This window comes from Agromyces aerolatus (genome assembly GCF_031432255.1).
Lineage (GTDB): Bacteria > Actinomycetota > Actinomycetes > Actinomycetales > Microbacteriaceae > Agromyces.
In genome coordinates this window covers 128,969-181,483 of the sequence record NZ_JAVKGQ010000008.1, presented here as the reverse complement: position 1 = coordinate 181,483, position 52,515 = coordinate 128,969, and the positions used below count along the sequence as shown (strand labels likewise).

Here is a 52,515-nt window from a genome sequence, read left to right as displayed (position 1 = left end):
ATCCGCACCACGACCGTCGTGGCTGGCACCGAACCCGGCGCTGCCTGACATCCCAAGGCGTGCCTCGCGAGTTCGGCAAGCGCGTCGGCCCGGATCTGCGGAATCGACCGCCGATCCTCGACCACCGGCCCCGCACTCTCGGTCCCGGTCTCTCCACCCGCTCCCGCTCCAGCCCCAGCCCCAGCCCCAGCTCTAGCCCGAGCACCAGTGACGGCAGCGGAGCTGGCAGCGGCGGTGCCGTACGCGGGCGCACTCGCCTGCGTGACTGAAGCCGCCGCACCACCCGCACCGGCCGGGCCACTACCCGGAGCAACGGTGGTGGCGTGGCCGGAGCCGTGTTGGCGGAGGGCGTCGCTGACCATCGCGTCGAGTGCGGCCTTGATCGGTGCTGCGGTGATCGGGTCGAGCCGGCCGCGCAGGTGGAACACCCCGTCCGGGTCTTCACGGAACGTCAGCGACCGCTCAGCATGCAACCGTTCATCGGCGGGGCCGAGGCTGTCGGTGTCGAGTTGGGCGTGCGCGGTGGTGACCGCGCGTCGCACGAGCGACAATGGCTGCCCGGCCGCGATCTCGACCAGTCGCTGCTCGTACGACCCCACCCGGTCGGGGTCGGCGCGGAGTTCGACCCTGCGGAGCATCCCGGTGATCAGGTTCGCCGCCTCCATACTCAGCCGCCCGGTGTCGAGCGCGGCGCGTACGTGCGGGAACTTCGCCGGCACCGTCCCGGTGAACGACTGGCGTTCCTGGATCGCTTCACCGACCGCGACCAGCCGGGCCGCTTCACCAGCCGCGCCGCCGGTCGCGGCCTCGATCAACCGGACCGGGCTGGCATGCCCGTGCTGTTTCGCCAACCCGTTCGCACCGAACTCCGGCACCGACCGCCGAGCGACCTCGGCGCTGGCATGGGCGAGGAATGCGTCCACCATCCGTTTGACCTGCGCCGCCCGCTCGATCACCCGCACCAACCCCGGCCCGCTCAGCGCCTCGAACCCTCGGCCGTCAGTACTCGCACCCGCCTGGGCCGCGTCACTGGCGTCAACGCCGCCCGTCCCACCAGCCGCCCCACCACCGTCCGCCGCGCCGAACACCGGCAGCGCCCCCGCCCACTCGGCGGCGAGCTCAGCCACCTCGGCGTGCAGCCGGTCGAGCGGTGAGTTCGTCATGCGCACCAGTATCCAACCACCCACCGACATTCACTCCGCCGGGTCTTCCAGCGCGGAGCAGCATCCAACGATCCGACCGCGGCACGAACCGGTCGAGCACCCACGCGCCCACGCACACATGCGGCTACGCGCCCAAGCGCCCACGTGGCGAATCGCCCACGCGGCCTCGCGCCCCCGCGCCACCGCGGCCCAGGCTCTCCCCAGTGCGCACGTATAGCGTGGTCGGATGCGATTCGAGATCGACGCGGTGCTCTTCGACATCGACGGAACGCTGGTCGACTCGACCCCCGCGGTGGAACGGACCTGGCAGGTCTGGGCGTCGCGTCGCGGGTTGGACGTCGCCGAGATCCTCCGGGTGTGCCATGGTCGACGGTCTGAGGACACGATCGCGATGTTCGTCGCCGCCGACGAGCAGGACGCGGCCGTCGCCGAGCTGGAGCAGCTGGAGCTCGCGGACCTGGACGACGTGATCGCCCTGCACGGCACGCGATCGCTGTTGCCCCGCCTTCCCGCCGACCGCTGGGCGGCCGTGACGTCCGGCTCGCAGCGGCTCATGCGGGCGCGCCTCGCGGCGGCCGGTCTTCCGGTTCCGGAGGTGTTGGTCGCTGCCGAGGATGTCGGCGCGGGCAAGCCCGACCCCGAGGGGTACCTGAACGCCGCCGCCGCACTGGGCGTCTCGCCGCAACGTTGCCTGGTCGTCGAGGATGCGCCGGCAGGAGTCGATGCCGGGATCGCCGCGGGCGCGTGGACCCTCGCCGTCGCCACCTCGCACGACCCCACCGACCTCCGAGCGGCCCATGCGGTGGTCACGGACCTTCGCGCACTGAGCATCGAGCTCGTCGGCGACGAGCTGGTCGTGACGATCACGTGACCCGTGACCCGTGACCGGTCGCCTGATCGCGCAGAGACCGGTCGCCGCTCAGCCGGTGCCGATCCGCAGCGCGGCCTCGACCGCGGCGAGCGCCTCGTCGGCGGGCCGGCCCAGGCGGCGCGCGAGCGCCGCGTACTCCGCGGCGGCCGTCTGCAGGCTCTGCTGCGTGGTGTCGCCCTGCGGCGCGACGAATGTGCCCGATCGGCCTCGGGTCTCGATGATGGCGTCGTGTTCGAGTGCGCGGTACGCCTTGGCGACGGTGTTCACGGCGAGCCCGAGATCGCCGGCGAGGGCGCGCACGGTCGGGAGCTTCTCGCCGGGCGTGAGCGCGCCGTCGCGGACGGCCGCGACGACCTGCGCGCGCACCTGTTCGAAGGGCGGTTCGGATGCTCCGGGGTCGATGTCGAAACGCATGCCGGCCCTCAGTCGCGCTGGCGGTTGACGAGCCGCGAGAGCACGATCGCGCTGCGGGTGTGGTCGACGTTCGGGGCGATCCGCACGCGTTCGAGCGCGTCCTCGAGGCTCGTGATGTCGCGCGCGCGGATCTGCACGATCGCGTCGGCGCTGCCCGTGACGGTGCCCGCGTAGACGACCTCGGGCACGTCTTGCAGGATGCGCCGCAGCTCGTCGGGCGCCACGGTGCCGCGGCAGAACAGCTCGACGTACGCCTCGGTGCTCATGCCGTCGACCGTGGGGTCGACCTGGATCGTGAAGCTGCGGATCACGCCGTCGGCGACGAGCCGGTCGACGCGACGCTTGACCGCCGAGGCTGAGAGCCCGACCGATGATCCGATGTCCCCGTACCCGGCGCGTGCGTTCTGTCGCAGCAGGTCGAGGATCGCCCGATCGAGGTTGTCCATGGTGCGAGCGTACGGCCGATCGTTGCGCGGTCCCACCCCATTGCGCCGGTTTCGTGCGTCTGAAGGGGGCATCGATGGTGCACCGCGCGAAGGTCGGCGGCGTGGTGGGCGTTATCGGGATTCGCTCGGTGGGGCGTAGCCCTCTGCGGGGTCTTTGGTGCAGAGCACGTAGATCCGGCCGCCCGTCACCGCACTGAACCGTGCGGTCTCCCAGCCGGACGCGAGGCCGTTCACGGTGGTGAGCTTCGTGGCTTTGGGCAGGAATTTCCCGAGCGAGTTCGGTGTGCCCCACCGGGTGCCGTTGAGCTGGAGGCCGAAGTCGCGGTTCCAGAGATAGGGCAGCCCGGCCGGGCACGTGAACTCGGTCTCCCAGACCTGGGTGTCGATGGTGCCGAGCTCGAACGGGAAGACCGAGTCGGGCAGGTCGTCGAACGGATTCGACTGCGCGATGACCCGCTCGGCGGGCTCGCGAGGCGGGTCCGCCGGGGCCGCCAGGCCGGGCAGCGCGGTGCCGAGGGTCGCGGCGAGCGAGAGCACGCCGACGGTGGCGAGTGTGGTCGTGGTGCGGAGTGCCATCTGATGCGTCTCTGACGAGGGCGGACCGTGACTCAGCCGACGTAGGCCAGGGCGCGGTCGTTCGTGCAGTGGGCGACGACGGTGAAGTCGTCGTCGTGCGGCTGGGTGATCTTGACCGCGGTCTCGGTGCCCTCCCAGCCGATGGCGAGTTTGTTCACGTCGCGCATGGGGCGCACGTCGACCGTCACATCGCCCGTGGTGTACCCGTCGCCGTCGATCTCGATTCCGCGGAGGCCCCAGCCGGAGGTCGAGGTGGCGAGCCAGGGATGGCTGGGCGGGCACGCGTACGAGTGGATGGGCTGGGTCGCGCCGGCGTCGGGATCGAATCGCTTCACTTCGACCGGCCACACCGCGTCGGCCGCCGACGCCGTGGCGTCCGCCGGCGCCGCGGCGCCGGGCAGCGCGGCACCGAGCACCGCGGCGAGTGAGAGCGCGCCGGCCGCCGCGAGCGTGGTCGAGGTCGAGAGCTTCATGGTGAGACCTTTCGTCGGCATCGACTCGTCGGATCGTCCGGCGAGTGCTATTCGGTGGGAGCGGGGGCGTACGCCTCGGCAGGATCCTTGGTGCAGAGGCCGTACAGGTAGGCGTCGTCCTTGCCGAAGTCATAGACGGTGATGCCGCCGGCCTTCTCGTGCCAGCCGGAGACGAGCCCGTCGACCGTCGTCGGCAGCGGCGCGTGCATCGTGCCGCCCAGCCGGTAGCTGCGGAAGCGGGCACCGTTCAGCCCGACACCGAAGTCCGCGTTCCAGAGGTACGGGTGGTGTGCCGCGGGACAGGTGAAGGCCTTGAGGGTTCGCGTGCCGCCGCCGAGGCGGTCGGCGCGCACCGCGATCACGGAGTCGGGCAGGTCGGGGAACTCGTAGCTGCTGACCCGGCCGGTCCGCGCGTCGATGAGGATGTGGTCGAAGACGTCGGTGAAGAACTCGTACTCGGGCGCGCCGGTACCCGCCTGCGCCGGCGCGAGCCAGAGCCGTCCGAACGGCTGGTCGTAGCCGTGCGCGCGCATGGCGTCGATGGCCTGTTGCGGGGTCATGTCGCTCTTCGGCAGTGGGGACCCCGCCTTGATCACGGCGGTCTTCGAGACGGCCGTCTTGAGGTCGAGCGAGATCGAGATGCCCGTGGCGCTGGAATCCGTGGGGTGGTGGTACGTGAACTCCCAGCTGGTCACGCAGCGGAGGTCCATCGTGGCGGCGGCGAAAGTCAAGAGGTGACGACGTGACACGGGGCTCCGATCGGGGTGATGCGCAAGCGAGTGGGCAAGCGAGCGAGGTCGATAACAATATATCAGCATGACGACTTCGGCGTCAAGATCCCGACCACCCAGCCCGCCCTCGGCCCCGGCCGCGCCGAGCGGACGTACGCTAGATGAATGCGTCTCGATATTCCTGTGTGGCTGGGAGTGCAGGTGCAGCCGCAGCACGCGTTCTACCCGGCCATCCGCGACACCGTGCTGCGGCTCGAAGAGCTCGGCGTCGACGTCGTCTTCAACTGGGACCACTTCTTCCCGCTGACCGGCGACCCCGACGGGCTGCACTTCGAGGCCTGGACCATGCTCGGCGCCTGGGCCGAGCAGACCGAGCGCATCGAGTTCGGCACGCTCGTGAACTGCAACTCCTATCGCAACGCCGACCTGCAGGCCGACATGGCCCGCACGCTCGACCACATCTCGGCGAAGGACGGCGCAGCGGGGCGGTTCGTCTTCGGCACGGGTTCCGGCTGGTTCGAGCGCGACTACGACGAGTACGGCTACGAGTTCGGCACCGCCGGCTCGCGTCTCAACGCGCTCTCCGACGCGCTGCCCCGGGTGCGCGCCCGCTGGGCCGAGCTGAACCCGGCGCCGACGCGGGACATCCCGATCCTGATCGGCGGGAAGGGCGAGCAGAAGACGCTCCGCATCGTCGCCGAGCACGCCGACATCTGGCACTCCTTCGTGCAGCCCGACGAGATCGCGCACAAGCTCGAGGTGCTCGCCCGCTGGGGCGATCGGGTCGGGCGGGATGTCTCGGGCATCGTCGTCTCGAACGAGCTGAACCGTGGTGACGAGGAGCGCGCCGAGGCGCTCTTCGACGCGGGGGTCCGTCTGTTCACGCTCGGCATCTCCGGCCCGGACTACGACCTCGACGGGGTGCGTCGCTGGCTCGCCTGGCGCGACGCGAAGAATGCGGGAGCGGCTCCGCTCAGCCGGTCGGCTTGACCGAGATCGAACCGTTCGAGGTGCGGAGGTCGATGAGGTAGCGGCCGTCGTCCGTGTTCGGCACCTGCACCTCCTCGCGGCCGTTCGACGTCTGCGTCTCGACGCGGTACGAGCCGCCGGGCACGCGCACGTCGATCGACCCGTTCGAGCTCTCGGCCGAGACATCCTGCGCGCTCGCGATCTCGAGGTCGATCGACCCGTTCGAGGTGCGCACCTCGACGCCCGTGCCGACCAGCCCCTCGCCTTCGATGCGACCGTTGGTCGATGAGGCCCGCACGCGGCCGTCGACGCCGTCGAGCGTGATCCGGCCGTTCGTGGTCTGCAGGTCGACCTCGCCGACGTCCGAGAGGTCGATCGAGCCGTTCGACGTCCGGCCCGTCACGTCGACGCCCTCGGGCACGCGCACCCGGTAGTCGACCGAGCACCACTGACCGCACCCGCTCAGGACGAGGGTGCCGCCGTCGATCGAGTACGTCGGCCCGATCGTGCGATTCGCGCGCGTCATGACCGTCCACTCGAGCGAGGCGTCGTCATCGTCGCCCGACACCGTCACCGACCCCGAGCCCGAGTCCAGCCGCACCTCGGTGATGGTCGCGTCGAGCTGTGCGGAACCCTCGGTCCGCATGGTCGGCCCGATGATGCCGCAGCCGGCGGTGAGCACGACCGCCCCGACGATGCCGGCCGCAGCGATCGGCCGCGCCCACGTCGCTCGCATGATGCACCTCCCGCGCTCTGCGCGCACAGGGTACCGCGAACCCGCCGAGGCCGCCGCTCGTCGATCGCCGAGAGCGTCACGCGGACCCGCCGAACCGGGATACTATTCGAAGGATGCCCGGACCCCTCGTGGTGATTCCCACGTACAACGAGCGCGAGAACCTCGCCACGATCGTCGATCGTGTGCGTCGCGCTGCGCCCGAGGCATCCGTGCTGGTCGTCGACGACGCGTCGCCCGATGGCACCGGCCGACTGGCCGACGAACTGACGGCCGCCGACGCGGCCGTCCACGTGCTGCACCGGCCCGGGAAGATGGGCCTCGGCGCCGCCTACCTCGACGCGTTCGGGTGGGCGATGGAGCGCGGGTACGACCCGATCGTGCAACTCGACGCCGACGGGTCGCACCGCCCCGAGGAACTCCCCGCGTTGCTCGCGGCCTTCGAGGGCACGGATGCCTCGGGGCGGCCGGTCGGCCTCGTGATCGGATCGCGATGGGTGTCCGGCGGCCGCATCGAGAACTGGCCGAAACATCGGGAGTGGCTGTCGCGCGGCGGGAGCGTGTACGTCCGGCGCATGCTGCGGCTGCCCACCCACGACACGACGGCCGGCTATCGCGCGTTCCGGGCCGACGCGCTGCGCCGCATGGAGCTCACCGATGTGCACACGCGAGGGTACGGCTTCCAGGTCGACATGCTGTGGCACGCGCGTGAGGCGGGCCTCGGCATCGTCGAGGTGCCCGTGACGTTCGTGGAGCGCGAGCGCGGTCGCTCGAAGATGAGCCTCGGCATCGTGTTCGAGGCCATGGCCAAGGTCACCGTGTGGGGCCTGCGCCTGCGCTTCGGCCGCGCGAGGAGCGCGCGGCCCCAGCGGTCGCTCTGACCGCGCCCGTCACGCGAGTCGCAACCCCTTGCCGGGGCCGAGCGCGTCGCGTAGACCGGAGGAGACGCTGGAGGAGGTTCAGGATGGCGATCAGGCTGAACGAGACGGCCCTGCGGCACGCGAGGTCGCTCGTGCGCGACGGCAAGGTGGTCCGCGACGAGCGTGACGCATGGAGCGAGGACGCGCCGAGCGCGTCCGACGAGAACGCGTTCATCGAGCGCGAGGGGTGGACCGAGTTCCGGCACTGGCACCTCGGGATCGACGACGACGAGAACGACGAGACCAAGGGTGCGTACTCGTTTCCGTACGGGGACTTCACGAAGGTGCATCGCTGCGCCGTGATCTCGCTCGAGAGCCGGGCCGGCCAGTACGACCATGACGAGATCCGCGACGCGGCGCGCAAGCTGCTCGAGCTCATCGACTCGGAGGGATGACGATGGCGACCACCCGCGAAGACCGCAAGCGCGCGAAGGCCGCGATCGCACACGCCAAGGCGGCCGAGAAGGAGGCGAAGCAGCTCGCGAAGGAGCTGCCCAAGGGGAGGGCGCGGAAACGCGTCGAGCTGCTCGTCGCCGAGACGAGCGCGCTCCGCCGGGCCGCGAAGCACGACCGTCGGCGCGCGCCGGTCCGCGCCGCGAGATCGGCCGAGCGGGTCACGATCGTGCTCGATCGGATGGCCGGGCGACTGGTTCCCGGCGCCGAGACGGTCAGCGCGCGCACGGGGCGGAAGGCGGATGCGGCCGCGAACGCGAAGCGCCGCTCGAAGCTGCTGAAGAAGCGCCGCAAGCAGGCGAAGAAGATCCAGGGCTGGGCGAAGTCGATCGCCGCCCGCACGACGGTGCAGTCCATCACGACGCCGACCGAGGCCGAGGCCGCCAAGGCCGACCGCGCGCGCGTGCGCCGCGCCCGCCGCGAAGACGCTCGCGCCACCACGCGGTAGCCGCCGTCGCCGTTGGTCGAGTAGCGAGCGAGGAACGAGCACGCGTATCGAGACCCCGTGAGCCGATCTCGAGGGCGGGTCGCCGGGTCTCGATACGCTCGCTGGCGCTCGCTACTCGACCAGCGGGGCAGGTCAGGCGTCGACCGGCTTCGCCGGAGGGATGGTCTGCGCCGGCTTCGCCGCGCCCGCCTTCCCCGCCGCGCGCGGAGCGCGCACGGGCTTCGGCTTCGCGTCGACCGTCCGCTCCGCGACCTCCTGCACGCCACGGGCGACGGGCTGCAGCCGCGCGAGCTGCGTGACGTGCTGCGGCCCGAGCTCGTCGAGCGTCGGCACCTCGAGCAGCTTCATGGTGCGCTCGATCTCGCCGCGCAGGATCTGGATGGTCTTGTCGACGCCGCGGCGGCCGCCGGCCATCAGCCCGTACAGGTAGGCGCGCCCGATGAGCGTGAACTTCGCGCCGAGGGCGACGGATGCCACGATGTCGGCGCCGTTCATGATGCCCGTGTCGACGTGCACCTCCAGGTCCTGGCCGACCTCGCGCACGACGTCCGGCAGCAGGTGGAAGGGGATGGGCGCGCGGTCGAGCTGGCGGCCGCCGTGGTTCGACAGCACGACGCCGTCGACGCCGCGCTCGGCGAGCAGCTTCGCGTCCTCGACGGTCTGGACGCCCTTGACGACGATCTTGCCCGGCCACATGCCGCGGATGAGGTCGAGGTCCTCGAACGAGATCGTCGGGTCCATCGCGGAGTCGAGCAGCTCGCCGACCGTGCCGCCGGTCGACGTGAGCGACGCGAACTCGAGCTTCGGCGTCGTGAGGAAGTTGATCCACCACGCGGGCCGCGGCAGCGCGTTCAGCACTGTGCCGGGCGTGAGCTGCGGCGGGATCGAGAAGCCGTTGCGCTTGTCGCGCAGACGCGCACCCGCGACGGGCGTGTCGACGGTGAAGAACAGCGTGTCGAAGCCGGCGGCCGCGGCGCGGCGCACGAGCCCGTACGACACCTCGCGGTCGCGCATGACGTACAGCTGGAACCAGTTGCGGCCGTGCGGGTTCGCGGCCTTCACGTCCTCGATCGAGGTCGTGCCGAGCGTGGACAGCGTGAATGGGATGCCAGCGGCCGCCGCGGCGCCGGCCCCCGCGGTCTCACCCTCGGTCTGCATCATGCGGGTGAACCCGGTCGGCGCGATGCCGAACGGCAGCGAGCTCGGGCCGCCGAGCACCTCGCAGCTCGGGTCGACGACGGGCACGTTGCGCAGGATCGACGGGTGGAACTCGACGTCCTGGAACGCCTGCCGCGCGCGAACGAGGGACAGCTCGCCCTCGGCGGCGCCCTCGGTGTAGTCGAACGGCGCCTTCGGCGTGCGCCGCTGCGCGATCTTCCGCAGGTCCCAGATGGTGAGTGCCTTCTCGAGGCGGCGGTCGGTGGGGTTCAGGGTCGGCTGCTTGAACCGCATGAGCTCGGCGAGTTCTCTGGGGTTAGGGAGTTGGCGCTTGACCACGGTGCGGGTCCTTCGGTCGGTGGGCGGGGTTCGACGCGTTCGGTGAAACGCGGTCAGGGGGAGTCGGGGAGGGTCTCGGCGTAGTAGCCCGAGATGTGGTCGCGAACGCGGCTGCGCGCGAGCGAGGCATCCGCCGCCCTGATCGCGTCGACGACGCCGCGGTGCTCGCGTCGGAGGCGCGCGCTCGTCGCGCCCCAGTCGGCGAGGCGCGCGAGGCCGTCGAGTGCGTAGGACTCGATGCCGCCACGCAGGCCCGCCATCGTCGCCGTGATCACCTGGTTGCCGGATGCCTCGGCGAGTGCCAGGTGGAACTGCGCGTCGAGCGCGAGGAACTCGGCCGGCGAGAGGCCCGGCGCGTCCATGGCGTCGAGCAGGGTCTCGGCGTCGAGGAGGTCGGGCGCGGGGGAGGCCTCGGCGAGGTCGCCGGCGACCTGCGCCTCGAGCACGAGACGGGTGCGCACGATGTCGGCCACGGGGAATCCGCGCGCCGCCACCTGGAGACGCATGAGCGCACTCATCGCGCCTCCGGGCGTGGCGATGATGATGGCACCGGCATTGGGCCCGGAGCCCGTGGCGGTGCGGATCAGGCCCATCGCCTCGAGTACCCGCAACGCCTCGCGCACGCTCGAACGGCCGACGCCGAGCTCGGACGACAGCGCGCGTTCGCCAGGCAGGTGGTCGCCGGGTGCGAGCTCGCCGGCGAGCAGCCGCGATTCCACGTGTTCGAGGACGGTCTGCCAGGCGCGCGCGGGCGCGACGGATGTCTCGTGCATCGCGTGCCTCCTCACCTGTGGTCGGACCACAGTAGCAGATGTGGTCCGACCACAGGTCGCGCAACCCCTACCCGGGAACCGGCCGCATCCCGAAGACTGGGGGTTCGACGAGATCGCGCGGCGACAGGAGGCATCCATGACCGACATCAACACCCCGCAGGAGCCTGAGGACGAGCTCGAGGGCGACACCGAGACGCCCGCCGATGAGATGTCGTCCTACGACATCGCGCCACCGGTCGATGACGACGCACCCGGCGTGCCCGATCAGGACCAGAGCGCCGACTGAGTTGAGATGGGTGTTGCTCTTCCGTTTCGGCGTCGCCTGCGGCACGCTTGACACATGAGCGGATACGGCACCCCGGAACAGCGCGGACCCGGCGACGACGGATCGAGCAATTCGCGCGCGCTCGGGGGCCGGGTCGGCGCCACGATCATGGCGCTCACGCCGTTCGTGGCGCTCGTGCTCTTCCTCATCTTCGGCTTCGCGCTCGGCGCGTGGGCGTGGGCGTGGGTGTGGTTCCTGCTGATCCCGGTCGTCGGCATCATCATCTACGGCCCCGGCTCGAGCGGGCGCCGCTAGTTCCGTCAGTTCTTCTTCGGGTGCACGCGAATCCGGTTGCCGGCCTCGTCGAGTTCGATCGCGCCCGCGCGTGACCGCACGAAATCGGTGAACGACCCGAAGCCGAGCTTGCGCTCCTGGAACGACGGGTCCATGCGCTGCATCTGCGACTTCACCGCGCCCGTCGGCTGCCATTCCTGATCGTTCTTCGCACGCAGCAGCTCGAGCGACTTCAGCAGCAGGCGACCCGGGTTCCGCGAGGGCGGCGTCGGCGAGGCGGCGACGGTGCGGTCGGCGACGGATGGCTCGTCGGCGACGGATGCCTCGGGCGAGGCCTCGCCGTCGGCTGCCGTCGAGGCATCCGCCCGGCGCTGCCGACCGCGCGCGGCGCGCGTGGGAATCTCGGCGGGCACCTCGTCCTCATCGACCGAGGCATCCGTCGTGAGCAGCGCGTCGTAGTCGGCGAACTCGTCGCAGGCCGCCGCGAGCGCGCGGCTCGTGCCGCCCGCGACGCCGATGCCGACGACGTACCGGCCGAGCCGCTTCGCCTTCTGCGCGAGCGGCACGTAGTCGGAGTCGCCCGCGACGATCACGATGTGCGTGAGGTCGTCGAGCCGGAAGAGGTCTTCGACGGCGTCGACCGCGAGCCGGATGTCGGCACCGTTCTTCATGGACGCCACGAGCGGGAAGAGCTGCACGAGGTCGACCGCGCGGTCGATGAGCTGGCCGCGGTAGCTCGCGTTGACGGGCGTCGACCAGTCGGCGTAGGCGCGGGCCAGGGCGATCGTGCCGAACGTCGCGGCGAAGTCGAGCACGGCGTCGATGTCGACCGTGGCCTCGAGCAGCCGGGCCGCGGTCTGCGTGCCGGCCGCGGGCGCCTTGCCGCGTGCGAGGTTGCGGCGGTACGAGCCGTCGCCGTGCAGCTGGTCATAGCGCGAGATGACGATGTTGTCGAAGTCGAAGTAGAGCGCGACGCGCGGCTCGGCCTGGGTGGGTGCTGCTGAGGTCGCCATGGCTCGAGCCTACGCGGGGTGCGGATCCTGGAGCCGGGGTTGTGCGGAGCGTACGTAGCCAGGCGTCGGGGCGTAGCTGGCGCTGGGGTGCAGCAGGCGCTGAGGCTCAGCCCGCGATGAGGCTCAGCCGGCGCTGAGGCTCAGCCCGCGATGAGCTCGGGCTCGTGCAGCGCTTCGTGCACGGTCACCGCGGTGCCGTCGGGGGCCACGCCCGCGGCGAGCGAGTCGTACTCGGGCGTGCCGACCGCGTAGATCGCGATGCGGCCGTCGTGGTCGGCGTGGATGCCCCAGCCGTAGCGGCGCGCGAGCTCGCTCGACCGGAGGCAGGCCTGCGGGCGGGCGAAGAACTCGGCGCGCACCTGCCCGCGTGCGAGCTTGGGCAGGCGGCGCAGGTTCGCCCACACGGTGAAGATGACGTCGGACGCGCGCCAGCGATACGGATGCTCCGCGATCAGCTCGAACGTCGCCGACGCGACCGACGGCCCGTCGGCGGGCGGCACCTGCCCGCCCCACGCCGCCGAGTCGGGCGACACGGTGATGAACGTGTCCCGGTAGTCGACGGCTTCCATGGCCTCAACCTACGTTCGACCACCGACATCGCGCACGGACTTGACGAAGCGAGGTTTCCACAATATGAACGCCGGGCTGATCAGATGTCCTGTCCCATCTCGCGGAGCACGAACTTCCATTGGCTGAAGCCGAAGAAGTCCGTGTCATGCAGGATGAGGTTGCCGTACTCGTCGTAGAACGCGGTGCCCGGCTCATAGACCCCTTTGGGATACAACTTCGACTGCGCGAGATTTCGCGCGAATGCGTCGCGAGCGTCGCGGAACTTATTGATCACCGCCCGACTTCCCGACAGTGTCGCGAAGTCATTGGCGGCGACGAGATTACGCAGGTCTTGAGCCAGGGTGTCAGCGAGCCTGATGCTTCTCGTGGCATTGATCGGACCATCCGCTGCCGGTGCAACAGGGCGTTTCCACGTGTTCACCTTGTCCTCGAACGCATCAAGTTCCATCTGGTGTTTCCCGTACGACCACCCGCCGAATCCATCTCGGGTTCTGATGCGCTCGACGGTGTCAGATTGAATCGCTCGCATCAGGTCGGTTCGATCGGATCGGATCCCCACCGATTTGAGCTTCGACTGCCCGATCACGGCGATCTTGTAGGCCTTGACGACGAGCAGTCGTGCGTGGGTCTCGGTCATCGTCACCGGATCGAGCGCGATGGCCCGGTTGATGTCGACTCGCGAGAGCGCGCGGGCGCCGAAGCCCGCGACCGCTGTGGCGAGGCCTGCGCCCGCACTCGTGACGCCGAGGATGAGGGCGGTCTCGTCGTCGAGGAACTCGGGGATGTAGGTGTCGACGGTGTCCAGCGCGGTGGCGGCCAGGTCGTACATCGAGACCAGCGCGGCGCCGGTCAGGACGGCCTTAGCGGTCACCGTCGCCGCGCCGATCGAGGCGGCGGTCGCCACGGCACTGATCGCCGCGGCGAAGCCGGTCAGCGCGAGGGCGACGCCGACGCCGGCGAGGACGGCGGTGGCCCACGACGGCAGTGCGGGGATGCGTCCGGTGGGGTCGGCGAGGGTGATGGGGTTGAGGGCGGCGTAGTGGTAGCGGTTGTGCTGGGGTTCGGGGTCGGTGCTGGTCAGCCGCATGGTGGCGGGGTCGTAGGTGCGGATCTGGAGGTGCTGGGTGCCGGTGGGGTTGGTGTATTCGCCGGCGTATTGGAACGGGTTGCGGTGCGCGTCACCGACCAGCGCGCCCGGGCCCGGGCTGGTTGGGGGTTGGGTGTGGTTGCGGGTGGTGGTGGTGCCGTAGTCGGTGTAGTCGTAGCTGGTCGTGACGTCGCCGTCGGGGTTGGTGAGTTCGGTCATCCGCCCGAGCTCGTCGAACTCGAACGTCTCGGTCGCCTCGCGCTGCCCGCCGGTCGCGTCCAGCTGCGTGACCGTGACCTCGGTCGGGTGCGCGAACTGCGGCGGGATCGCGGCGGCATCGTCGACCTCGGGGTAGGCGAACGCCTGCCGTTGCTGCACCAGCGAGCCGGCCCGGGTGGCCGACTCGACCTCACGCTCGAGCAGCCGCGCCCGGCCGTCGAACTCGGAGGTCACGGTGCTCACGCCGTCGGAGAGCGAGGTCGTGTACCCGTCGGCGACGGACCGTGCCCCGGGGCCCGACGAGGCCGCGCCGGCCACCGCGAGGCCCTGGGCCGGCCAGCCCGAGGCGAGCCCGGCCTGCGCGGTCCACTGCCGCGTCGACAGCTCGGCTCCGCTGCCGGCGTCGATCACCCTGATCCGGTCGACCGCGGCCCGCCCATCGGGCAACCCCTGCCAGGAGACCTCGGTCGCCGTCCCCGATACCGCCGCAACGCGGTCGACCAACCCCGAGGGACCGTATCCGATGCGCACTCGGCCGCCCGAGGCATCCACCACCGCGGACACCCGCCCGCCGTCGAGCTCGATCGTCCCGGCCACGGTGCGGGCCGCGCCCGCACCGGTGACCATGCTCACCCGCGCCGGGTCCGCCCAGTCCAGCGCCGTGACGACCCCGGCCGCATCGATCACGCGCTGAAGCCGGTGCCCGTCACCCCACTCCCAGTCCGTGCGGTTCCCGTTCGCGTCCATCCGCACGACCGGGTCGCCGGCCGCCGTGAAGAACGTACGCACCCCGCCCAGCTCGACCAGCTCGAACGCCGCGGACGCGGCACCACGCAGCCCATCGGCCCGCGCCGGCAGCTCGGCCGGCAGCTGCCGGAACACCACATCCCCCAGCACATACCCCTCGAGCCCGGACGGCACCGTCGCGTTCGCCGGGAACACCCCGCCCGAGGCCGGCGACACCCGAACGCCGCCCTCGGTGTCGACCTTCGCCACGCCGGCCATGGACCAGCCCGCACCGAGCCCCGAACGGTCGGCCGCGGCCGCGCGGGAGTCCCACGCCACCGACACCCCGGCCACCGGCAATGCGAACGAGAACGCCCCCGACGGGGCATCCACCAGACCTTCGACGCCGTCACCCAGCGCGAACCCGCCCAGGACCGCGGGCTCGGCGCCCTGGGCGCCGTCACTCGCGCCCGCCCAGGATGGCGACAGCAGCCCGCCGATCAGGACGCCGCACGTCGCTGCGCCGACCATGGCGAGCACGATCCGCGAGCGTTGGCGGATGCTCAGGTTCGAGCAGCGCGAGACGAGAGTTCTGGAGCACTCAGGCATAGCATGACAGTATACCAGTAGATGATGCCGAGACGGCCCCGGGCGGAGATCAGTGGAATCACCATCCCCGACCTCGGCTCACGTCGGCAACGCATATCGACCCGCGCGTCGACAACGCACGTCGGCAACGCGCGTCGACAACGCACGTCGGCAACGCGCGTCGATTCCGGCGACACAGCCGGAATCGATCAGGCGCCGACCACCCGCCGGAATCGATCAGGATCGGTACACGACGTTGAGCGGCTCCTCGCCGCGGAGCATCCGCTCGACCTGGCGGCGGACCAGCCGCGCCATGCGCGGCATCATCGCACTCGTCGCGCCGCCGACGTGCGGTGAGATGAGCACGTTCTCGAGGGCGAAGAGCGGATGCCCCTCCGGCAGTGGTTCGGGGTCGATGACGTCCATCGCGAACCGCAGCCGACCCGTCCCGGCCTCGGCGAGGATCGCCTCGGTGTCGGCGACCTTGCCGCGCGCGATGTTCACCACGAGCGCGCCGTCCGGAAGCGCCGCGAGGAAGCCGGCATCGACGAGGCCGGTCGTCGACTCGGTGAGCGGCACGCCGACGATCACGATCTCGGCCGCCGGCAGCAGCTCGGCGAGCTCGTCGATGCCGTGGATGCGACCATGTTCGTCGTCGCGCGCGCGACTGGCCACCCGGGTGAGCTCGACCTCGAAGCCGTCGAGACGCTCCTCGATCGCGCGGCCCACGCCGCCGTAGCCGACGAGCAGCACGCGACGGTCGGCCAGGCTGTCATGCCGCGCGGGCGCCCAGCGGCCGGAGGCCGCGGCGCGCACGAAGTCGGGCAGGCCGCGCTGCGCCGCCAGGGTGAGCGCCACGGCCAGCTCCGCGGTCGAGGCCTCGTGCACGGATGCCGCGTTGGCGAACACGTGGCCCGGCGGCAGGTTCGCGGGGATGTCGTCGTAGCCGATGCTCTGCGACTGCACGAGGCGCGTGCTGACCCCCTCGAGCGCGCGCAGCCGCTTCGAAGCCCCCATGTAGGGCGGCACGACGAGGTCGATCGCCGGGGCCGGCGCCGGCGAGTCGAGATCCCAGACGACGACCTGGACTCCTTCGGGGAGCTCGCCGACCGCGGCGCGCAGGGTCTCACCGGGCAGGGATACGACGAGGCGGGGTTCGCTCATCCCGCCATCCTGTCAGAGCGCAGGCGCTCTGGAGCTGCGCTGCGCCAGTTCGCTGCGCTCCGCGCCAGCTGAAGTGGCGCGGAGGGGGCGGACGTGGCGCGGCGGTGCGCGTGCCGCGCGGGCGCGGGCGGGTCGGCGCAGGCGGGTCGGCGCACGCGGGTCGGCGCGCGGGCGGTCAGGGCAGCTGCGCGACCTGGGCGCGGACGATGCGCTCGGCGATGGCCGCGGCGTCGGCCGGATGCTCCGCGGTCTGGTCGAATCCGTGCAGCAACCCGTCGACCGCGAGCGAGGCGATGCCGTGACTCATGGCGCACAGCTGCAGGAACACGGTCTCGACCTCACCGCCGATCTCACCGTTCGCGTGCACCTCCGCGACGAGCGCGCGCAGGCCGTCGAGCGCTGCCAGTCGGGCCCGGTCGAGCACCGGGTCGCCCTCGGGGGGCGTGGGCGTGCGGAACATGGCGTCGTAGTGCGCCGGATGCCGCCGCGCGAAGGCGACGAACTCCAGGCCATCGGCGACCAGCCGCTCACGGCCGGGCAGCTGGGCGGCCCGTTCCTGCGCGGTGCACATCTCGTCGTCGAGCAGGCTGAGCCCCTCGAGCGCGAGCGCCCGGACCATGCCGTACCGGCTGCCGAAGAAATGGGTGGGTGCGGCGTGCGAGAGGCCCGCGCGGCGCGCGACCTCGCGGAGGCCCACGTTGCCGACGCCCTGCTCGCGGGCGAGCTCTTCCAGTGCGCGGAGGAGCGCGGCGCGGCCCGGCGAGCCGGCGGTCGTGCTCGTGCCGGTGCCGGTGCCGGTGGCGTCGGCGGTGGCGTCCGTGGTTCCGGCGATGTCGCTGCTTGACAATGTAAAGCTTCCCCTCGTATCCTCGCTTTACATCGTAAAGGCTTGACAATGTAAAGCGAGGCGCAGCTCATGGTCGACATCACGGGCGACGAGGTCTGGACGGCCATCTCCGGCGAGAACTTCATCGTCGTGGGCATGGTGTCGGCGCGCGGCGAGGCCCGCACCGCGGGCGTCATGCATCACGTGCACGACGGCGTGCTCTGGTTCACGACCAATGACCGCGAGTGGAAGGCGCGGCACATCGCGGCGAACCCGAAAGTGTCGGTCACCGTCCCGATCGCCAAACGCGTGCCTTTCATGCCCTGGATCAAGGTCCCGGCCGCAACCATCACGTTCTCGGGCGTCACCGAGACGCTGCCCGTGCGCGCGCTGCACCCCGACGTGCAGCACGCCCTGCTGCACGGCCTGGACGTGACCGACGGCGACGAGCGCGGAGCGCTCGTCGGCATCGGCATCCGGCCGGTCGGCGACTTCGTGACGTACGGCGTGGGCGTGCCGCTCCTCGCCATGCGAGACACGGAGCGGGCGCGCGGGCGGGTGCCCGTGGCATCCGTCATGGCCTGATCGCGCGTCGCGCAGTCCGAACCCGCCACGCTGCTACGGTTGCGCCCATGAGTGAGGGTGCGACGCCCGACGCGGCCACGCCGCGCGGGCGCAGTGGGTCGGCGCGGCGCCGGGAGGAACGGGGCCGGACCCGTCCCATCGACGAACGCGCCGAGGCGCTCAAAGAGCGGGTCTACGCGACCTTCACGGGGCTCGCGATCGTGCTCGTGCAGTGGGGCAACGTCGAGCACCTCGACGCGTCGCGGGCGACGTACGCGCTGCTCATCGGCATCGTGGGCATCACGGTCGCCGGGTTCGCCGCCGACGTGATCGCGCACATGTCGGTGCACGCCGCGTTCCCGACCGGTGCCGAGCTCGGCCGCATGCTGCGCATCGCCGGATCGGCACTCGCCTCCGCGTTCGTGCCCGTCGTGCTGCTCGTGCTCGCGTGGGCCGAGGTGCTCGAGCTCGAAGGCGCGCTGCGCACCGCGAGCATCGTGTACCTGGCGACCCTCGCCGTGATCGGGTACTTCGCGGTGCGCCGCACACGGCTCGGCTGGTGGCAGCAGCTCGTCGCGCTCGCGATCCTCGTCGCGCTCGGCCTGCTGGTGATCGTGCTGCAGCAGCTCGCGCACGAGCACTGAGCTCGCCGCCGCGCCAGGTGGGCGCGCGCGGTGTCTCGCCAGTTGGGCGCACGGTTCCGCGCCAGTTCGCGCGATGCGCGCCCGCTCCGACGTATCGCGCCAGCGGCGACGGTCGGGGCTGGCGTGATAGGTCGGAGCGGGCGCGGCTGGCGCGGCGGGCGCGAAGGTGCGGGGTGGCGCGGGGTGGCGCGGCGTGCGCGGCGTGCGCGAGGCGGCGCGGCGCTCGTGCGGGGCGGCGCGGCGGCAGCAGGGCGCTTCGTCAGCGGCGCGGCGCGTACCGCTTCGGCTCGAACGCGCGCGTGACGATCGCGCGCAGCGACTCGAGGTCACCCGACGCGAATCCCGCTGCGCGCGCCTGCACGAGCACGTTGCCGATCGCCGTCGCCTCGACCGGGCCCGCGAGCACGGGAATCCCCGAGCGGTCGGCCGTGCGCTGGCACAGCAGGGCGTTCTGCGAGCCACCGCCGACGAGGTGGATCGTCTCGACGTCGACACCCGACAGGATCGAGGCATCCCGGACCGCGGCCGCGAACGCCTCGGCGAGGCTCTCGACGATCGACCGGGCGAACTCGGCGCGGCTCTGCGGGGCGCGAAGCCCGCGCTCGGCGCACCACTCCGCGATGCGCCCCGGCAGGTCGCCCGGCGCCATGAGCCGCGGATCGTTCGCGTCGAACACCGTGACCTCGCCGGTGACCGCGGCCGCCTGCGCGAGCAGCCCGGGCAGGTCGATCGTCTCGCCGTCGCGCTCCCACCAGCGCACCGACTCCGAGAGCAGCCACAGCCCCATGACGTTGTGCAGGAACCGCACCCGCCCGTCGACGCCGCCCTCGTTGGTGAAGTTCGCGTCGCGCGCGGCGTCGCTCGTCACGGGCGCCTCGAGCTCGACGCCGACGAGACCCCAGGTGCCGCACGAGATGTACGCCGCCGACTCGGCTCGCATGGGCACCGCGACGACCGCCGAGGCGGTGTCGTGCGAGCCCACCGCGACGACCTCGACGCCGTCGGGCGCACCCAGGTCGGCCGCGACCGTCGGCCGCAGGCCGCCGAGCGAGTCGCCTGGCGACACGAGACGGGGCAAGACGGATGCCTCGAGCTGCAGCCGTTCCATGAGCTCGTAGTCCCACTCACCGGTCTCGACGCCGAGCAGCCCGGTCGTCGACGCGTTCGTGCGTTCGGCGACCCTCGTGCCGGTCAGCTGGAATCCCACGAGATCGGGGATCAGCAGGAGGGAGTCGGCCAGCCCGAGGCATCCGTCGCCGCCGTCGCGCTCGGCCGCGAGCTGATAGACCGTGTTGAACGGCAGGAACTGGAGGCCGTTGCGCCGGTAGAGCTCGGCGAACGGGACGATGGCGTGCACGCCGTCGACCGCGGCCTCGTTGCGCTCGTCGCGGTAGTGGAACGGTTCGCCGAGCAGGCGCTCGCCGCGGAGCAGGCCGTAGTCGACCGCCCACGAGTCGACGCCGATCGACGCGACGTCGGGCGTGCGCCGGAACGCGTCGGCGAGGCCGCGCGTGAGGTCGCGGAAGAGGCCGGTGAAGTCCCAGTGCAGTCCCGACGCGAGGCGCACCGGCCCGTTCGGGAACCGCGCGACGTGGTTGAGCGCGAGCGTGCCGGCCGCACCGTCGACGTGCCCGACGATGACCCGGCCGCTCGTCGCCCCGAGGTCGACCGCCGCCACGGCGCCGCCGCGGGTGTCCGCGTTCATCGGAGGGCTCCCGCGGGCTCGCCGGCCATCTCGCTGAGGCCGCCGAAAGTGGGTGGGAAGGCGCGCGGTGGGTTCGCGCCCTTGCAGGGACGCCTTCCGACCCACCAGAGGCGTGCCGTCACACTTGTCGCGGCGGTCGCGGCGGTCGCGGCGGTCGTGGCGGTCGTGGCGGTCGTGGCGGCGATGGTCGCGATGGCCCTGGCGGCGGTCGCGGACGTGGCGGCAATGACGCCGCCGCCGCCGAAAGTGGGTTGAGGGGCGGACGATGGGTTGGCGCCCCGGCGGGGACGGCTTCCGACCCGCCGCAGGCGTGCCGTCACACTTTTCGTGGCGGTGGCGGTGGCGGTGGCGGTGGTGGTGGTCGTGGCGGCCATGACGCCGCCGCCGAAAGTGGGGTGAGGAGCGGATGATGGGTTGGCGCCCCGGCTGGGACGACTTCCGACCCACCAGAGGCGTGCCGTCACACTTTTCGCGGCGGTAGTGGTGGCGGTGGCGGTGGTCGTGGCGGCCATGACGCCGCCGCCGAAAGTGGGTTGAGGGGCGAGCGATGGGTTGGCGCCCCGGCGGGGACGGCTTCCGACCCACCAGAGGCGTGCCGTCACACTTTTCGCGGCGGCGGCGGCGGCGGCGGCGGTGGTGGTGGTGGTGGCGGTGGTGGCGGCGGCTGCTGGGGCGAGGCGCCCGCTCGCGTTCATCGCAGGAAGGCGGCGGCGACGCCGGCGTCGACGGGGACGTGCAGGCCGGTGGTGTGGCTCAGCTCGGGGCCCGTCAGCACGAACACGGCGTTCGCGACGTGCTCGGGGAGCACCTCGCGCTTCAGGATCGTGCGCTGGGCGTAGAACTTGCCGAGGTCCTGCTCGTCGATGCCGTACGTCTTCGCCCGGTTCGCACCCCAGCCGGCGGCGAAGATGCCCGAGCCGCGGACCACGCCGTCGGGGTTGATGCCGTTGACCCGGACCCCGTACTCGCCGAGCTCGACCGCGAGCAGCCGCACCTGGTGCGCCTGGTCGGCCTTCGTCGCCGAGTAGGCGATGTTGTTCGGGCCCGCGAACACCGAGTTCTTGGACGAGATGTAGATGACGTCGCCGCCGAGGTTCTGCTCGATGAGCACACGCGCGGCGGCCTTCGACACGAGGAACGAGCCCTTTGCCATGACGTCGTGCTGCAGATCCCAGTCGGCCTCGGTCGTCTCGAGCAGCGGCTTCGACAGCGACAGGCCGGCGTTGTTCACGACGAGGTCGAGTCCGCCGAACGCCAGGACGGCCTCGTCGATCGCGGCCTGCACCTGCGAAGCATCCGTTACGTTCGCGGCGACGCCGATGGCGACGTCCGTCGACCCCAGCTCGGCCGCGGCGGCCTGCGCCTTCTCGAGGTCGAGGTCCGCGATCACGACGCACGCGCCCTCGGCCGCGAGCCGCGTGGCGATGGCCTTGCCGATGCCAGAGGCCGCACCCGTGACGAGCGCGATGCGGGTCGCGTGCGTCTTGGGCTTCGGCATGCGCTGAAGCTTGGCCTCCTCGAGCGCCCAGTACTCGATGCGGAACTTCTCCTCGTCGGAGATGGGCTGGTACATCGACACCGACTCGGCGCCGCGCATGACGTTGATCGCGTTGACGTAGAACTCGCCCGCCACGCGTGCGGTCTGCGTGTTCGCGCCGAAGCTGAACATGCCGACGCCGGGCACGAGCACGATCGCCGGGTCGGCGCCGCGGATCGCGGGGGAGTCGGGCGTGGCGTGCGCGTCGTAGTAGGCCTGATAGTCGGCGCGGTACTGCTCGTGCAGCTCCTTGAGGCGCGCGATGCTCTCCTCGATCGAGGCCGACGCCGGGAGGTCGAGCACGAGCGGCTTGACCTTGGTGCGCAGGAAGTGGTCGGGGCAGCTCGTGCCGAGCGCGGCGAGCGGCTGGAGCTTCTCGCGGCTCAGGAACTCGAGCACGACGTCGGCGTCGGTGAAGTGCCCGACCTGGGGCTTGTCGTACGACGCGAGTCCGCGGATGGTCGGCGCGAGCGCGGCAGCCTTCGCGCGGCGCTCGGCCGGGGTGAGCGCCTCGAACCCAGGCACCACCGCGCCGAACGGCTCGGCCGTGCCGTGCTCAGCGAGGTACGCGGCGGCGGTGTCGATGATCCAGAGCGAGTTGCGCTCGGACTCCTCGCTCGTGTCGCCCCACGCGGTGATGCCGTGGCCGCCGAGGATGCATCCGATCGCCTGGGGATTCTGAGCCTTGATCTCGGCGATGTCGAGGCCGAGCTGAAAGCCGGGGCGGCGCCACGGCACCCACACGACCTTGTCGCCGAAGATCTTCGCGGTGAGCTCCTCGCCGTCGGCCGCGGTCGCGATCGCGATGCCGGAATCTGGGTGCAGGTGGTCCACGTGCGCGGCGTCGACGAGGCCGTGCATGGCCGTGTCGATCGACGGGGCCGCGCCGCCCTTGCCGTGCAGCGTGTAGTCGAACGCGGCGACCATCTCGTCCTCGCGGTCGACGCCCGGGTAGACCTTCACGAGGTCGCGCAGGCGGTCGAGGCGCAGCACCGCGAGGCCCGACTCCGTGAGGGTGCCGAGGTCGCCGCCCGAGCCCTTGACCCACATGAGCTCGACGGGTTCGCCGGTCACCGGGTCGGTCTCGGTGCCCTTGGCCGAGGTGTTGCCGCCGGCGTAGTTCGTGTTCTTCGGGTCGGCGCCGAGGCGGTTCGACCGGGCAAGCAGGTCGGCGGCTGCGGGGTTCGTCATCGGTTCGATCCTTCGTGTGTGATTCTCGGCCACAGGTCTGGCGGTGGATGTCTCGTGCGGCGGTTCGGGCTCAGGTCCTTGTCGAACGGTCGCAGATGGTGGGTGTTTCGGGAAGAGACCCGCCATCTGCGACCGCTCGCGGGGTGTGACGTGCGGGACGTGCTGCGGGGCTCGGTGCGGCGGTTACGCGCCCCAGCTCGCCTGGACGCCGCCGACGCGCTCCTCGGCGATCTTCGCGAGGTAGCCGGAGTCGGCGAACGCCTGCATCGGGTCGGCCGGGAGCCCGCGCCCCTCGCGCCACTCGGCGAGGGCCGGGCGCACGTCGGTGTAGAACGCGTCCATGAACACGGCGTTCGCGCCGAGCACGTCGCCCGCGACCTGCGCGGCGCGGAGCGCCTCCTCGTCGACGAGCAGCGCCCGAGCGGTCATCTCCTGGACGTTCAGGACGCTCCGGATCTGGCCCGGGATCTTGTCCTCGACGTTGTGGCACTGGTCGAGCATGAAGGCCACGTCGGGGTCGCCGTACCCGCCGCCGCGGATCACCTCGAAGATGATGCGGAACAGCTGGAACGGGTCGGCTGCGCCGACGATGAGGTCGTCGTCGGCGTAGAACCGGCTGTTGAAGTCGAACGAGCCGAGCTTGCCGAGGCGCAGCAGCTGCATGACGATGAACTCGATGTTGGTGCCGGGTGCGTGGTGACCCGTGTCGAGGCAGACCATGGCCTTCTCGCCGAGGGCCGCGACCTGGGCGTACGAGGTACCCCAGTCGGGGACGTCGGTGTGGTAGAACGCCGGCTCGAAGAACTTGTACTCGAGCACGAGGCGCTGCTCGTCGCCGAGGCGCGCGTAGATCTCCTGCAGCGACTCGTGCAGGCGGTCCTGACGGCCGCGCAGGTCGGCCTGCCCCGGGTAGTTCGACCCCTCGGCGAGCCAGATCTTCAGGTCGCGGCTGCCCGTGGCGTGCATGATGTCGATGCACTCGAGATGGTGGTCGATCGCCTTGCGGCGGATGGCGGCGTCCTCATGCGTCAGCGCGCCGAACTTGTAGTCGTCGTCCTGGAACGTGTTCGAGTTGATCGTGCCGAGCGTCACCCCGAGGTCCTCGGCGTGACGGCGCAGGTCGTCATAGGAGTCGACTTTGTCCCACGGGATGTGCAGCGCGACGATCGGCGCGAGCGCGGTGTACTTCTGCACCTGTGCGGCGTCGGCGATCTTCTCGTACGGGTCGCGCGGCGTGCCGGGCGTCGTGAAGACCTTGAACCGGGTGCCGGAGTTGCCGAAGGCCCAGCTGGGCAGCTCGATGGCCTGCTTGGCCAGCTGGTCTTGGATGTGCTGGGGGAGCGTGCTCACTTCGGGTCCTGCTTTCTTGTGGTGTGCGGATGTCTCGTGGACTCGCCGCTCAGCGCTCGGTGCCGAGCGCGGCGAGCTGGTCTTCGAGGTGGAAGACCTCGCGCAGTCGAGGGGCGCCCTGGTCGGGTCGGCCGTCGAGTGAGATGAAGAACGCGGCCATCTCGGCCTCCCACGCGGCCGTGCGCGGGTCGGCCTCGAGGGCGCGCTGGGATGCCTCGTCGTCATCGGTCTCGTAGTAGCCGACGAGCAGGCCGTCCGGGCGGAGGAACAGGGAGTAGTTGCGGCGGCCGGAGGCCTCGATCGCGCGGAGCATGTCGGGCCAGACGGCGGCGTGCCGTTCGGCGTACTCGTCGAGGCGGGCCGGGTCGACCTGCAGGTGGAAGCACACGCGCTGCGGCCTCGTGCTCAGGCTCATCTTCGAGCTCTCCGTTCCCGTGGAAATGAATCGTTTCAAGCGTACGACGCGCGGATGCCGAGCGCAACTCCCACCAGCGGGCGGATTCCCGGGATGGGATCCGCCACGGATCTGCGCCGGATGCAACGAACTGCGCCACGCACGACCGTCGTGCGTGGCGCAGTTCGTCAGTGGTGGCGCGCGCGGCGTGAGGTGGCGCGGGGGGCGGGAGGTGGCGCGCGCGGCGTGAGGTGGCGCGGGGGATGCGGGTGGCGCGGGCGGCGTGAGGTGGCGCGGGGGATGCGGGGTGGCGCGCGCGGCGTGAGGTGGCGCGGGGGGCGTGAGGTGGCGCGGGGGATGCGGGGTGGCGCGGAGCGCCGAGGGTTACCGGCTGTCGTCGGCTCCGCGGAGCTGGTCCTCGAGGTGGAAGACCTCGGTCAATCGGACGAAGCCCTCGTCGGGGCGCCCGGCGAGCTCCTCGAAGAACGGCGCCATCTCGGCCTGCCAGCGGGCGTTGATCTCGAGTGCGGCCATGCCGGCCTGGGCGGCCGCGAAATCGTTCGTCTCGAGGTATCCGATCAAGAGGCCGTCCTCGCGCAGGAACAGCGAGTAGTTGCGCCAGCCGGTGGCCTCGAGCGCCCGCAGGAACTCGGGCCAGACGGCGGCGTGCCGCTCGCGGTACTCGTCGAGCCGCTCGGCACGCACCTGCAGCTGGAAGCAGACGCGCTCGACCTGGGCGCCATCGGTCGTCATCGCGCTCACACCCGGCGGAAGTCGATGCCGAGCAGCGAGGCCGCGGCGCGGTAGTCGGCCGAACGGTGTCCGACCGAGAGCGACCAGTGATGCCCCACGCCGGTCGCCGACCACTCGTCGACCCACTCGCCCGGGTCGCGACCGAAGTCGACCCGGCTCGTCGTGTTGCCGATCTCGAGCAGCGGGCCCGGAACGACGGTGCCTTCGGACGCGATGAACGAGAGCGAGCCGTCGCGATCCTGTCCGAGCCCGAGCAGGGTGACCGGGCCGGGCTGCACGTCGAACTCGACGGACACGCCCCAGCCGCGTTTGCCGTGGTAGACGCCGAGGCCGCGCAGCAGCGGATCGCGCCCGGATACCGCGAGGTGCGCGGGGCCGTCGTGGCCCATCTCGACCACGCCGTCCTCGAAGTTGAGGGCCTGGATCTCGCAGAACGAGCCGCCCGCGCCGACGACCTGGGTCGCGAGCTGGGCGACCGTCGTGCGCAGCTCGTACTCGCCGGTGGCCGGGATGCCGCGTGCGGTGAGCAGTGACGCGCCGAGGATCATGCCCGCACCGAGCCGCTCGTGCTGCTCGCCGTCGAGGCCGCGGTGGTAGTACGCGAGCGAGTCGAGGTCGAAGTCGTCGATGAGCCGGTCGAGCCCGACCGAGACCTTCGCTCCCCAGGCGAAGTCCTCCTCGACGACGGTGTCGTCGAGCGTGAAGAGCTCGCGCGCGAGCGCCATGCGGTCGGCGACCTGGGCGTCGGTGACCTCGTCGACGCGCACACGGAGGTCGTCGAACTCGAGCACCTCGACGTGCGAGCCGAACGTCGTCGGCAGCAGGGTCAGGTCGGTCGAGACATCCAGCATGCCGGGGTAGAGGTGGCCCATGAGGCCGTGCCGGGCGTGCCGCAGCGCGGCGCGCACATGCGCGGCGCGGATCCACTGGCCGATGCGCTCCCACGCCGACTCCTGGCGGAGCCACCCCGACACCGAGCGGAACGGGATGCCAGCGCGCCGGAACACGTTGCCGACCTCGGGCACGGGGCACTGGCCGCAGTAGGCGAGCCACGCGCCGGTGTCGAACGACGCGTGGTCCATCTTCTCGGTCGGCTGCAGGTCGATCACGAGCACGGGGGTGTTCGCGCGCTGCGCGATCGGCAGCACCATGGAGCTCGTGAGGTAGGTCGTGAGGAAGAGCACGATGAGGTCGCAGTCCTCGCGTCGGAGCTGTTCGGCCGCGGCGGCGCCCTCCTGTGCGTCCGAGATGAAGCCGACGTCGGTCACGTCGGCGTCCATCTGCTGGAAGCGCTCGGAGACGTAGCGTGCGGACTCCCGCAGCTGCGGCAGCAGGTCGGGGAACTGCGGCCAGTAGGTGCCGAGGCCGCCGGCGACCAGGCCGATGCGGGGCTTGCGGCGCGCCTTGGGCGGCAGGAGGTGGTCGATCGAGGTGGCCTGCGACATAGGAGGTCCTTCGGGGTGAGGCGGGTGGGGCACCGTCGGAACATCACCGGGTCGGTGCGTAATTGAATCGATTATATTTGCGAACAACTCTGCTCCCGATCGCGCGCGCTGTCAACTGCGCGATCGCCCACGGCTTCGTGGTTGACTGAGTGCCGTGTCTGCCCGCCGTGATCTCGGGCTCGCCGCTGTCGCGAAGCGGGCGGGCGTCTCGACCGCGACGGTGTCGAACGCCCTGAACCGCCCCGAGATCGTCCGCGCCGAGACCCGCGAGCGCATCCAGAAGGCCATCGACGAGCTCGACTTCGTGCCGAACCGGGCCGCGGCAACGCTGCGCCAGGGGCACAACCGGCTGCTCGGCCTCGTCATCCCCGACATCACGAACCCGTTCTACGCGGCCATCGTCGACGCGGTCGTCGACGCGGCCGATCGCGAACGGTACGCGGTCGCGCTGTGCGCGAGTCACGATGACCCGGCGCGCGAACGCCGGCACCTCTCGGTGCTCGCCGAGCAGCGCGCCGCGGGCGCGATCGTGGTGCCGCTCACAGCCGACTCGTCGCGACTGGCCCACCTCAGGCTGATCGGCTCGCGCCTCATCATCGTCGACCGCGTCGCCGACACCGCCGAGAACTGCTCGGTCGCGGTCGACGACGTGCACGGCGGGCGATTGGCCGTCGAGCATCTGCTCACGTGCGCGGGCGAGGGCATCACCCTGGTCAACGGGCCGATCTCGATCCCGCAGTGCGCGAGTCGCCGCGAGGGTGCGCTCGCCGCCCTCACCGCGCACGACGGGGCCGGCGCGGAACTCGTCGAGTACGAGGTCGAAGAGATGACGATCGACGCGGGCGTCGCGATGGGCGTGCGCATCGCCGAGGACGGCGCGCCCCGGCGGATCTTCTGCACGAACGACCAGCTCGCGACCGGCGTCATGCGCGGGCTGGCGTCGGCCGGCGTGCGGGTTCCCGACGAGGCATCCGTCGTCGGATACGGCGACCTCTCGCTCGCGAGCCCCGAACACGACGTGCTCACCTCGGTCAGCCAGCCCAAGCAGGCGCTCGGCGCCGAGGCGGTGCGGCTGCTGCTCGAGGAGCTCACCGAGGGCGACCGGCACGAGCACCAGGCGCGGATGCTCCGGCCGGAGCTCGTGCTCAGGGCCTCGACGCAGCCGCGGTAGGAGAGCCGGCCGCCCTCCCGAGCGCTCCTGAGGCGACCGGCCGACGTCGTCGTGCGCACGCGTCGCACCGAGGCGTCCGTCGGCCGACGCGACATGGCGCGCGCCGATGCCGCCTCAACGGGCACTCAGCCAGGTCTGGTGGCCTTCGCGCCGCGGCGTTCGCCATGCGAGGTGTGCCGAGACATCCGCCCATCTCCACCAAGCGCTGTGCTAATATATCAACATCGCGCGTTGTGCGTGAGATCGTCGGGATCGGGGAGTGCTCTGTGAACCTGTCCAAGTCCATCACGCACGTGGCTGCCGGGCTTCTGGCCGTCGCTGTCGCGATCGGTCCGGCGTTGGGTGCCGCAGCCCAGCCCTCGGCGGATGCGGAGCAGATTGCCGAGACGTGGACGAGCGAGGCTCCGCTGGCCGAGGCGCCGGCCGATGCGTGCAACACGACCTGGAGCTACGAGGCGGCCAGGGCGACGGCGACGGCCGCGGTGACCCGTGCGCACCCCGGCTGGACGGGACTCGGTGTCGTGCAGGGGCGCACCAAGGGCGGGGCGACCGCCGACTTCCAGTGTCTCGACTGGTGGAAGTTCTTCTTCAGCAACCCGGCGAACCTTGACGCCCGCGGCTACGAGGTGATGCTGGATGTGTCCACGAACCAGATCATCTACATCAACCCCTGGAACACCGGCCGCTCATTCGCGCCGATGCCCGAGCCGAAGGTCTCGCCCGCCGAGGCGATCAACGCGGTGCGTGCACGTGGCTATGCCGACACGTACACCGCGATCTGCCTGTCGGCCGAGGGCCTGTTCTGCCCGACCGGCGAGGCCGGACGACTCACCTATGCGGTCACCACCGGGGCGAACGAGCGGATCAACCTGGACCCCGCGACCGGGCGCGTCTGGAATCAGGCCGCGCCTGATCTGCCCGACTCGGTGATCGCGCGCGCTGCAGCGACCATCGACATGACGCGGCTCGACTCGGCGACCGTGCCTGCGTTCACGTGCCCCGACCGCCACCCGTACCTCTGGCGCACGGGCTACGGCACCGGGCTTCCCGGCACCAGACTCAGTTCCGATCGCGTGAAGCTCGACCTCCCGACCCGCACCACGGTCGGTGGGGGGCTCGTCACGGGGTGGCCCGAGACGAGCGATGGACTCACCCTCCGGGGTCCCGACGACTGGGCCAGCCTGGTCGACATACACGCGTTCTGTTCCAGCGACCCGGCGGCGGGGTACAGCGAAACCAAGCCGACCTTCACGAGCAAGGCCCAGGCGTACTTCCTGCATGACGAGAAGAGCTTCACCGTCACCACCGCGGGGTTCCCAGAGGGCACCTTGCGCATCGTGCAGGGCGCGCTGCTCGATGGGCTGACGTTTACCGACCACGGGGACGGCACCGCGACCATCGCAGTCCGTGCGCGTCCACACGGCACCAGCAGCATCCTCGTCGAAGCCCGGAACGCCTACGGCATGGCGCTGCAGCGCATCAACCTCTACGCCTGACTCGGCGTTCGGTGCCCGGGCGTGCGGCACGCGTTCGCAGCTGGGGCGCGCGCAAGACCGCGGATGCCCCGGGCACGAGCCCGGGGCATCCGCTGTGATGACGAGTGAGGACTTAGAAGTCGTAGTCGTCGATGTTGTCCGCGTTGAAGACCGTCGGCGGGCCGACGATGATGATGCCGTCCGCGCCGACCTCGCGCTCGCCGAGCTCGCCGGCCTCGAAGGTGTCACCCTCGGCGCCCGTGATGGTGCCGTCGGCCAGCGCCTTGCCCGCGAAGGCCGAGACGTAGCCGAGCTGGGCCGGGTCCCAGAGCGCGAACTCGGTGACCGTGCCGTCCTTGACGAACGGGCGCATCTCGTTCGGCAGGCCGAGGCCCGTCAGCGCGACCTTGCCCTTGTACTCCGACGTCGACAGGTACCGAGCCGTCGCGGCGATGCCGACCGTCGTGGGCGAGATGATGCCCTTCAGGTTCGGGTACGCCTGCATGAGGCCCTGGGCCTCCTGGAACGACTTGGTGTCGTCGTCGTCGCCGTAGACCTTCGCGACGAGCTCGATGTCCGCGTAGTCGGGGTTTTCGGCCAGCTCCTCCTCGATGTACTTGATCCACTCGTTCTGATTGGTCGCGTTCGCCGTCGCCGACAGGATCGCGATCTCGCCCGCGCCGCCGATCTGCTCGGCGATCAGCTCGACCTGGATGAGCGCGACGTCCTTCGCGACCACCTGGCTGACGAACACGTCGCGGCAGTCGGGGTTCGTGTCGGAGTCGAACGCCACGATCTTCGCACCGCCCGTACGGGCCTCCTCGAGTGCCGAGCAGACCGCGTCGGGGTCGTTCGCGGCGATCACGATGACGTTGGTGCCGGCCTGCGTCTCCGCGTTGATGAACGAGACCTGGCTCGATGCGCTCGCGTCGAGCGGGCCGACGACCTCGCTCGACGCGAAGCCGGCCGCCTCCGCGCCCTCCTCGCCGCCGCCGAGCACGACGTCGGTGTACGGGTTGTTCAGCTGCTTGGGGATGAACGTGATGGTCTGGTCGCCGTCCGTACCCGAACCGCCACCCTCTCCGCCGCCACCGTTGTCGCTCGCGCAGCCGGTCATGACCAGTGCGGCCGAGGCGGCGACGGCGACCAGTGCTGCGAGTCGCCGTCCCTTTCCGGCCCGATTGCGAATCAACTCCATTGTTTTCCCTTTCATTGGGCGCCCGGTGCCAGGCGCACGCTCATCCCGCGGAGGTTGCCCGGGGGAGTTCTCGTCTCACACGCCGATCGTGTCGCCACCTGGCGATCGCGGCGAAGATGCTCGGCGCGACGACCGAGGCGATCAGCAGCGAGCCGGTGACGATGATCAGCACGACGTCGGACACGCGTCCGAGCCGGAGGGCGTAGTTGATGACGCCGATGATCAGCACGCCCGCGACGACGCCCGGGATCGAACCCTTGCCGCCGAAGATCGAGACGCCGCCGAGCAGCACGGCCGCGATGACCGCGAGCTCGAGCCCGCTGGCATTGTCGGAGCGGGCGCTCGAGTAGCGGAGCGTCCAGTAGATGCCCGCGAGCGCCGAGACCGCGCCCGAGCTCACGTACAGCCAGAACTTCGCGCGCGACACGTGGATGCCGACGAAGCGCGCCGCCTCCTTGCTGAAGCCGAGGGCGTAGAGGCCCCGGCCGAACGGCGTGAAGTGCAGCAGCACACCGAAGAACAGGATCACGATGACGACGCCGATCATGACCGTCGGAATGCCCGTGCTCCCGATCTTCGAAGTGAAGAACGCGGTCAGCTCGGGCGGGAAGTTCGCGACCGCGTTGTCGCCGATGACGACGAGCGCGAGCCCGCGGAACAGCGCGAGCGTACCGATCGTGACGGCGAGGGAGGGGAGCCCCAGCACCGCCACGAGGAATCCGTTGAACGCGCCCGCGACGACGCCCGCGACCAGGCTGACCAGGAGCGCGAGCTCGATGCCGACGCCGGCCTGCCAGAGCACGCCGAGCAGCGCGCTCGTGAGCCCTGCGATGCTCGCGACCGACAGGTCGATCTCGCCGGTGATGATGATGAGCGTCATCGGCATGGCGATGAGCAGGACCGGGATCACGTCGAGCAGCAGGAAGCCGGTCGTGACCGGCGAGGCGAAACGCGGGATGAAGACCATCGCGAGCACGATCGCCGCGATCAGCACGTAGATCATGGCGGCGTCGCGGCCGAGCAGGAGCCGTCGCCACCCCGTGCGGCCGTGGATCTCCGCCTCGATGATGCCGGCGCTGGTGGTGCCGGTGCCGGGCGTGCCGGTGCCGGCCGTGCCGGAGCCGGGCGTCCGGGTGGGGGCGGTCTTCACGGGGTCAGACATCTCGGGCCTCACTGATACGGAGCTTCTTCGCTGTGCGAAGGCTTGCGATGCGATCGATGACGATGGCGGCGATGATCAGCACGCCGACGATGGCCTGCTGCCAGAACTTGTCCACGCGCAGGGCGGTCAGGGCACTCGTGATGGTCGTCAGCAGCAGCGCGCCGATGGCGGCGCCGTAGACCGACCCGCTGCCGCCGAAGATCGCGACGCCGCCGACCACCGCGGCGGCGACGACGTCGAGCTCCATGCCGTTGCCCGTGGTCGCGCCGACCGAGTTGAAGCGCGACGCGTAGAGCACGCCCGCGAGGCCGGCGAGCACGCCGTTCGCGAGGAAGGCGAGGAACACGCGCTTGGTGACGGGGATGCCGAAGACCCGCGCGGCCTCGGGGTCCGAGCCGATCGCGTACAGGTCGCGGCCCGAGCGGGTGCCCGAGAGCACGATGCCGATGACGACGACCACCGCGATCGCGAGGAGCGTGATGATCGGGAACCCGAGGATCGTGTCGACCGACAGCGCGCCGAACGCGTCGGGGCGGTCGTCCGCGAAGTACTGGGTGCCGCCCGCCCACGCATTGTTGATGCCGCGGTAGATGTACAGCGTGCCGAGGGTGATCACCAGCGCGGGCACGCCCGCGAGGGTCACGAGCAGGCCGTTGATCGCGCCGAGCAGCGCGCCGAGCGCGATCCCGGCGAGGAATACGACCGGGATCGGGATGCCCTCGACGTTCGCGAACAGCGAGCCGGTCATGAACGCGACGAGGCCCAGGATGGAGCCGACCGACAGGTCGACGTTGCGCGTGATGATCACGATCGCCTGGCCCGCGGCCAGGATGATCATGATCGTCGCGTTCAGCAGCAGGTCCTTCGTGCCCTGCGGGCTCAGGAACAGCGGGTTCGCGGCGTACGTGACGACGACGAGGATGATGAGCGCGAGCGCGACCGGCAGCTCGCGGGCGCGGAGCACGGTGCCCAGCGGCGAGGTCCGCGTGCGCGGGCCGCTCGCGGCGGCCGGGCGCTCCGGCTTCAGATCGGTCGAGCTCACTTGGCTTCCTCCAGTACCGCGGTCGCGGCGTGCATCACGTTCTCGGGCGTCGCGTCGGCGCGCGGGATCACGGCCGTGACCCGGCCCTCGTGCATGACGACGACGCGATCGGCCATGCCGAGGACCTCGGGCAGCTCGGACGAGATCATGAGGATCGCGATGCCGCGCCCCGCCAGGTCGGAGAGCAGCCGGTGCACCTCGGACTTGGTGCCGACGTCGATGCCGCGCGTGGGCTCGTCGACGATCAGCAGCTTCGGCTCGGTCGCGAGCCATTTCGCGAGCACGACCTTCTGCTGGTTCCCGCCCGAGAGCGTGGAGACCGCGTAGTCGGCCGAGCCCGTCTTCACGCGCAGTCGCTTCGACCATTCGTCGGCGGCCCGCTGCTCGCGGCGCCCGTTGATCAGCCCGAATTTGGCGAGCGAGTTCCGCAGCGTCAGTGCCACGTTGCGGGTGACCGAGAGGTCCATGACGAGGCCCTGCTTGCGGCGGTCCTCGGGAACGAACCCGATCCCTGCGTCGATCGCGGCCTGCGGGTTGCCCGGCTTGAGCGGGCGCCCGCCGAGCTCGACCGTTCCGCGGTCGTAGGGGTCGATGCCGAAGACCGCCCGGGCGACCTCGGTGCGGCCGGCGCCCACGAGGCCGGCGAGGCCCACGATCTCCCCGGCGCGGACCTCGAGGTCGACGCCCGAGAACACGCCCGCACGGCTGAGGTCGCGAACGCTCAGCACGACCTCGCCGATCTCGGCCGGCTCCTTCGGGAACAGCTGCGCGATGTCACGGCCGACCATCTCGCGCACGATCTGCTCGACCGTCGCGCTCGCCGTGTCGTGCGTGGAGATGTAGCGGCCGTCGCGCATGACGGTGATGCGGTCGGTGAGCGCGAAGACCTCGTCGAACCGGTGCGAGATGAAGAGGATGCCGGCGCCGCGGTCGCGGAGGCTCCGGGCGACGGCGAACAGGCGGTCGACCTCGACGCCCGAGAGCGCCGCGGTCGGCTCGTCCATGATGAGGACCTTGGCGTCGAGCGAGATCGCCTTCGCGATCTCGATGATCTGCTGGTCGGCGATCGAGAGGCCCTCGGCGATGCGGTCGGGGTCGATCGGCACGCCGAGCTGGTCGAAGAGCTCGGTTGCGCGCTTGCGCATCGTGGCGCGGCTGATGAGCCCGGCGCGCCCGCGCGGCTGGCGGCCGATGAAGATGTTCTCGGCGACCGTGAGGTCGGGGAAGAGCGTCGGCTCCTGGTAGATGACCGAGATGCCGGCGGCCTTGCTGTCGGCGACCGAGCGGAACTCGACCGGCTCGCCGCCGACCGTGAACACGCCGGCGTCGGGGTGGTGCAGGCCGGCGAGGATCTTCACCAGCGTCGACTTGCCGGCACCGTTCTCGCCGACGAGCGCGTGGATCTCGCCGGCACGCAGTTCGATCGTGCCGTCGGCGAGTGCGACGACGGGCCCGAAGGTCTTCGCCGCCCCGGTGAGGGAGAGCACCACGCGGGGTGGCTCGGTGCCGGTCGGGGACTCGGGCGTCATCGGGGCAGCCTCCACGTCGAGGGGAATGAATCGTTTCAGCTGAATGCTACGACCGGAACTGGCGTGCGTCAAGCCGAAGCCCGGCCGAGCTGATCACGATCTCGGCACGGTTCGAAATGCACCGCCGTCGAGCGCGGCGCATGCGGCCCCTGAGGATGACTCGGGGGAGCCTTGCTCCCAATTCGGCCGCGGTGGTAGATTCCTCTGAATCGTTTCATAGCGAGGCGTTCGACCGACGACGCTCGGACGCCACCGACCCACGGGCCGCCGATCTCACGGGGCTTGGTAGAGTCCGATCCGGGCTGATGTGCCGCGGTGCCCGCGGGCGCAGACCGATTGTCGAAGGCCGACACAGAAAAGGGGTGCCGCGTGGTCGTGAGCGTGCGCGACGTCGCGGCAGCGGCGTCGGTCTCGGTCGGCACCGTCTCGAACGTGCTGAACCGGCCGGACAAGGTCGCCCCGGCGACCGTCGAGCGCGTGCTCGCGGCGATCGAGGAGCTCGGGTTCGTCCGCAACGACGCCGCCCGCCAGCTCCGCGCCGGCCGCAGCCGCTCGATCGGCCTCGTCGTGCTCGACGTGCGCAACCCGTTCTTCACCGACGTCGCGCGCGGCGCAGAAGACCGCGCGGCCGAAGACGGGTACACCGTCCTCCTCGGCAACACCGACGACAACGCCGACCGTGAGGCGGCCTACGTCGACCTGTTCGAAGAGCAGCGGGTGCGCGGCGTGCTCATCTCGCCCATGACCGACGACCCCGCGCGGCTGGAACGCCTGCGCGATCGCGGCACGCCCGTCGTGCTGGTCGACCGCGAGGCGGGCGACCGCGTCTTCTCGTCGGTCGCGGTCGACGACGTCGTGGGCGGCGCGGTCGCCGTCCGGCACCTGCTCGGAACGGGCCGGCGCCGCATCGCGTTCGTCGGCGGGCCACGGAGCATCCGTCAGGTCACCGACCGTCTCGAAGGCGCGCGACGCGCGGTCGCCGAGGTGCCGGATGCCTCGCTCGAGGTGATCGAGACCGATTCGCTGACCGTGCTGCAGGGGCGCGCGGCGGGCGAGCTCATTCGCGAGCGCGAGCCGGCCGAGCGCCCCGACGCGATCTTCGCCGCCAATGACCTGCTCGCGATGGGCGTGCTGCAGGCGCTCATGATGCTCGGCACAGTCCGCGTCCCCGACGACATCGCGCTCATCGGCTACGACGACATCGACTTCGCGCGCGCGGCCGTGGTGCCGTTGTCGTCGGTGCGGCAGCCCGCGGCGCTCATCGGCTACACAGCCGTCGATCTGCTGCTGAAGGAGGCCGCGGGCGGCGACGAGGTCGAGCGCGAGCAGATCGTGTTCCAGCCCGAGCTGGTCGTCCGCGAGTCCACGCGCGCGCGGTAGCGGCCGCGGCGTCACACACCCGCGTCGCTGGGTAAAGTGGGACTTTCGCGCGCGCTGCGGCCGGTTTCGCCGCGCCGCGTCCAGAAAGGAAGGCACGCGTGGCACAGAACCACTCGGCGATCGAGCATGTCTACGAGCAGGTCCTCGCCCGGAATCCGGGCGAGTCCGAGTTCCATCAGGCGGTGCGGGAGGTCTTCGACTCGCTCGATCGCGTGCTCGAACGCAACCCGCACTACGTGCAGGCGTCGATCCTCGAGCGGCTCTGCGAGCCCGAACGGCAGATCATCTTCCGGGTGCCGTGGGTCGACGACGCGGGCCGCGTGAACATCAACCGCGGGTTCCGCGTCCAGTTCAACTCGGCGCTCGGGCCGTACAAGGGCGGGCTGCGGTTCCACCCGAGCGTGCTGCTCGGAACCGTGAAGTTCCTCGGATTCGAGCAGATCTTCAAGAATGCGCTCACGGGCATGCCGATCGGCGGCGGCAAGGGCGGCAGCGACTTCGACCCCAAGGGCAAGTCCGACGGCGAGATCATGCGGTTCTGCCAGTCGTTCATGCTCGAGGCGCACCGGCACCTCGGCGAGTACACCGACGTGCCCGCGGGCGACATCGGCGTCGGGGCGCGCGAGATCGGCTACCTCTTCGGCCAGTACAAGCGCATGACGAACCGGTACGAGTCGGGCGTGCTCACGGGCAAGGGCCTCACCTGGGGCGGGTCGCTCGTGCGCACGGAGGCCACGGGCTACGGCACCGTCTTCTTCACGCAGCACATGCTCGAGACGCGCGGCCGGTCGTTCGACGGCGCGCAGGTGCTCGTCTCGGGCGCGGGCAACGTCGCGATCTACGCGATCGAGAAGGTGCAGGAGCTCGGCGGCCGCGTGGTCGGTGTCTCCAACTCGGCCGGGGCGGTGCACGACCCCGACGGCATCGACCTCGACCTGCTCCGCGACGTCAAGGAGCGCCGCCGCGAGAGCGTCTCGGTCTACGCCGAGGAGCGTGGCGGCCGGGCGACGTTCCGGCCCGGGGCATCCGTCTGGGAGATCGCGAGCAGCGAGCGCATCGACGTCGCGCTGCCGTGCGCGACGCAGAACGAGCTGACCGACGCGCACGCGCGCGGGCTCGTCGAGAGCGGCGTGGTCGCGATCGCCGAGGGCGCGAACATGCCGACCACGCCCGACGCGATCCGCGTCTTCCGCGACGCGGGCGTGCTCTTCGGCCCGGGCAAGGCCGCGAACGCGGGCGGCGTCGCGACCAGCGCGCTCGAGATGCAGCAGAACGCGTCGCGCGACTCGTGGACCTTCGAGCACACCGAGGCGCGGCTCGCCGAGATCATGGCCGGCATCCATGAGCGCACGATCACGACGGCCGAGGAGTACGGCGCGCCCGGCGACTACGTCGTCGGCGCGAACATCGCGGGCTTCACGCGCGTCGCCGACGCGATGCTCGCGCTCGGCGTCATCTGACGCATCGCCGGCGCTCCCTACTCGACCAACGGAGCGCGGGCGTTCAGCGCCCGGTGACGGATGCCTCGGGCGGCACACTCGGCACTGACGCGGTGCTCGGAGCCGACGACTCGTCGGCCACGACCGCCACCGACCTCGTCGGCACGATCGCGATCGCCGCGGTCGGCGCGTCGGTGAAGCTCACCGACGGCGCCCAGCGTCGCTCGGGGTGCCGCCCGACCCGCATGCCGCGCGCCATGACGAGCCACACGAGGCCGATGACGGCGGCCACGCCGGCGGCGATCGCCGCGATGCCGAGGCCCCAGCGCGGGCCCCATTCGTTCGCGACGGCGCCGATGATCGGCGCACCGATCGGCATGCCGCCGGCGAGGATGGCCATGTAGATCGCCATCACCCGCCCGCGCAGCAGCGGCTCGGTCGTGGTCTGCACGTAGCCGTTCGCGGTCGTGAGGATGGTCACCGCGCCGAACCCGATCAGCACCGTCGACGCGGCGAACAGCCAGTACGTCGGCATGAGCGCCGCGGTGAGCGCCGCGACCCCGAAGAACGCCGTGGCGAGGATGATGACGCGCATGCGAGCCCGCTCACGGCGAGCCGCGAGCAGCGCGCCGGTCAACGAGCCGATGGCGATGATGGAGTTCAGCACGCCGTAGTCGCCCGCACCGCGGCCGAACTCGACGGCCATGGTCGAGCTGAAGATCGGGAAGTTCATGCCGAAGGCGCCGATCAGGAAGACCATGGCGAACACGACCACGAGGTCGGGGCGGCTCCAGGCGTACCGGAAGCCCGCGACGAACGCCCCACGCTGCTGCGGCGCGCGACTCATCCGCCTGAGCGGCCGGCGGAGCAGCAGGACGAGCGCGGCCAGCACCGCGAGGAAGGTCGCCGCGTTGATGATGAACACCCAGCCCGAGCCGACCACCACGATCAGCAGGCCCGCGACCGCGGGCCCGATCATGCGTGCCGTGTTGAACGACGCCGAGTTCAGCGCGACCGCGTTCGACATGTCCGCGCCCGAGACGAGATCGGACACGAAGGTCTGGCGCGCGGGGTTGTCGATGGCGTTCACCACGCCGAGCAGCGCCGCGAAGATGTACAGGTGCCACAGCTCGGCGTGGCCGAGCAGCAGGAGCAGGCCGAGCGCGAGCCCGAGCAGCATGAGCGACGTCTGCGTGACCATGAGGATCTTGCGCCGGTCGAACCGGTCGGCGATGAGTCCCGTGAGGGGCACCAGGAGCAGCTGCGGGGCGAACTGGAGCGCGACGGTGATGCCGACCGCGAGCGCGTCGTTGTCGCTGAGCTCGGTGAGCACGACCCAGTTCTGAGCGGTGGCCTGCATCCACGCGCCCACGTTCGAGACGAGCGCGCCGATGAACCAGATGCGGTAGTCGACATGGGCGAGAGAGCGGAACATGTTCGTCACTGGTCGGCGAGCCTCCCGAGGATCGTGGTGGCCTTGGCGAGCGTCTCTCGTTCGTCAGGGCTGAGGGCGGAGAAGCGCTTGGCGATCCAGGCGTCGCGGCGACGCCGGGTCTCGCGGACGATCGCGGCGCCGGCCTCGGTCGTGCGGAGCAGCACCTTCCGGCCGTCGTCGGGCGAGCCCTCGCGGGTCACATAGCCCGCGTCGACGAGCCGGTTCACCGTGCGGTTCATGGAGGGCGGGGTCACGCGTTCGAGCTCGGCGATGCGGCCGAGCGTGATGGGGCCCTCGCTCGCGATCCAGCCGAGTGCCGCGAGCTGGGTCGCGCTGATGTCGGTGTCGGCGCGCTCCTGGCGGAGCCGCCTGGCGACCCGCATGACGGCGAGGCGCAGCTCGGTGCTCTGCTCGGCGAGCGTCGGGCGGCGCGTGCGCAGGGGCGCGGTCGCGGGCGCGGTCATGGTGTCGGACATACCCTTAGCCTAACTAATGAGCGCCGCTAATCATTCCCCGGCTCTCCGATCGGCCCCTCGTCGGTCGAGTAGCGCCCGAGGAACGAGGGCGCGTATCGAGACCCGGACCGGCAGAATGTGCGCATGGCGACCTTCACCGACCCGCACGGCGTGCGCATCCACTACTCGTCGTGGCGGGTGCCCGAGCCCACGGCGGTGGTGCAGCTGGTCCACGGGGTCGGTGAGCACATCGGACGGTACGGGCGAGTGATCGACGCGCTCAACGCCGCCGGGTACTCGGTCTGGGCCGATGACCATCGCGGCCACGGGCAGACCGGGTTCGAGCAGCACGGCGGCGACCTCACGCGCATCGGCCGACTCGGTCCGGGCGGGCTCCGGGCCGCGATCGCGGCGGTCGAGCAGTTCACCGGCATCGTCAGGGCGGCCGAGGGCGACGAGATCCCGCTCGTGCTGCTGGGGCACTCATGGGGGTCGCTCATGGCGCAGATCATCGTGAACCGCCACGCCGACCGATACGACGGGGTCGTGCTGACCGGCACGGCCTACCGCACGGTCCGGCACATGGACGCCGGCGACCTCAACCGCCGGCACCGGCACCTCGGATCGACCGGCGTGGAGTGGCTGAGCCGCGACCCGTCGGTCGCCGCGGAGTTCGCGGCCGACCCGTACACGACCCCGGAGCGGTTGCAGCGGCTGTTCGGCCTCGCCGACGCGGCCCGGCTGGTCGGTCGGCCGGCCCGGGGGCTCCCGGCCGAGCTGCCGCTGCTCATCATGGTCGGCTCCGACGACACGCTCGGCGGCGAGGAGAGCGCGCGCCGGCTCGCGGAGGCGTACGTCCGCCGTTCCGGACTCGTTGACGTCGAGGTGATCGTCTACCCGGGCGCGCGCCACGAGGTCTTCAACGAGACGAACCAGGAGGAGGTCCGTGCCGACCTCGTCGCCTGGCTCGACGCCCGCTTCGCGGTCGACTGACCCGCTCGCTCCAGGCAATCCCCGTCGAACGGTCGCATATGGCGGCTGTCGCGCGCTCGGACCCGCCATCTGTGACCGCTCGAGTGGCCCAACCGATGGCGCACGACGAGACCGGGTGCGCGGCTCGGGGCACGAGACATCCGCTCGCCGTAGGCTGTCCGTCATGCACGGCGAGTACAAGGTTCCCGGTGGCAAGCTCGTGGTCGTCGACTTCGACGTGGTCGACGATCGTCTCAGCAACCCGCGCGTCGCGGGCGACTTCTTCCTCGAGCCCGACGAGGCGCTCGACGACCTGAACCGCGCGCTCGACGGCCTGCCCGCGGCGTCCGACGCCAAGCAGATCGCCGCGGCGATCACGGCGGGGCTGCGCGAGGGCACCGTCATGCTCGGGTTCTCGGCCGAGGCCGTCGCGGTCGCCGTGCGCCGGGCGCTCACGAACGCACGCGCCTGGTCGGACTACGAGTGGGAGCTCGTGCACGACGCCGCCGTGCCGCCGCGACTGCACCTCGCGCTCGACGAGGTCCTGGCGACGCGCGTCGGCGAGGGTCGACGCAAGCCCACGCTGCGCATCTGGGAATGGGACGAGTCGGCGGTCGTCATCGGCTCGTTCCAGTCCGTCAAGAACGAGGTCGACCCCGAGGGCGCCGAGCGGTACGGCTTCGACGTCGTGCGCCGCATCTCGGGCGGCGGCGCGATGATGATGGAGCGGGGCAACGTCGTCACGTATTCGCTGTATGTGCCGGCCGAGCTCGTGCAGGGTATGAGCTTCGCCGACTCCTACGCGTACCTCGACGACTGGGTGCTGCAGGGGCTGCGCGCGCTCGGCGTCGAGGCGACCTACCAGCCGCTGAACGACATCGCGAGCCCGCTCGGCAAGATCGGCGGCGCCGCGCAGAAGCGGCTCGGCTCGGGCGGCGTGCTGCACCACGTCACCATGGCGTACGACCTCGACAACGAGAAGATGCTGCAGGTGCTCCGCATCGGGCGCGAGAAGCTCAGCGATAAGGGCATCGCGAGCGCCGCGAAGCGGGTCGACCCGCTGCGTTCGCAGACGGGCCTCAGCCGGGCCGCGATCATCGAGAGCCTCAAGCAGACGTTCACGTCGCTGTACGGCGCGGTGCCCGGCGCCGTCACCGCCGACGAGCTCGCCGAGGCCGAGCAGCTGGTGGAGACGAAGTTCTCGACCCGCGAATGGCTCCAGCGGGTGCCCTGACCCGCCCGTTGGTCGAGGAGCGCGACGGGTCTCGATACGCGTCCTCCTTCGTCGGGCGCTACTCGCCGGCCCCCGTTGGTCGAGTAGCGAGCGAGGCACGAGCACGCGTATCGAGACCCCGGCCGATGCCCGCTCGGTTCGGGCCGCGCGGCTCGATGCGCTCGCTACCCAACCAGCGGGATGCCGGCGTTCACCGGGTGTTCGGGTGGATGCTGAGGAACGGTCAGGCGGGCTTCGTTAGACTCGCCAGGTGGAGTGGTGGATCTGGGCGTTGATCGCGGTCGCGGTGATCGCCGTCGGCTGGGTGGCGCAGCGCGCCGGCTGGATCGACCTCACCGACAAGACCAAGCGCGGCGGTACCGCCGGCGGCGTGCTCATGATCGGCGACGAGGTGTTCGCGCCGCGCAAGTACGAGGCGCAGGTCGAGGCCGACCGGCAGAGCCGGCTGCCCGCGCCCGCGCCGCTGCCGGGCGACGGTGACAAGGGCATCGCGTTCGCGTCGTCCGACGCCGACGCCGACGATCCCGACCGCTTCCGCGGCCGCATCCGCCTCGACGTCGAACGCTGACCCGCCCCGCGCCGCGAGAACGCGCCGCGCAGACCGCGCCGTGCGCACGCGAAGCGCAGCGGACCCAGAGCCTCCCGAAAGAATATTAGGATCCTCATGGCAGATCGCCGCGAGGGAAGGGAAGCATCATGAGGCACATCACGCGAGGCATCGGTGTCATGGGCGTCGCCGTCGGGTTGGCACTGAGTGGCGCGGTCGCCGCCAACGCCGCCGACGCCGCCGAGGGGGCCACCGCGGTGACTGTCCAGGCGAACACGTGCCAATCGAGCCTGACGACGACCGAGCGCAGCGACGGGTTCGTCGAGTATCACGTGACGGCCAGTTGCCTGCACCTCGAACTTCGCGTGCAGGCTCGCGCGGTCACGACGTTCGAGAGCGCCGACGGGGTCCGGCGTGAGGTCGCCACCCCCTGGATCACCCACGCGCCGGGCTCGGCAGAGGCACGCATCGTCACCCAGGACGAGGCCATCGACACCCGCATCGAGTATCGGCGCAGCCCGGCCTGAGGCCGCGACGGCGCGGGGAGCGATGCGCCCGCTCCCCGCGCTGGCAGACTGGGCGCGTGGCGCTCGACGGACCGGACCGCATCATCCACGCGGACAACCTCGACGTGCTGCCGACCCTGCCGGACGGCGCGTTCACGCTCGTCTACCTCGACCCGCCATTCAACACCGGGCGCCCGCAGACGAGACAGTCGGTGCGGCACGTGCGCCTCGACGGGCCGGATGCCTCAGCCGAGGCATCCGCTCACCCGCGTGCCGCGCCCGCCGGCGCGACCCGCGCCCGCCCGGCGCCGCTCGCCGTCACCGGCTTCGCCGGCAAACGCTACGAGCGCATCCGCGGCGACCTGCTCAGCTACGACGACCGGTTCGACGACTACTGGGGATTCCTCGAGCCGCGGCTGACCGAGGCGTGGCGGCTGCTCGCCGACGACGGCACGCTGTACCTGCACCTCGACTACCGCGAGGCGCACTATGCGAAGGTGCTGCTCGATGCGCTGTTCGGGCGCGAGTGCTTCCTCAACGAGATCATCTGGGCGTACGACTACGGCGGGAAGAGCCGCAGCCGATGGCCCGCGAAGCACGACACGATCCTCGTGTACGTGAAGGATCCCGAGCGGTTCTGGTTCGACTCCGCCGCGGTCGACCGCGAGCCCTACATGGCCCCCGGGCTCGTCACGCCCGAGAAGGCCGAGCTCGGCAAGCTGCCCACCGACGTGTGGTGGCACACCATCGTGTCGCCGACCGGGCGGGAGAAGACCGGCTACCCGACGCAGAAGCCCGAGGGCGTGCTGCGCCGCATCGTGCAGGCCTCGAGCCGGCCGGGGGACTGGGTGCTCGACTTCTTCGCGGGGTCGGGCACGACTGGCGCCGTCGCCGCGGCGCTCGAGCGCCGCTTCGTGCTCGTGGATCGGAACCCCGAGGCGATCGAGGTCATGCGCGCCCGGTTCGCGGCCCTCCCGGACGTATGCTTCGAGCCCGCGCCCCCCGGCGAGGCATCCGCCTGAGCCCACGCGTGCGTGGTGGGACCGAGCCCGCGCGCGCATGGTGGCCCCGAGCCCCGCGTGAGTGGCACTCCAACACACTTTCGGCGCGCGCGAGGCTCGCCCGGCAGAGGCGGAGCGAAGCGGGGCGCGGCGCGGCTACGCCGTCGCGCGGACCACGAGCTCGGTCGGGAGGATGGTCTCGGACTCGACGGCCTGGCCCTCGATGAGCTTCACGAGCTTGGTCGCCATCTCGGTGCCCATCTGCGACGACGGCTGGCGCACGGTCGTGAGGGCCGGAACCGTCGTCGCGGCGTACCGGTCGTCGTCGAACCCCACGACCGCGACGTCGTCGGGCACGCGTCGCCCGGCCTCGGCCAGCGCGAGCAGCGCACCCATCGCCATCTGGTCGTTGGCCGCGAACAGGCCGTCGATCGCGGAGTCGCGCTCGAGCAGCCGGCGCATCGCCGCGGCGCCCGAGGCGGCGGTGAAGTCACCGGCCTCCACCAGGTCGGTCGCGAGACCGGCGTCCTCGAGCGACGTGCGCCAGCCGCGCAGCCGGTCGACGCCGGGCGGCATGTCCTGCGGGCCGGCGATCGTCGCGATGCGCCGAGCCCCGCGCTCCACGAGGTGCCGCGTGCCGAGCGCGGCGCCGTGCTCGTTGTCGACGTCGACCGTGTACCCGCTCGACTCGGCCACGTCGAGCGGCCGGCCGCCGAACACCAGCGGCAGCGAGCCGCTGAGCTGCGCATACGAGTGGTCGCCGGTGTGGTGCGAGACGACGAGCGCGCCGTCGACGTTGCCGCCGAGCAGGTATCGGCGGGTCTTCCCCGGGTCGACCTCGGACTCGATGAGCATGGTGAGCGTGTAGTCGGTCGAGGCGATCGCGAGCGCGATGCCCTGCACGATCGAGGCGAAGAACGGGTCGTCGAAGACCTTCGCGGCGGACTCGGGCACGATGAGCGCGATCGACTGCGTTCGCCGGCTCGCGAGCGAGCGCGCGGCGCGGTTCGGCACGTAGTTCAGGTCGGCGATCGCTGCCTGCACGCTCGCGACGACGTCGGGGCTGACCTTCGGCGAGCCGTTCACGACGCGCGACACGGTCGCCCGCGAGACGCCTGCGCGCGCGGCCACCATCTCGAGCGTGGGCGCGCCGCCGGTGGCTCCGATCATCGCGTCCCCTCTCCACGCGCGGGCCGGGCCCGCTTGCCTCCAAGATAGCGGCGTGTCGCCGACGCCTCGGACCCGGACCCGTCCGGCGAGTGATGCCGATCCGCACCGAGTGTGACCCGAAAGCGTGCACACTGGCGCGGGATCGGTATCACTCGACGCTAGCCGCGGGCGGCGCCGGCGCGGCCGCGGCGACGGTCTTCGCCTGCGCGATCAGCGCCGCGTAGGCGAGCGCGCTGTCCTTCGGGATGCGCGCCATGGTGTCGCGCTCGACGCGCACGATGCCGAACCGCTTCTCGTATCCCCACGCCCACTCGAAGTTGTCGAGCAGCGACCACACGAAATACCCGCGCACGTCGGCGCCGGCGTCGATCGCGCGGCCGACGGCCGCGATGTGGTCGAGCAGGTACTGCGTGCGGTCGTCGTCGTGCACGCGCCCGTCGTCGGCGACCTCGTCGTCGTACGCCGCACCGTTCTCGGTCACGTACAGCGGCGGGAGCGCCGGGTATTCGCGGCCGAGCCGCACGAGCAGCTCCTCGAGCCCGCGCGGGTTCACCTCCCAGTCCATGGCGGTCCGCGGCAGCCCGCGGCTCGGCTGCGTGACCCACTCGCTGCCGGGGAACGGCGATCGACCGGGCTTGTCCGTGGGCCGCAGCGACGGCACCGCGTCGGCCGGCAGCGGCCGCCCCGACACGTTGTCGTCGTGGTAGTGGTTCACGCCGAGGAAGTCGATCGGCGCGGCGATGAGCTCGAGGTCGCCCGGCTCGATGCGTTCGTCGAGCCCGAATCCGCGCACGTCCTCGAGCAGGTCGACCGGGTACGCGCCCACCACGAGCGGCTCGAGGAACATCCGGTTCCAGAGCGCGTCGATGCGCCGCGCGGCCTCGACATCCGCCGGGTCGGCCGGGTCGTCCGGCACCGCGTTGGTGAGGTTCAGCGTGATGCCCAGGCGGATGTCCCGGCCCGCGCTCTGCGCGCGCGAGCGCAGTCGCCGCACCGTGAGGCCGTGCGCCAGGTGCTGGTGGTGCACGGCGGCGAGGCCCGCGGCCGGTTCGTTCAGACCGGGCGCGTGCTCGCCGCCGACGTAGCCGATCAGCGACGAGCACAGCGGCTCGTTGAACGTCGTCCAGTGCGTGACCCGGTCGCCGAGTGCGTCGTAGACGGCCTCGGCGTACTCGACGAACCGGTATGCGGTGTCGCGGCTCGCCCAGCCGCCGCGCTCCTGGATCGCCTGCGGCAGGTCCCAGTGGTAGAGCGTGAGCCACGGCAGGATGCCGGCGCCGAGCAGCTCGTCGACGAGTCGTGAGTAGAAGTCGAGGCCCTCGCGATTGACCGACCGCCCGCCGGGGATGACGCGAGCCCAGCTCGTCGAGAACCGGTACGAGTCGAGGCCCAGCGACCGCATGAGCGCGACGTCCTCGGGCATCCGGTGGTAGTGGTCGACGCCCTCGGCGGGCGTGTCGCCGTTCGCGATCGCGTTCGGCACCCGGGCGAACGCATCCCAGATCGAGTCCTCGCGCCCGCCCTCGCGGGCGGCGCCCTCGATCTGCTGCGCGGCGGTCGCCGAGCCCCAGATGAAGTCGGCGCCGAAGGCGCTCGGGGGCACGGCCGCGGGCGGGACGGGGGCGGGGGTGAGGTGGTGCATGGTCAACCCTTCACGGCTCCTTGCATGATTCCGGAGATGAGCTGCTTGCCGGCCACGATGAACAGCACGAGCAGCGGGATGGTGGCGAGCACGGCGCCCGTCAGCACGATCGAGTAGTCGACGTAGTAGCCGGACTGCAGCTGGCTGAGCGCGGTCTGCAGTGTCGGGTTCTGCGGGCTCAGCACGATGAGCGGCCACAGGAAGTCGGTCCACGCCATCATGAACGTGAACAGGCCGAGGATCGCCATCGCGGGCCGGGCCGCGGGCAGCGCGACGTTCAGGAACGTGCGGATCTGGTTCGCCCCGTCGACGCGCGCGGCCTCGATGAGCTCGTCGGGGATCACGTCGACGAGGTACTGCCGCATGAAGAACACGCCGAACGCGGTCACGAGCGTCGGCACGATGACCGCGCCGAGCTCACCCGTCCAGCCGAGCTCCTTCATGACCATGAACAGCGGGATGATGCCGAGCTGCGTCGGGATCGCCATGGTCGCGATCACGAACACCATGAGCCCGTCGCGGCCGCGGAAGCGCAGCTTCGCGAACGCGTAGCCCGCGAGCGTCGAGAACGTCACGACCGAGATCGTGATCACGGTCGACACGATGATCGAGTTGCCGAGCGCGAGCCAGAACGGGATCGCGTCGAACACCTTCGCCGCATTGGCGAGGAAGTTGCCGCCCGGGACGAGCGGCAGCGTCTCGCCGCGCGTCGCGTTCGTGCCGCTGCCGACGACGAACGACCACCACAGCGGGTAGGCGCCGCCGATCACGAACGCGGCGAGCAGGCCGTAGGTGAGGAACCCGGGTCGTGAGCCGAGGCCCGCGTCGCCCTGACGGCTGCGGCGCCGCAGCGGGCGGTCGCCGGTGACGGATGCCTCGGGCTGCGGCCGTTCCGGCGCGACGAGGTCGACCCGCTCCGCGGGGATCGGCTCGGGGGTGGCGGTCGTCATCGGTTCGCCCCTTCGATCGTGATCGAGCGCGTGGTGGCCTCGGCCGAGGCATCCGTCCGCCCAGAGGCATCCGTCTCGTGCGAGGCATCCGCTCGCCCTCGTCGCCGCCTGCGCGACGCGCCCGTGTTCGCGATGCGTCGCGAGACGACGAAGTTGATGAGGCCGAAGGCCACGATGAGCAGGAACAGCAACCAGGCGACGGCGGATGCCTCGCCGAAGTCCCTGCGGAAGAACGCGAGCTCCCACATGTAGAGGACCGTGGTCTGGAACTGCCGGTCGCTGCCGCCGATGCCGCCCGCGTTCGACACGTCGAACAGGCGCGGCTCGGTGAAGATCTGCAGGCCGCCGATCGTCGAGGTGATGATGACGAAGATGAGCGTCGGCCGGATCGAGGGGATCGTGATCGAGAAGAACCGGCGCACCGCGCCCGCGCCGTCGATCGCGGCGGACTCGTAGAGGTCCTTCGGCACGGCCTGCATGGCGGCGAGCAGGATGAGCGCGTTGTAGCCCGTCCAGCGCCAGTTGACCATGCTCGCGATGGCGAGGTGCGACAGGAACGTGTCGTGCTTCCAGGCCTGGTCGGGGATGCCGATGAGGTTCAGCAGGTTGTTGGCCAGGCCGTCGGCCTCGTTGAACACGCTCGAGAAGATCAGGGCCGCGGCGACGGGCGTGACGACGTAAGGGAGCAGCACGCTCATGCGCCAGATGGTCGGCGAGCGCAGGCCGCGATCGAGCAGGGCCGCGATGAGCAGGGCCATCGCCAGCTGCGGGATCGCCGACAGCAGGAAGATGCTGATCGTGTTGCGGATCGAGTTCCAGAAGAACGCGTCGCCCAGCACCTCGGTGAAGTTGCCGAGGCCGACGAACTCGCCCTGGCCCTTCAGCAGATCCCACTCGAACATCGACACGACGAACGTGTAGATGAGCGGGAACAGCCCGACGAGCGCGAACAGCAGGAAGAAGGGCGAGACGTAGAGGTACGGGCTCGCCTTCACGTCGAAGCGGCTGAGGCGCTGGCGGAGGGTGAGGCGGGCCGGGGCGGCGGGCCGTGAGGCGCGAGGCACATCGTCGCGCGTCGGCGGCTGCAGCGTGGCGGTCATCTGATGGTCCTTTCCGAACCCGCGCTGGTCGAGTAGCGCGCGAGGAACGAGCACGCGTATCGAGACCCGGTGACCGAGTCCTCGAGACCGGCTCACCGGGTCTCGATACGCTCGCTGGCGCTCGCTACTCGACCAACGGGATCAGCCGACGAGCTCGTTCAGGAGCGAGAGCGCCTCGTCCCACGCCTGCTGCACGGTGACCTCACCGCGGTCGAGCTTCTGCAGTGGCGGGCCGAACACGTTCTCCTGGATGACCGAGTCGTCCGGTCCCTTGAACTGGGCGACGATGCCCTGGGCGCGCTCGGCGAGGATCGCGCCGGTCGGCGCGCCGTTGAAGAACTCGTTCGGCGTCGCCTCGGCCGCGAGGGTCTCCTGCGCCTCGACCGTGCTGGGGAAGTTGCCGGCCGCGGCCGACTGCTTCACCTGCTGCTCGGGCTGCGTGAGCCAGTCGGCGAGCTTCGCCGCCTCCTCCTGGTGCTCGGATGACTCGGGGACGGACAGGAACGCACCGCCCCAGTTGCCCGCGCCGCCGGGGAACACGTCGGCGAAGTCCCAGCCGGTCGCGGCATCGCCGCCGCCCGCCTCGACCTGGCCCTGCACCACGCCGAGCATCCAGCCCGGGCAGACGAAGGTCGCGAACGTGCCGTCGACGAACGACTTGCCGCCGTTCCAGTCCCACGCGGTCTGCGCGGCCGACAGGCCGTCGTCGACCGCGGCGCCGAGCAGTTCGAAGTTGGACTGCAGCTCGGCGTTGCCCTCGACGTTCAGGTCGCCATCGGAGGTGTAGTAGCCCTCGGGCATCTGGTTGACCATCGCGTTCCAGACGAAGCCCGAGTGGTCGAACCAGGCCTTGCCGGTCGTCTGCTGGTACTGGCGGCCGACGTCGAAGAAGTGCGCCCAGTCGCCCTCGAGCAGGGCCGCGACCTCGGCGCGGTCGGTCGGCAGGCCGGCCGCCGCGAGCGCGGGGCCGTTGTAGCAGATGCCCTCGGGGCCGATGTCGGTGCCGTAGCCGATGATCCGGCCGTCGGCGTCGGTGGCCTGCTCGACCTTCCAGTCGACCCAGTCGGACTCGCGGTCCTCGATCCCGTGGTCGCGGAGGTCGACGAACTGGTCGGAGACCTCCATGATCGCGCCGAGCCAGCCCTCCTCGATGGCGACGACGTCGCTGAGACCCGAGCCCGCGGCGATCTTGGTGAAGGCGTCGGTCCGGGCGTTGCCGCCCGTGTCGATGTTCGTGGCCTCGATGGTGATGCCGGGGTTGAGCTCCTCGTACTCGGCGTAGAGGTCGTCGTAGCCGAAGGTGCCGAACGTGGTCACGGTGAGGGTGAGCTCGCCGTCCTCGGCCGCGCTGTCGCCGCCGCCGGCACAGGCCGTGGCGACGAGGGCGATGGTGGCCGCGCCGGCGATGGCGGCTGCGGCGCGGATGGGTCGTGAGCGTTTCACGGTCACTCCTTTGTGTGGGCGTGGGATGTGTGCGTCGGGTGGTGCAGTGGATGCGCAGGCACGCCGAAGGACCTGCGCGCCAGGGCAGAAGAGTCGCGGAAGCGCTCGGTGAGAGCGCTCTCACGAACTTGAGACGAGACTCTACGATCGCGCCCGGGCTTTGTCAAGAGAGCGCTCTCACGCCCTGGTTTCATCCCCGCCACCGCCCGCTCAATCCCTGCTCAGGAAGATCTCGCCGCCGCGCCGCGCCGCGCCGCGCGCCGCGCGGCGTGTCGCGCACGGATTCCTGAGCAAGGAAACGAGGAGGCCGCAGCCGCACGGGCGGGCGCCGCGCACGCACACGGGCGCCGCGCACCTGGGCGGGCCCGCCCAGCCGAACGGGCGCCGCGCGCGGGCGGGTCGCCGGCGATCGGCCCCGAGTAGACTTCAGCGGTGTCGACCGAGCCTGAGCAACGCGCCATCGAGCTGAGCCGGCGACGCATGCGCGTCGCTATCCCGGCGATCGTCGCGCTGCTCGGTGTCGCGGCGATCGTGGTCGGCGCGGTCTCGGGCGGCGGCGCCGGTGCCGAGCCCGCCGGCCCCGAGGCATCCGCCCCGCCCCCAGGCCCCGAGGCGCCCGCCCCGCGACCCGCGCCCGCCGAGGCCCCGGCGCCCGCGAGCGTCGACACGTTCGACCGCGCCGCGCACTCGCTCGACGACCCGGCGAGCATCTGGGTCGTCGTCAACAAGCTCCGCCCGCTGAACCCCATGGACTACGTGCCCGATGACCTCGTCGACGTGCCGGTGCCGCACACCTGGGATCCGCTGCTGCGCCAGGCGGCCAGCGACGCCATCGTCGCGATGTTCGACGCGGCCGCGAACGAGGCCGGGCTCTCGCTCGCCTCGAACAGTGCCTACCGTTCGTACTCGGCGCAGGAGAGCGTCTACAGCGGCGACGACCTCTCGACCGCACGTCCGGGGTTCAGCGAGCACCAGACCGGACTCACGATGGACATCGGCCCGGAGTCGGGGGAGTGCTCGCTGAACGCGTGCTTCGGCGAGACCGCCGAGGGCATCTGGCTGCGCGACAACGCGTACCGGTTCGGGTTCATCCTGCGCTACCCCGCGGACAAGACGCCCGTGACGGGTTACGAGTACGAGCCCTGGCACTTCAGGTTCGTCGGCGGCGACCTCGCGGGCGAGATGCACCGCACGGGCGTGACGACCCTCGAAGAGTTCTTCGGCCTGCCCGCCGCGCCCGAATACGAGTGACATGAGCGAGCCGCGCCGACACGATCCGGTCGAGGGGATGCCTCGCCGCGGGCTCTCGCTCGCGATCCTGATCGGCAACCAGCTGCTCGCGGGCATCGGCGTCGCGTCGGGCATCGCGGTCGCCGCGCTGCTCGCGCAGGAGCTGACCGGCACGGTGATCCTCGCGGGACTCAGCCAGACCTCCTCGGTGCTCGGCGCGGGGCTCGTGGCGATCCCGCTCGCGCGGCTCGCCGTCGCCCGGGGCCGGCATGTCGCGCTCGCGACGGGCTACGCGCTCGCGGCCGTCGGCGCCGGGCTCGTCATCACGGCGGCCGTCACCGCGTTCGTGCCGCTCGTGTTCCTCGGGCTCGCCGCGTTCGGGGCGGGATCGGCGGCCGGGCTGCAGGCCCGCTTCGCGGCCACCGAGGTCGCGAGCGCCGGCTTCGAGGCGCGCGCCATGTCGCTCGTGCTGTGGGCGACCACGCTCGGCTCGGTCGCCGGGCCGAACCTGTCGGAGTTCGGCGACGCACTCGGCCGGTCGCTCGGCCTGCCGCCGCTGGTCGGGCCGTTCCTGCTGTCGGGTGCGGCGTTCGCCGTCTCGACCCTGCTGGTCGCCTCACTGCTCCGGATGCCTCGACCGGGCGAGCTCGCGGCCGAGCAGCCGGCCGCGGCCGGGGTCGCATCCGACGCCGGACTCGACGCCCCGGATGGCGCCGCGCGCGGTCTCGCACGCGGCGACGCGAACGACGGCGACGCCCCACGACTCCGCGCGGAAGCCGGCGGTCCGGTCGCGGCGAGGGCCGGCGCGGAACCGAACATGACGCCGAACGAGCTCACGCCTGCGGCCGGCGTCGCGCCCGAGGCATCCGACCCGCCCGCTGCGCCCGCCGCCCGACCGATCGGATCGTGGCGCGCGCTCGCGATCGCGGTTCGCGAGCCGCGCGCGCTGCTCGCGCTCGCCGCCGTCGTGTGCTCGCACACGGTCATGGTGGCCGTCATGGTCATGACGCCCGTGCACATGCACGCGCACGGGCTTTCGCTGGGGCTCGTGGGGCTCGTGATCTCGATCCACATCCTCGGCATGTACGGCGCGAGCCCGCTCGTCGGCTGGCTCGTCGACCGGCTCGGCGCGATCGGCGTGATCGGAGCGGGCGCGGTCGTGCTGCTCTCGGCCACGCTCCTCGGCATGCTCGCGCCGCCCGACGACATGCTGCTCATCCCGCTCGCGCTCGGGCTGCTCGGCCTCGGCTGGTCGGCGGGCATGATCGGCGGATCGGCGCTGCTGACGACGTCCGTCGGCCGCGACCTGCGGGTGCCGCTGCAGGGCGCATCGGATGCCTCGATGAACTTCGCCGCCGCGCTGGCCGCCGCCTTCTCGGGCCTGGTGCTCGAGCTCGGCGGCTTCGCCGCGGTGAACGTCGTGGCCGCGCTCGTCCTCGTGCCGCTCGTGCTCGCGGGCGCGCGGGTGCTGCTGGGGCGCGACCGCGCCCGCGCCCGCGACCGCGCCCGCACCCGCATGCCCGACCGCGCCGACGCCTGAACACGCCGCGCCGAACGGTCGCGGATGGTGGGTGCGCCGGGATGTGACCCGCCATATGCGACCGTTCGGCAGGGTCACGGGGTGGTTCGGAT

51 protein-coding genes are annotated in these 52,515 nt (G+C 71.2%); 20 read left to right on the top strand and 31 right to left on the bottom strand.

What is annotated here, in order from left to right:
• On the bottom strand, positions 1-1,163 hold a 1,163-nt coding region (locus RH864_RS12080; protein ID WP_310517810.1), incomplete at its 3' end, for a DUF222 domain-containing protein.
• Between the two features lie 226 nt (positions 1,164-1,389).
• On the opposite strand from RH864_RS12080, the gene RH864_RS12075 reads away from it, so the two are divergent.
• Positions 1,390-2,034 carry an HAD-IA family hydrolase gene (locus RH864_RS12075; RefSeq protein WP_310517809.1) on the top strand — a complete coding sequence of 215 codons (645 nt, stop codon included), beginning with the start codon at positions 1,390-1,392 and terminating at the stop codon, positions 2,032-2,034.
• Positions 2,035-2,082: 48 nt separating this feature from the next.
• On the opposite strand, the gene RH864_RS12070 is transcribed toward RH864_RS12075, so the two are convergent.
• The 5 genes from RH864_RS12070 to RH864_RS12050 form a co-directional block, all read right to left on the bottom strand.
• Positions 2,083-2,448: a GntR family transcriptional regulator gene (locus RH864_RS12070; protein WP_310517808.1), complete on the bottom strand. Its 366-nt coding sequence runs from the start codon at positions 2,446-2,448 to the stop codon at positions 2,083-2,085.
• A gap of 8 nt (positions 2,449-2,456) precedes the next feature.
• A complete protein-coding gene (locus RH864_RS12065) occupies positions 2,457-2,894 on the bottom strand; it encodes an Lrp/AsnC family transcriptional regulator (protein ID WP_310517807.1) in 438 nt (145 codons plus the stop codon).
• Between the two features lie 111 nt (positions 2,895-3,005).
• Positions 3,006-3,470 carry a hypothetical protein gene (locus RH864_RS12060; protein WP_310517806.1) on the bottom strand — a complete coding sequence of 155 codons (465 nt, stop codon included), beginning with the start codon at positions 3,468-3,470 and terminating at the stop codon, positions 3,006-3,008.
• Positions 3,471-3,502: 32 nt separating this feature from the next.
• Positions 3,503-3,943 carry a hypothetical protein gene (locus RH864_RS12055; RefSeq protein ID WP_310517805.1) on the bottom strand — a complete coding sequence of 147 codons (441 nt, stop codon included), beginning with the start codon at positions 3,941-3,943 and terminating at the stop codon, positions 3,503-3,505.
• Between the two features lie 47 nt (positions 3,944-3,990).
• Positions 3,991-4,692, bottom strand: coding sequence for a hypothetical protein (locus tag RH864_RS12050; protein ID WP_310517804.1), 702 nt, complete (start codon positions 4,690-4,692; stop codon positions 3,991-3,993).
• Between the two features lie 147 nt (positions 4,693-4,839).
• Here RH864_RS12050 and RH864_RS12045 point away from each other — a divergent pair, with 147 nt between their 5' ends.
• Positions 4,840-5,664, top strand: coding sequence for an LLM class F420-dependent oxidoreductase (locus tag RH864_RS12045; RefSeq protein WP_310517803.1), 825 nt, complete (start codon positions 4,840-4,842; stop codon positions 5,662-5,664).
• Here RH864_RS12045 and RH864_RS12040 read toward each other — a convergent pair.
• On the bottom strand, positions 5,648-6,379 hold the full coding sequence (locus tag RH864_RS12040; RefSeq protein WP_310517802.1) for a DUF4097 family beta strand repeat-containing protein: 732 nt from the start codon (positions 6,377-6,379) through the stop codon (positions 5,648-5,650). The two genes, RH864_RS12045 and RH864_RS12040, sit on opposite strands and share 17 nt — an antisense overlap.
• 113 nt (positions 6,380-6,492) lie before the next feature.
• Between RH864_RS12040 and RH864_RS12035 the strand changes: the two genes are divergently transcribed.
• From RH864_RS12035 to RH864_RS12025, 3 genes are all read left to right on the top strand, one after another.
• On the top strand, positions 6,493-7,257 hold the full coding sequence (locus RH864_RS12035) for a polyprenol monophosphomannose synthase (RefSeq protein WP_310517801.1): 765 nt from the start codon (positions 6,493-6,495) through the stop codon (positions 7,255-7,257).
• 83 nt (positions 7,258-7,340) lie between these two features.
• Positions 7,341-7,691, top strand: a complete 351-nt coding sequence (locus RH864_RS12030; RefSeq protein WP_310517800.1) for a hypothetical protein — start codon at positions 7,341-7,343, stop codon at positions 7,689-7,691.
• Positions 7,688-8,197, top strand: coding sequence for a hypothetical protein (locus RH864_RS12025; RefSeq protein ID WP_310517799.1), 510 nt, complete (start codon positions 7,688-7,690; stop codon positions 8,195-8,197). Before RH864_RS12030 ends, RH864_RS12025 begins: the two co-directional genes overlap by 4 nt.
• 132 nt (positions 8,198-8,329) lie before the next feature.
• Here the strand turns inward: RH864_RS12025 and RH864_RS12020 are convergent, their stop codons facing one another.
• Entirely contained in the window at positions 8,330-9,694 is a 1,365-nt protein-coding gene (locus RH864_RS12020) for an alpha-hydroxy acid oxidase (protein WP_310517798.1), read from the bottom strand.
• 53 nt (positions 9,695-9,747) lie between these two features.
• Positions 9,748-10,467, bottom strand: coding sequence for a FadR/GntR family transcriptional regulator (locus RH864_RS12015; RefSeq protein WP_310517797.1), 720 nt, complete (start codon positions 10,465-10,467; stop codon positions 9,748-9,750).
• Between the two features lie 136 nt (positions 10,468-10,603).
• Here RH864_RS12015 and RH864_RS12010 point away from each other — a divergent pair, with 136 nt between their 5' ends.
• Together RH864_RS12010 and RH864_RS12005 are read left to right on the top strand one after the other, a co-directional pair.
• Positions 10,604-10,753, top strand: coding sequence for a hypothetical protein (locus RH864_RS12010; protein ID WP_310517796.1), 150 nt, complete (start codon positions 10,604-10,606; stop codon positions 10,751-10,753).
• Between the two features lie 54 nt (positions 10,754-10,807).
• On the top strand, positions 10,808-11,047 hold the full coding sequence (locus RH864_RS12005) for a hypothetical protein (RefSeq protein ID WP_310517795.1): 240 nt from the start codon (positions 10,808-10,810) through the stop codon (positions 11,045-11,047).
• A gap of 5 nt (positions 11,048-11,052) precedes the next feature.
• Here RH864_RS12005 and RH864_RS12000 read toward each other — a convergent pair whose 3' ends face one another.
• The 5 genes from RH864_RS12000 to RH864_RS11980 form a co-directional block, all read right to left on the bottom strand.
• A complete protein-coding gene (locus RH864_RS12000; protein ID WP_310517794.1) occupies positions 11,053-12,039 on the bottom strand; it encodes an NYN domain-containing protein in 987 nt (328 codons plus the stop codon).
• 140 nt (positions 12,040-12,179) lie between these two features.
• Positions 12,180-12,608 (bottom strand): DUF6157 family protein, encoded by a 429-nt coding sequence (locus RH864_RS11995; RefSeq protein WP_310517793.1) that lies wholly within the window; start codon positions 12,606-12,608, stop codon positions 12,180-12,182.
• A gap of 80 nt (positions 12,609-12,688) precedes the next feature.
• Positions 12,689-15,250, bottom strand: a complete 2,562-nt coding sequence (locus tag RH864_RS11990) for an RHS repeat-associated core domain-containing protein (RefSeq protein WP_310517792.1) — start codon at positions 15,248-15,250, stop codon at positions 12,689-12,691.
• 216 nt (positions 15,251-15,466) lie between these two features.
• Entirely contained in the window at positions 15,467-16,393 is a 927-nt protein-coding gene (locus RH864_RS11985) for a 2-hydroxyacid dehydrogenase (RefSeq protein ID WP_310517791.1), read from the bottom strand.
• A 175-nt stretch (positions 16,394-16,568) separates the two neighbouring features.
• Positions 16,569-17,240: a TetR/AcrR family transcriptional regulator gene (locus tag RH864_RS11980; RefSeq protein ID WP_310517790.1), complete on the bottom strand. Its 672-nt coding sequence runs from the start codon at positions 17,238-17,240 to the stop codon at positions 16,569-16,571.
• A gap of 69 nt (positions 17,241-17,309) precedes the next feature.
• Here RH864_RS11980 and RH864_RS11975 point away from each other — a divergent pair, with 69 nt between their 5' ends.
• Together RH864_RS11975 and RH864_RS11970 are read left to right on the top strand one after the other, a co-directional pair.
• Positions 17,310-17,804: a pyridoxamine 5'-phosphate oxidase family protein gene (locus tag RH864_RS11975; RefSeq protein ID WP_310517789.1), complete on the top strand. Its 495-nt coding sequence runs from the start codon at positions 17,310-17,312 to the stop codon at positions 17,802-17,804.
• Positions 17,805-17,851: 47 nt separating this feature from the next.
• Positions 17,852-18,427: a hypothetical protein gene (locus tag RH864_RS11970; RefSeq protein WP_310517788.1), complete on the top strand. Its 576-nt coding sequence runs from the start codon at positions 17,852-17,854 to the stop codon at positions 18,425-18,427.
• Positions 18,428-18,686: 259 nt separating this feature from the next.
• Here the strand turns inward: RH864_RS11970 and RH864_RS11965 are convergent, their stop codons facing one another.
• The 6 genes from RH864_RS11965 to RH864_RS11940 all read right to left on the bottom strand — a co-directional run bounded on the left by RH864_RS11965 (position 18,687) and on the right by RH864_RS11940 (position 26,802).
• Complete coding sequence (locus tag RH864_RS11965; protein WP_310517787.1) at positions 18,687-20,132, bottom strand: rhamnulokinase; 1,446 nt, start codon at positions 20,130-20,132, stop codon at positions 18,687-18,689.
• Positions 20,133-20,823: 691 nt separating this feature from the next.
• On the bottom strand, positions 20,824-22,860 hold the full coding sequence (locus RH864_RS11960; protein WP_310517786.1) for a bifunctional aldolase/short-chain dehydrogenase: 2,037 nt from the start codon (positions 22,858-22,860) through the stop codon (positions 20,824-20,826).
• Positions 22,861-23,043: 183 nt separating this feature from the next.
• On the bottom strand, positions 23,044-24,210 hold the full coding sequence (rhaI, locus tag RH864_RS11955; RefSeq protein WP_310517785.1) for an L-rhamnose isomerase: 1,167 nt from the start codon (positions 24,208-24,210) through the stop codon (positions 23,044-23,046).
• Positions 24,211-24,259: 49 nt separating this feature from the next.
• Positions 24,260-24,625 carry an L-rhamnose mutarotase gene (locus RH864_RS11950; RefSeq protein WP_310517784.1) on the bottom strand — a complete coding sequence of 122 codons (366 nt, stop codon included), beginning with the start codon at positions 24,623-24,625 and terminating at the stop codon, positions 24,260-24,262.
• 363 nt (positions 24,626-24,988) lie between these two features.
• Positions 24,989-25,357: an L-rhamnose mutarotase gene (locus tag RH864_RS11945; RefSeq protein WP_310517812.1), complete on the bottom strand. Its 369-nt coding sequence runs from the start codon at positions 25,355-25,357 to the stop codon at positions 24,989-24,991.
• Between the two features lie 5 nt (positions 25,358-25,362).
• On the bottom strand, positions 25,363-26,802 hold the full coding sequence (locus RH864_RS11940; RefSeq protein ID WP_310517783.1) for an L-fucose/L-arabinose isomerase family protein: 1,440 nt from the start codon (positions 26,800-26,802) through the stop codon (positions 25,363-25,365).
• Between the two features lie 154 nt (positions 26,803-26,956).
• On the opposite strand from RH864_RS11940, the gene RH864_RS11935 reads away from it, so the two are divergent.
• Together RH864_RS11935 and RH864_RS11930 are read left to right on the top strand one after the other, a co-directional pair.
• Positions 26,957-27,973 (top strand): LacI family DNA-binding transcriptional regulator, encoded by a 1,017-nt coding sequence (locus RH864_RS11935; RefSeq protein ID WP_310517782.1) that lies wholly within the window; start codon positions 26,957-26,959, stop codon positions 27,971-27,973.
• Positions 27,974-28,239: 266 nt separating this feature from the next.
• Positions 28,240-29,469 (top strand): hypothetical protein, encoded by a 1,230-nt coding sequence (locus RH864_RS11930; protein WP_310517781.1) that lies wholly within the window; start codon positions 28,240-28,242, stop codon positions 29,467-29,469.
• A 112-nt stretch (positions 29,470-29,581) separates the two neighbouring features.
• Here the strand turns inward: RH864_RS11930 and rhaS are convergent, their stop codons facing one another.
• From rhaS to RH864_RS11910, 4 genes are read right to left on the bottom strand one after another with little or no spacing between them, the layout of a single operon-like run.
• Positions 29,582-30,646 (bottom strand): rhamnose ABC transporter substrate-binding protein, encoded by a 1,065-nt coding sequence (gene rhaS / locus RH864_RS11925; RefSeq protein ID WP_310517780.1) that lies wholly within the window; start codon positions 30,644-30,646, stop codon positions 29,582-29,584.
• Between the two features lie 40 nt (positions 30,647-30,686).
• Entirely contained in the window at positions 30,687-31,808 is a 1,122-nt protein-coding gene (locus RH864_RS11920) for an ABC transporter permease (RefSeq protein WP_310517779.1), read from the bottom strand.
• A complete protein-coding gene (locus RH864_RS11915) occupies positions 31,801-32,850 on the bottom strand; it encodes an ABC transporter permease (RefSeq protein ID WP_310517778.1) in 1,050 nt (349 codons plus the stop codon). Before RH864_RS11915 ends, RH864_RS11920 begins: the two co-directional genes overlap by 8 nt.
• On the bottom strand, positions 32,847-34,379 hold the full coding sequence (locus RH864_RS11910; protein ID WP_310517777.1) for a sugar ABC transporter ATP-binding protein: 1,533 nt from the start codon (positions 34,377-34,379) through the stop codon (positions 32,847-32,849). The genes RH864_RS11915 and RH864_RS11910 overlap by 4 nt, the downstream gene beginning before the upstream one ends.
• 369 nt (positions 34,380-34,748) lie before the next feature.
• Between RH864_RS11910 and RH864_RS11905 the strand changes: the two genes are divergently transcribed.
• Both RH864_RS11905 and gdhA read left to right on the top strand, forming a co-directional pair.
• Positions 34,749-35,759: a LacI family DNA-binding transcriptional regulator gene (locus RH864_RS11905; RefSeq protein ID WP_310517776.1), complete on the top strand. Its 1,011-nt coding sequence runs from the start codon at positions 34,749-34,751 to the stop codon at positions 35,757-35,759.
• Between the two features lie 98 nt (positions 35,760-35,857).
• A complete protein-coding gene (gdhA, locus tag RH864_RS11900) occupies positions 35,858-37,219 on the top strand; it encodes an NADP-specific glutamate dehydrogenase (protein WP_310517775.1) in 1,362 nt (453 codons plus the stop codon).
• Between the two features lie 43 nt (positions 37,220-37,262).
• Here the strand turns inward: gdhA and RH864_RS11895 are convergent, their stop codons facing one another.
• Both RH864_RS11895 and RH864_RS11890 read right to left on the bottom strand, forming a co-directional pair.
• Positions 37,263-38,633 carry an MFS transporter gene (locus RH864_RS11895; RefSeq protein WP_310517774.1) on the bottom strand — a complete coding sequence of 457 codons (1,371 nt, stop codon included), beginning with the start codon at positions 38,631-38,633 and terminating at the stop codon, positions 37,263-37,265.
• Positions 38,634-38,638: 5 nt separating this feature from the next.
• Positions 38,639-39,109: a MarR family winged helix-turn-helix transcriptional regulator gene (locus tag RH864_RS11890; RefSeq protein WP_310517773.1), complete on the bottom strand. Its 471-nt coding sequence runs from the start codon at positions 39,107-39,109 to the stop codon at positions 38,639-38,641.
• A gap of 123 nt (positions 39,110-39,232) precedes the next feature.
• On the opposite strand from RH864_RS11890, the gene RH864_RS11885 reads away from it, so the two are divergent.
• The 5 genes from RH864_RS11885 to RH864_RS11865 all read left to right on the top strand — a co-directional run bounded on the left by RH864_RS11885 (position 39,233) and on the right by RH864_RS11865 (position 43,369).
• A complete protein-coding gene (locus tag RH864_RS11885; protein ID WP_310517772.1) occupies positions 39,233-40,081 on the top strand; it encodes an alpha/beta hydrolase in 849 nt (282 codons plus the stop codon).
• A 163-nt stretch (positions 40,082-40,244) separates the two neighbouring features.
• Entirely contained in the window at positions 40,245-41,294 is a 1,050-nt protein-coding gene (locus RH864_RS11880) for a lipoate--protein ligase family protein (protein ID WP_310517771.1), read from the top strand.
• A gap of 250 nt (positions 41,295-41,544) precedes the next feature.
• Positions 41,545-41,862, top strand: a complete 318-nt coding sequence (locus RH864_RS11875; RefSeq protein WP_310517770.1) for a hypothetical protein — start codon at positions 41,545-41,547, stop codon at positions 41,860-41,862.
• Between the two features lie 158 nt (positions 41,863-42,020).
• Positions 42,021-42,368: a hypothetical protein gene (locus RH864_RS11870; protein WP_310517769.1), complete on the top strand. Its 348-nt coding sequence runs from the start codon at positions 42,021-42,023 to the stop codon at positions 42,366-42,368.
• 56 nt (positions 42,369-42,424) lie between these two features.
• Positions 42,425-43,369, top strand: a complete 945-nt coding sequence (locus RH864_RS11865) for a DNA-methyltransferase (protein ID WP_310517768.1) — start codon at positions 42,425-42,427, stop codon at positions 43,367-43,369.
• A 135-nt stretch (positions 43,370-43,504) separates the two neighbouring features.
• Here RH864_RS11865 and RH864_RS11860 read toward each other — a convergent pair whose 3' ends face one another.
• The 5 genes from RH864_RS11860 to RH864_RS11840 form a co-directional block, all read right to left on the bottom strand.
• On the bottom strand, positions 43,505-44,518 hold the full coding sequence (locus RH864_RS11860) for a LacI family DNA-binding transcriptional regulator (protein WP_310517767.1): 1,014 nt from the start codon (positions 44,516-44,518) through the stop codon (positions 43,505-43,507).
• A gap of 148 nt (positions 44,519-44,666) precedes the next feature.
• Positions 44,667-46,160 carry a GH1 family beta-glucosidase gene (locus tag RH864_RS11855; RefSeq protein ID WP_310517766.1) on the bottom strand — a complete coding sequence of 498 codons (1,494 nt, stop codon included), beginning with the start codon at positions 46,158-46,160 and terminating at the stop codon, positions 44,667-44,669.
• A 2-nt stretch (positions 46,161-46,162) separates the two neighbouring features.
• Positions 46,163-47,110 carry a carbohydrate ABC transporter permease gene (locus RH864_RS11850; RefSeq protein WP_310517765.1) on the bottom strand — a complete coding sequence of 316 codons (948 nt, stop codon included), beginning with the start codon at positions 47,108-47,110 and terminating at the stop codon, positions 46,163-46,165.
• Complete coding sequence (locus RH864_RS11845; protein ID WP_310517764.1) at positions 47,107-48,210, bottom strand: carbohydrate ABC transporter permease; 1,104 nt, start codon at positions 48,208-48,210, stop codon at positions 47,107-47,109. The genes RH864_RS11850 and RH864_RS11845 overlap by 4 nt, the downstream gene beginning before the upstream one ends.
• Before the next feature lie 141 nt (positions 48,211-48,351).
• Complete coding sequence (locus RH864_RS11840; RefSeq protein WP_310517763.1) at positions 48,352-49,653, bottom strand: ABC transporter substrate-binding protein; 1,302 nt, start codon at positions 49,651-49,653, stop codon at positions 48,352-48,354.
• A gap of 432 nt (positions 49,654-50,085) precedes the next feature.
• On the opposite strand from RH864_RS11840, the gene RH864_RS11835 reads away from it, so the two are divergent.
• Complete coding sequence (locus RH864_RS11835; protein WP_310517762.1) at positions 50,086-50,904, top strand: M15 family metallopeptidase; 819 nt, start codon at positions 50,086-50,088, stop codon at positions 50,902-50,904.
• A 1-nt stretch (position 50,905) separates the two neighbouring features.
• Entirely contained in the window at positions 50,906-52,423 is a 1,518-nt protein-coding gene (locus RH864_RS11830; protein WP_310517761.1) for an MFS transporter, read from the top strand.
• Positions 52,424-52,515 lie beyond the last annotated feature (92 nt).

Bases quoted from the DNA above. Each gene is read 5' to 3' on its own strand.
- RH864_RS11975 (WP_310517789.1), top strand. From the start codon at position 17,310: ATGGTCGACATCACGGGCGACGAGGTCTGGACGGCCATCTCCGGCGAG.
- RH864_RS11950 (WP_310517784.1), bottom strand. From the start codon at position 24,625: ATGAGCCTGAGCACGAGGCCGCAGCGCGTGTGCTTCCACCTGCAGGTC.
- RH864_RS11960 (WP_310517786.1), bottom strand. From the start codon at position 22,860: ATGACGAACCCCGCAGCCGCCGACCTGCTTGCCCGGTCGAACCGCCTC.
- RH864_RS11830 (WP_310517761.1), top strand. From the start codon at position 50,906: ATGAGCGAGCCGCGCCGACACGATCCGGTCGAGGGGATGCCTCGCCGC.
- RH864_RS11910 (WP_310517777.1), bottom strand. From the start codon at position 34,379: ATGACGCCCGAGTCCCCGACCGGCACCGAGCCACCCCGCGTGGTGCTC.
- RH864_RS11990 (WP_310517792.1), bottom strand. From the start codon at position 15,250: ATGCCTGAGTGCTCCAGAACTCTCGTCTCGCGCTGCTCGAACCTGAGC.
- RH864_RS12055 (WP_310517805.1), bottom strand. From the start codon at position 3,943: ATGAAGCTCTCGACCTCGACCACGCTCGCGGCGGCCGGCGCGCTCTCA.
- RH864_RS11855 (WP_310517766.1), bottom strand. From the start codon at position 46,160: ATGCACCACCTCACCCCCGCCCCCGTCCCGCCCGCGGCCGTGCCCCCG.
- RH864_RS11870 (WP_310517769.1), top strand. From the start codon at position 42,021: ATGGGCGTCGCCGTCGGGTTGGCACTGAGTGGCGCGGTCGCCGCCAAC.
- RH864_RS12030 (WP_310517800.1), top strand. From the start codon at position 7,341: ATGGCGATCAGGCTGAACGAGACGGCCCTGCGGCACGCGAGGTCGCTC.
- RH864_RS11885 (WP_310517772.1), top strand. From the start codon at position 39,233: ATGGCGACCTTCACCGACCCGCACGGCGTGCGCATCCACTACTCGTCG.
- RH864_RS11880 (WP_310517771.1), top strand. From the start codon at position 40,245: ATGCACGGCGAGTACAAGGTTCCCGGTGGCAAGCTCGTGGTCGTCGAC.
- RH864_RS12040 (WP_310517802.1), bottom strand. From the start codon at position 6,379: ATGCGAGCGACGTGGGCGCGGCCGATCGCTGCGGCCGGCATCGTCGGG.
- RH864_RS11970 (WP_310517788.1), top strand. From the start codon at position 17,852: ATGAGTGAGGGTGCGACGCCCGACGCGGCCACGCCGCGCGGGCGCAGT.
- RH864_RS11965 (WP_310517787.1), bottom strand. From the start codon at position 20,132: ATGAACGCGGACACCCGCGGCGGCGCCGTGGCGGCGGTCGACCTCGGG.
- RH864_RS12045 (WP_310517803.1), top strand. From the start codon at position 4,840: ATGCGTCTCGATATTCCTGTGTGGCTGGGAGTGCAGGTGCAGCCGCAG.
- RH864_RS11945 (WP_310517812.1), bottom strand. From the start codon at position 25,357: ATGACGACCGATGGCGCCCAGGTCGAGCGCGTCTGCTTCCAGCTGCAG.
- RH864_RS12060 (WP_310517806.1), bottom strand. From the start codon at position 3,470: ATGGCACTCCGCACCACGACCACACTCGCCACCGTCGGCGTGCTCTCG.
- RH864_RS12025 (WP_310517799.1), top strand. From the start codon at position 7,688: ATGACGATGGCGACCACCCGCGAAGACCGCAAGCGCGCGAAGGCCGCG.
- RH864_RS11860 (WP_310517767.1), bottom strand. From the start codon at position 44,518: ATGATCGGAGCCACCGGCGGCGCGCCCACGCTCGAGATGGTGGCCGCG.
- RH864_RS11895 (WP_310517774.1), bottom strand. From the start codon at position 38,633: ATGTTCCGCTCTCTCGCCCATGTCGACTACCGCATCTGGTTCATCGGC.
- RH864_RS12015 (WP_310517797.1), bottom strand. From the start codon at position 10,467: ATGCACGAGACATCCGTCGCGCCCGCGCGCGCCTGGCAGACCGTCCTC.
- RH864_RS11890 (WP_310517773.1), bottom strand. From the start codon at position 39,109: ATGTCCGACACCATGACCGCGCCCGCGACCGCGCCCCTGCGCACGCGC.
- RH864_RS12065 (WP_310517807.1), bottom strand. From the start codon at position 2,894: ATGGACAACCTCGATCGGGCGATCCTCGACCTGCTGCGACAGAACGCA.
- RH864_RS11940 (WP_310517783.1), bottom strand. From the start codon at position 26,802: ATGTCGCAGGCCACCTCGATCGACCACCTCCTGCCGCCCAAGGCGCGC.
- RH864_RS12075 (WP_310517809.1), top strand. From the start codon at position 1,390: ATGCGATTCGAGATCGACGCGGTGCTCTTCGACATCGACGGAACGCTG.
- RH864_RS12000 (WP_310517794.1), bottom strand. From the start codon at position 12,039: ATGGCGACCTCAGCAGCACCCACCCAGGCCGAGCCGCGCGTCGCGCTC.
- RH864_RS11995 (WP_310517793.1), bottom strand. From the start codon at position 12,608: ATGGAAGCCGTCGACTACCGGGACACGTTCATCACCGTGTCGCCCGAC.
- rhaS (WP_310517780.1), bottom strand. From the start codon at position 30,646: ATGGAGTTGATTCGCAATCGGGCCGGAAAGGGACGGCGACTCGCAGCA.
- RH864_RS12005 (WP_310517795.1), top strand. From the start codon at position 10,808: ATGAGCGGATACGGCACCCCGGAACAGCGCGGACCCGGCGACGACGGA.
- RH864_RS11920 (WP_310517779.1), bottom strand. From the start codon at position 31,808: ATGTCTGACCCCGTGAAGACCGCCCCCACCCGGACGCCCGGCTCCGGC.
- RH864_RS11850 (WP_310517765.1), bottom strand. From the start codon at position 47,110: ATGACGACCGCCACCCCCGAGCCGATCCCCGCGGAGCGGGTCGACCTC.
- RH864_RS12070 (WP_310517808.1), bottom strand. From the start codon at position 2,448: ATGCGTTTCGACATCGACCCCGGAGCATCCGAACCGCCCTTCGAACAG.
- RH864_RS11845 (WP_310517764.1), bottom strand. From the start codon at position 48,210: ATGACCGCCACGCTGCAGCCGCCGACGCGCGACGATGTGCCTCGCGCC.
- RH864_RS12035 (WP_310517801.1), top strand. From the start codon at position 6,493: ATGCCCGGACCCCTCGTGGTGATTCCCACGTACAACGAGCGCGAGAAC.
- RH864_RS11985 (WP_310517791.1), bottom strand. From the start codon at position 16,393: ATGAGCGAACCCCGCCTCGTCGTATCCCTGCCCGGTGAGACCCTGCGC.
- RH864_RS12010 (WP_310517796.1), top strand. From the start codon at position 10,604: ATGACCGACATCAACACCCCGCAGGAGCCTGAGGACGAGCTCGAGGGC.